43 protein-coding genes and 1 tRNA gene are annotated in these 57,671 nt (G+C 57.4%); 30 read left to right on the forward strand and 14 right to left on the reverse strand.

What is annotated here, in order from left to right; all coding sequences use genetic code 11:
• The 4 genes from K0F75_RS10050 to K0F75_RS10065 all read left to right on the forward strand — a co-directional run.
• Positions 1-2,727, forward strand: a 2,727-nt coding sequence (locus K0F75_RS10050) for an error-prone DNA polymerase (protein ID WP_257604298.1), incomplete at its 5' end; no start/stop codon positions are given.
• Between the two features lie 195 nt (positions 2,728-2,922).
• A complete protein-coding gene (locus K0F75_RS10055; RefSeq protein ID WP_219061722.1) occupies positions 2,923-5,223 on the forward strand; it encodes an Orn/Lys/Arg decarboxylase N-terminal domain-containing protein in 2,301 nt (766 codons plus the stop codon).
• 61 nt (positions 5,224-5,284) lie between these two features.
• Positions 5,285-6,625 (forward strand): putrescine-ornithine antiporter, encoded by a 1,341-nt coding sequence (gene potE / locus K0F75_RS10060; RefSeq protein WP_219061723.1) that lies wholly within the window; start codon positions 5,285-5,287, stop codon positions 6,623-6,625.
• 55 nt (positions 6,626-6,680) lie between these two features.
• Complete coding sequence (locus tag K0F75_RS10065) at positions 6,681-7,586, forward strand: amino acid ABC transporter substrate-binding protein (RefSeq protein ID WP_219061724.1); 906 nt, start codon at positions 6,681-6,683, stop codon at positions 7,584-7,586.
• A gap of 47 nt (positions 7,587-7,633) precedes the next feature.
• Here K0F75_RS10065 and K0F75_RS10070 read toward each other — a convergent pair whose 3' ends face one another.
• From K0F75_RS10070 to K0F75_RS10105, 8 genes are all read right to left on the reverse strand, one after another.
• Complete coding sequence (locus tag K0F75_RS10070; protein WP_219061725.1) at positions 7,634-8,227, reverse strand: membrane integrity-associated transporter subunit PqiC; 594 nt, start codon at positions 8,225-8,227, stop codon at positions 7,634-7,636.
• Positions 8,224-9,843, reverse strand: coding sequence for an intermembrane transport protein PqiB (locus K0F75_RS10075; protein WP_219061726.1), 1,620 nt, complete (start codon positions 9,841-9,843; stop codon positions 8,224-8,226). Before K0F75_RS10075 ends, K0F75_RS10070 begins: the two co-directional genes overlap by 4 nt.
• On the reverse strand, positions 9,836-10,462 hold the full coding sequence (locus K0F75_RS10080) for a paraquat-inducible protein A (RefSeq protein WP_219061727.1): 627 nt from the start codon (positions 10,460-10,462) through the stop codon (positions 9,836-9,838). The genes K0F75_RS10075 and K0F75_RS10080 overlap by 8 nt, the downstream gene beginning before the upstream one ends.
• A complete protein-coding gene (locus tag K0F75_RS10085) occupies positions 10,459-11,073 on the reverse strand; it encodes a paraquat-inducible protein A (protein ID WP_219061728.1) in 615 nt (204 codons plus the stop codon). The genes K0F75_RS10080 and K0F75_RS10085 overlap by 4 nt, the downstream gene beginning before the upstream one ends.
• Positions 11,070-12,524, reverse strand: a complete 1,455-nt coding sequence (locus K0F75_RS10090; RefSeq protein ID WP_219061729.1) for an efflux transporter outer membrane subunit — start codon at positions 12,522-12,524, stop codon at positions 11,070-11,072. The genes K0F75_RS10085 and K0F75_RS10090 overlap by 4 nt, the downstream gene beginning before the upstream one ends.
• Position 12,525: 1 nt before the next feature.
• Positions 12,526-15,735, reverse strand: coding sequence for an efflux RND transporter permease subunit (locus tag K0F75_RS10095; RefSeq protein WP_219061730.1), 3,210 nt, complete (start codon positions 15,733-15,735; stop codon positions 12,526-12,528).
• Positions 15,732-16,862 carry an efflux RND transporter periplasmic adaptor subunit gene (locus K0F75_RS10100; protein ID WP_219061731.1) on the reverse strand — a complete coding sequence of 377 codons (1,131 nt, stop codon included), beginning with the start codon at positions 16,860-16,862 and terminating at the stop codon, positions 15,732-15,734. The genes K0F75_RS10095 and K0F75_RS10100 overlap by 4 nt, the downstream gene beginning before the upstream one ends.
• Before the next feature lie 302 nt (positions 16,863-17,164).
• Positions 17,165-17,839 carry a DUF3313 domain-containing protein gene (locus K0F75_RS10105; protein ID WP_219061732.1) on the reverse strand — a complete coding sequence of 225 codons (675 nt, stop codon included), beginning with the start codon at positions 17,837-17,839 and terminating at the stop codon, positions 17,165-17,167.
• A gap of 334 nt (positions 17,840-18,173) precedes the next feature.
• Between K0F75_RS10105 and chrA the strand changes: the two genes are divergently transcribed.
• On the forward strand, positions 18,174-19,532 hold the full coding sequence (gene chrA, locus K0F75_RS10110; protein WP_219061733.1) for a chromate efflux transporter: 1,359 nt from the start codon (positions 18,174-18,176) through the stop codon (positions 19,530-19,532).
• Positions 19,533-19,724: 192 nt separating this feature from the next.
• Entirely contained in the window at positions 19,725-20,507 is a 783-nt protein-coding gene (locus tag K0F75_RS10115) for a sulfite exporter TauE/SafE family protein (RefSeq protein ID WP_219061734.1), read from the forward strand.
• A gap of 106 nt (positions 20,508-20,613) precedes the next feature.
• Here the strand turns inward: K0F75_RS10115 and K0F75_RS10120 are convergent, their stop codons facing one another.
• The 5 genes from K0F75_RS10120 to K0F75_RS10140 form a co-directional block, all read right to left on the reverse strand.
• Positions 20,614-21,711 (reverse strand): polyamine ABC transporter substrate-binding protein, encoded by a 1,098-nt coding sequence (locus tag K0F75_RS10120; RefSeq protein WP_219061735.1) that lies wholly within the window; start codon positions 21,709-21,711, stop codon positions 20,614-20,616.
• Positions 21,712-21,768: 57 nt separating this feature from the next.
• A complete protein-coding gene (locus K0F75_RS10125) occupies positions 21,769-22,653 on the reverse strand; it encodes an ABC transporter permease subunit (RefSeq protein ID WP_219061736.1) in 885 nt (294 codons plus the stop codon).
• Entirely contained in the window at positions 22,650-23,531 is an 882-nt protein-coding gene (locus tag K0F75_RS10130) for an ABC transporter permease subunit (RefSeq protein ID WP_219062029.1), read from the reverse strand. Before K0F75_RS10130 ends, K0F75_RS10125 begins: the two co-directional genes overlap by 4 nt.
• 29 nt (positions 23,532-23,560) lie before the next feature.
• Positions 23,561-24,703: a polyamine ABC transporter ATP-binding protein gene (potA, locus tag K0F75_RS10135; RefSeq protein ID WP_219061737.1), complete on the reverse strand. Its 1,143-nt coding sequence runs from the start codon at positions 24,701-24,703 to the stop codon at positions 23,561-23,563.
• Between the two features lie 234 nt (positions 24,704-24,937).
• On the reverse strand, positions 24,938-25,699 hold the full coding sequence (locus K0F75_RS10140; RefSeq protein WP_219061738.1) for a gamma-glutamyl-gamma-aminobutyrate hydrolase family protein: 762 nt from the start codon (positions 25,697-25,699) through the stop codon (positions 24,938-24,940).
• A gap of 214 nt (positions 25,700-25,913) precedes the next feature.
• Here K0F75_RS10140 and K0F75_RS10145 point away from each other — a divergent pair, with 214 nt between their 5' ends.
• The 11 genes from K0F75_RS10145 (at position 25,914) to K0F75_RS10195 (ending at position 40,151) form a co-directional block, all read left to right on the forward strand.
• Positions 25,914-27,290, forward strand: coding sequence for a glutamine synthetase family protein (locus tag K0F75_RS10145; RefSeq protein ID WP_219061739.1), 1,377 nt, complete (start codon positions 25,914-25,916; stop codon positions 27,288-27,290).
• Between the two features lie 35 nt (positions 27,291-27,325).
• The gene (locus K0F75_RS10150; RefSeq protein ID WP_219061740.1) at positions 27,326-28,816 is read left to right on the forward strand and encodes an aldehyde dehydrogenase; all 1,491 of its coding nucleotides are present in this window, start codon (positions 27,326-27,328) and stop codon (positions 28,814-28,816) included.
• Positions 28,817-28,873: 57 nt separating this feature from the next.
• On the forward strand, positions 28,874-30,154 hold the full coding sequence (locus K0F75_RS10155) for an FAD-binding oxidoreductase (RefSeq protein ID WP_219061741.1): 1,281 nt from the start codon (positions 28,874-28,876) through the stop codon (positions 30,152-30,154).
• 141 nt (positions 30,155-30,295) lie between these two features.
• Complete coding sequence (locus tag K0F75_RS10160; protein WP_219062030.1) at positions 30,296-30,844, forward strand: cupin domain-containing protein; 549 nt, start codon at positions 30,296-30,298, stop codon at positions 30,842-30,844.
• A 182-nt stretch (positions 30,845-31,026) separates the two neighbouring features.
• On the forward strand, positions 31,027-34,092 hold the full coding sequence (fdnG, locus tag K0F75_RS10165; RefSeq protein WP_219061742.1) for a formate dehydrogenase-N subunit alpha: 3,066 nt from the start codon (positions 31,027-31,029) through the stop codon (positions 34,090-34,092).
• Positions 34,093-35,043: a formate dehydrogenase subunit beta gene (gene fdxH, locus K0F75_RS10170; RefSeq protein ID WP_219061743.1), complete on the forward strand. Its 951-nt coding sequence runs from the start codon at positions 34,093-34,095 to the stop codon at positions 35,041-35,043.
• Positions 35,040-35,705 (forward strand): formate dehydrogenase subunit gamma, encoded by a 666-nt coding sequence (locus K0F75_RS10175; RefSeq protein ID WP_219061744.1) that lies wholly within the window; start codon positions 35,040-35,042, stop codon positions 35,703-35,705. Before fdxH ends, K0F75_RS10175 begins: the two co-directional genes overlap by 4 nt.
• A gap of 3 nt (positions 35,706-35,708) precedes the next feature.
• A complete protein-coding gene (gene fdhE, locus K0F75_RS10180) occupies positions 35,709-36,635 on the forward strand; it encodes a formate dehydrogenase accessory protein FdhE (RefSeq protein WP_219061745.1) in 927 nt (308 codons plus the stop codon).
• 67 nt (positions 36,636-36,702) lie between these two features.
• Positions 36,703-38,133 (forward strand): L-seryl-tRNA(Sec) selenium transferase, encoded by a 1,431-nt coding sequence (selA, locus tag K0F75_RS10185; protein WP_219061746.1) that lies wholly within the window; start codon positions 36,703-36,705, stop codon positions 38,131-38,133.
• The gene (gene selB, locus K0F75_RS10190) at positions 38,130-40,049 is read left to right on the forward strand and encodes a selenocysteine-specific translation elongation factor (RefSeq protein ID WP_219061747.1); all 1,920 of its coding nucleotides are present in this window, start codon (positions 38,130-38,132) and stop codon (positions 40,047-40,049) included. The genes selA and selB overlap by 4 nt, the downstream gene beginning before the upstream one ends.
• Positions 40,050-40,055: 6 nt before the next feature.
• A tRNA-Sec gene (locus K0F75_RS10195) sits at positions 40,056-40,151 on the forward strand.
• Between the two features lie 29 nt (positions 40,152-40,180).
• On the opposite strand, the gene K0F75_RS10200 is transcribed toward K0F75_RS10195, so the two are convergent.
• Positions 40,181-41,080 carry a LysR substrate-binding domain-containing protein gene (locus tag K0F75_RS10200; protein WP_219061748.1) on the reverse strand — a complete coding sequence of 300 codons (900 nt, stop codon included), beginning with the start codon at positions 41,078-41,080 and terminating at the stop codon, positions 40,181-40,183.
• 406 nt (positions 41,081-41,486) lie between these two features.
• Here K0F75_RS10200 and K0F75_RS10205 point away from each other — a divergent pair, with 406 nt between their 5' ends.
• From K0F75_RS10205 to K0F75_RS10265, 13 genes are all read left to right on the forward strand, one after another.
• Positions 41,487-43,145, forward strand: a complete 1,659-nt coding sequence (locus K0F75_RS10205) for a DUF1302 domain-containing protein (RefSeq protein ID WP_219061749.1) — start codon at positions 41,487-41,489, stop codon at positions 43,143-43,145.
• A gap of 33 nt (positions 43,146-43,178) precedes the next feature.
• Positions 43,179-44,534, forward strand: a complete 1,356-nt coding sequence (locus K0F75_RS10210; protein ID WP_219061750.1) for a DUF1329 domain-containing protein — start codon at positions 43,179-43,181, stop codon at positions 44,532-44,534.
• Positions 44,535-44,666: 132 nt separating this feature from the next.
• Complete coding sequence (locus tag K0F75_RS10215) at positions 44,667-45,782, forward strand: YCF48-related protein (RefSeq protein WP_219061751.1); 1,116 nt, start codon at positions 44,667-44,669, stop codon at positions 45,780-45,782.
• Positions 45,782-48,181: an RND family transporter gene (locus tag K0F75_RS10220; protein WP_219061752.1), complete on the forward strand. Its 2,400-nt coding sequence runs from the start codon at positions 45,782-45,784 to the stop codon at positions 48,179-48,181. Before K0F75_RS10215 ends, K0F75_RS10220 begins: the two co-directional genes overlap by 1 nt.
• A gap of 446 nt (positions 48,182-48,627) precedes the next feature.
• On the forward strand, positions 48,628-49,692 hold the full coding sequence (locus K0F75_RS10225) for a methyl-accepting chemotaxis protein (protein WP_374028635.1): 1,065 nt from the start codon (positions 48,628-48,630) through the stop codon (positions 49,690-49,692).
• A gap of 122 nt (positions 49,693-49,814) precedes the next feature.
• Positions 49,815-51,512, forward strand: a complete 1,698-nt coding sequence (locus tag K0F75_RS10230; protein WP_219061754.1) for a sigma-54-dependent Fis family transcriptional regulator — start codon at positions 49,815-49,817, stop codon at positions 51,510-51,512.
• Positions 51,513-51,948: 436 nt separating this feature from the next.
• A complete protein-coding gene (locus K0F75_RS10235) occupies positions 51,949-52,878 on the forward strand; it encodes a catechol 2,3-dioxygenase (protein ID WP_219061755.1) in 930 nt (309 codons plus the stop codon).
• Positions 52,879-52,888: 10 nt separating this feature from the next.
• Positions 52,889-53,182 carry a phenol hydroxylase subunit gene (locus K0F75_RS10240; protein ID WP_219061756.1) on the forward strand — a complete coding sequence of 98 codons (294 nt, stop codon included), beginning with the start codon at positions 52,889-52,891 and terminating at the stop codon, positions 53,180-53,182.
• 47 nt (positions 53,183-53,229) lie between these two features.
• Positions 53,230-54,222, forward strand: a complete 993-nt coding sequence (locus K0F75_RS10245; protein WP_219061757.1) for an aromatic/alkene monooxygenase hydroxylase subunit beta — start codon at positions 53,230-53,232, stop codon at positions 54,220-54,222.
• 9 nt (positions 54,223-54,231) lie between these two features.
• Positions 54,232-54,501, forward strand: coding sequence for an MmoB/DmpM family protein (locus K0F75_RS10250; RefSeq protein WP_219061758.1), 270 nt, complete (start codon positions 54,232-54,234; stop codon positions 54,499-54,501).
• Between the two features lie 15 nt (positions 54,502-54,516).
• Positions 54,517-56,037 (forward strand): YHS domain-containing protein, encoded by a 1,521-nt coding sequence (locus tag K0F75_RS10255; protein WP_219061759.1) that lies wholly within the window; start codon positions 54,517-54,519, stop codon positions 56,035-56,037.
• A 66-nt stretch (positions 56,038-56,103) separates the two neighbouring features.
• Positions 56,104-56,460 carry a phenol hydroxylase subunit P4 gene (locus K0F75_RS10260; RefSeq protein ID WP_219061760.1) on the forward strand — a complete coding sequence of 119 codons (357 nt, stop codon included), beginning with the start codon at positions 56,104-56,106 and terminating at the stop codon, positions 56,458-56,460.
• A 14-nt stretch (positions 56,461-56,474) separates the two neighbouring features.
• Positions 56,475-57,536, forward strand: coding sequence for an NADH:ubiquinone reductase (Na(+)-transporting) subunit F (locus K0F75_RS10265; RefSeq protein WP_219061761.1), 1,062 nt, complete (start codon positions 56,475-56,477; stop codon positions 57,534-57,536).
• The last annotated feature ends 135 nt before the right edge of the window (positions 57,537-57,671 follow it).

The following is a 57,671-nucleotide window of genomic DNA, read 5'->3' on the forward strand; positions in this document are numbered from 1 at the left end:
GCGCTTTGGCTGCCAGAGCCATCGAGCGAGTCCGTTACCCATCATGAGCAGGGGCGATGGTTACGCGGCCTGTTCCCGGAGCGTCTGTGGCTTGCCGTCGAGCTGCATCGTGGGCCCGATGATAGCCAACGGCTGATAAGTCTTCAGGCATTGGCCCACTCATTGAGTATCCCGACCGTGGCCAGCGGCGATGTGCACATGCATGCCCGTGGCCGTCGCGCGTTGCAAGACACCATGACTGCGATCCGTCATCACACCACGGTGGCGGAGGCCGGGCATCGATTGTTCGCTAACGGCGAGCGTCATCTCCGGCCAGTAGCAACGCTGACTGAGCTTTATCCGCCAGAGATGTTGGCGGAATCCGTGCGCATTGCCCGGCGATGTACCTTCGATCTGGGCCAGTTGCGCTACGAGTACCCTCACGAACTGGTGCCCAAGGGGCAAACCGCTACGTCCTGGTTACGCCACATGACCGAACAGGGCATCTGTCGACGCTGGCCCAAAGGTGCCCCCGACAAGGCTCGAGAGCTGATCGAGCGCGAACTGGGGTTAATTGCTGAACTGAGTTACGAAAGCTATTTCCTGACGGTTCATGACATCGTCCAGTTCGCCCGTAGCCGCCATATTCTTTGCCAGGGTCGAGGTTCGGCGGCCAACTCGGCGGTGTGTTATGCCTTGGGCATTACCGAACTCGATCCGGCTCGCATGAACATGTTGTTCGAGCGTTTTATTTCCAGGGAGCGCAACGAACCGCCAGATATCGACGTGGATTTCGAGCATGAACGCCGGGAAGAGGTGTTGCAGTACGTGTTTCAGCGTTATGGCCGGGGCAGGGCAGCGATCACTGCTGTGGCCAGCACCTATCACGGTGCTGGCGCGGTACGGGACGTAGCCAAAGTACTGGGTTTGCCAGCGGATCAGATCAACGCGTTGGCTGACTGCTTTGGCCGCTGGAGCGATCAGTTGCCACCGCCAGAGCGCCTGCGTGAGTGCGGCTTTGAGCCGGACAGCCCGATACTGCATCGGGTCTTGACCCTGACTGGCGAACTGATCGGCTTTCCTCGGCACCTGTCACAGCATCCGGGAGGCTTCGTCATCTCCGAACAGCCGCTGGACACGTTGGTCCCGGTAGAAAACGCCGCCATGGCCGACCGCACCATCATCCAGTGGGACAAGGACGATCTGGACATGGTCGGGCTGCTCAAAGTCGACATCCTCGCGCTGGGCATGCTCAGCGCACTGCGCAGAACGTTCGATCTGGTGCGCCGCTATCGGGGTTACGACCTGACTCTGGCCTCGGTGCCTTCCGAGGATAAACACACCTATGAAATGATCAGCCGTGCCGACACCGTGGGCGTCTTCCAGATCGAATCCCGGGCGCAGATGGCGATGTTGCCGCGCCTGAAACCCACAAACTTCTACGACCTGGTGATTGAAGTCGCCATCGTCCGTCCCGGCCCCATTCAGGGAGACATGGTTCACCCTTACTTGCGCCGACGTAACAAAGAAGAGCCGGTCACGTATCCCTCCGAAGCACTGAAAGCAGTCTTCGAGCGCACGTTGGGCGTGCCGTTATTTCAGGAGCAAGTCATGCAACTGGCGGTGGTGGCTGCCGATTACACGCCGGGGGAGGCTGATCAGTTACGCCGTTCGATGGCTGCCTGGAAACGCCACGGCGGCCTGGAACCCCATCAGGTGCGCCTGACCCAAGGCATGCTCAAAAACGGCTACACCGCTGAGTTCGCCCAGCAGATTTTCGAGCAGATCAAAGGCTTCGGCAGCTATGGTTTTCCTGAGTCCCACGCCACCAGCTTCGCCCTGTTGACCTACGCCAGTTGCTGGCTCAAATGCCATGAGCCAGCGGCTTTTGCCTGCGCTCTGATCAACAGCTGGCCGATGGGTTTCTACAGCCCCGACCAACTTTTGCAGGATGCTCGTCGCCATCACATCGAGATTCGTCCGGTGGATGTGCGTTACAGCGAGTGGGACTGCTCGCTAGAACCGTGTGGCGTGGATGCTTTTGCGATCCGCCTGGGCCTGCGCATGGTGCGTGGGTTTCGCGAGGAAGACGCGCTACACATCGAAAAAGCCAGGGCGCTCAGCGCGTTTGTCGATGCCAGCGACCTCAGCCTGCGCGGACAACTGGATGAGCGGGCCCGAGGGTTACTGGCCGATTCCGGTGCTTTGCGCGGCCTGCTCGGGCATCGACACCGCGCACGCTGGGAAGTGGCCGGCGTCGAGGCACAACGGCCATTGTTCGCGGATCAGTCCGCAACCGAGGAACCTCACGTGGCATTGCCATTGCCCACCGTTGGGGAGGACCTGTATGCCGATTACGCAACCGTCGGCACGACCCTGGGTCCGCATCCTCTGGCATTGTTGCGTGGTCAACTCAATGCCCGGCGCTGCCGAAGTTCAAAAGAGCTGATCGACATCGAACACGGACGCAGCATTAGTGTCGCTGGTCTGGTCACCGGCAGACAACGCCCGCAGACAGCCAGCGGCGTGACCTTCGTTACGCTGGAGGACGAACACGGGATGATCAACGTGGTGGTCTGGCGTGAGCTGGCCGAGCGCCAACGCCGGGTGCTGGTGGGATCGCAACTGCTGCTGATCCAGGGACGCCTGGAATCCAAAGACGGGGTGCGTCATTTGATCGCTCGACGCCTGCAAGACTTGACGCCCTTGTTGACCGGACTCGATGTGCGCAGTCGGGACTTTCATTAAAACAAGAGGGCGCCGGCGTCACCTGTAAACGAATTATTTCATCAGTCTGAGTTACCTGACCTAAATCAATAAAAATCGCGTCTTTATTGTTATTAGTTTAAGTCGGCGACCGGCTGCATTCCTTGCTGCGCGCCCCTGACCCAGGGCGTTAATTAGCGCTTATAACCCGTTTCACGACTTGAAATGGAGTGTGCAATGAGTACGGTTCGAAACCCTCTGCCTGCCTATCTCGGCCACCGCTATCCAGTCATGATTGTGGTCAACTCTCAACTGTCGGACGAAAGCGTCGTTGTTCGCAGCGCCATGGAAGTTTCTGACGCACTAAGGGCGCTGGACCTTGAAATAGAAACAGTGATGTCGCTTGAAGATGCCGAAATCGCATTTACCGCAGACCCGGCTTATTGCTGTGTGATCCTCGGCTGGGGATTGTGTATCGCGAATATTGAGCAGGCTGAAAAAGTGATTAGCCTGATCCGCCGCCGAACCAGCAAGTTGCCGATCATGCTGGGAATGACCAGTGAGAACAGCAGCCATGTTCCGCTGGCGTTCGTAGAGGAAATCGATGGTTTCATCTGGCAACCTGAAGACAGCCCGGCATTCATCGCTGGCAGGATTGAGGCCGCAGCACGTCGTTACCTCGACACGATCCTGCCGCCATTCTTCGGTGCGATGGTGAACTTCGCCGAGACTCATGAGTATTCATGGCATACCCCAGGCCATACCGGCGGCACCGCGTTCATGAAAACCGCCGTAGGCCGGACCTTTCTCGATTTTTACGGTGAACAAATGCTCCGGTCCGACCTGAGCGTTTCAGTCGGTCAGCTAGGTTCACTAAACGATCATTCCGGACCTGTGGCGGCGGCAGAAAAAAATGCGGCGCGGGTGTTTGGGGCGGACTACACCTTCTTCTCCGTAGGAGGCAGCTCGGCGAGCAACGAAATCATCCTTCACTCGGCGGTGACCGATGGTGATGCCGTATTAGTTGACCGTAATTGCCATAAATCGCTGAATTACGCGTTGAACATGTCTGGCGCTATTCCGTTGTACCTGCTGCCTCGCCGTAATACGCGGGGTTTGATTGGCCCCGTGCCGCGCGGTGAGCTGACGCCGGAAGCCATCGCGGGGAAGATATCCGCCAGCCCGTTGATTACGGATAAGCAGATCCGGCCCGTGCTTGCAGTGCTGACCAATTCCACCTATGACGGTCTTTGCTACCACGTACAGACCACCACGCGTGAACTGAGCCAAAGCGTAGACCGCATCCATTACGACGAGGCGTGGTATGCCTATGCCCGGTTCAACTCACTTTACGAAAACCGTTACGGCATGCACCGCGGTGAGCGGCACGCCGACGATGCCACCGTGACGGTGACCCATTCCACGCACAAGTTGCTGGCGGCCCTGTCACAAGCATCGATGATTCATATTCGCTCAGGCAAGGTGCCGGTCAAACCGGCGCTGTTCAACGAAGCGTTCATGATGCACACCTCGACATCACCGCAATACAGCATCATCGCCTCCACGGATGTGTCAGCGAAAATGATGGATGACGCTGGCGAATACCTCACCGATGAATCGATCGACGAGGCGATCACCTTTCGCCAGGCCATGGTTCGCTTGACTCAGCAAGTTGTGCAGCGCAACGCGACCGATTGGTGGTTTGGCGTCTGGCAACCGGACGATGTAGACGGCACACCCTTTGCCGAGGTCGATCGACAACGCCTGCATCAAAGTGACGCCTGGGTCCTCAAACCCGGTGCTCAATGGCACGGCTTCGGTGATTTGGGTAATGACTACTGCATGCTCGACCCGATCAAGGTCACTCTGCTGACGCCCGGTCTGGATTCGCAAGGTCAGCTACAGGCCCGGGGGATTCCTGCACCGTTGGTGTCTTCCTTCTTGTCCAGCTGCGGCACTGTCGTGGAAAAGACCGAGCCCTATTCCATTCTGGTGCTGTTCAGCATTGGCGTGACCAAAGGTAAATGGGGTTCATTAGTCGCCGCGATGATGGAGTTCAAGAAGCACTACGACGCCAATACCGCACTGGAAGAAGTGATGCCCGACCTGGTCGCGGCGTACCCCGAACATTATGAGGGGTTGGGGCTGCAGGATCTTGCGCAGCGCATGCACGAAGAAATCGTCAGAAGTGGCCTGCTGCGCAACATGGACAAGGCCTTCACCTTGTTGCCCGACCCTGTGAGTACGCCACGCGCCACCTACGCCAAACTGGTCAAAGGCGATGTAGAGCAAATTGCCGTGCGCGATTTGCAGGACCGAACCGTGGCCGTACAGGTCGTGCCCTATCCGCCAGGCATTCCGTTAATGATGCCGGGTGAAGCCGTCGGCGCCGACAAGAGGGCGATCATCGACTACCTGTTGGCAATGGAGCAGTTCGACGTCTGCTTTCCCGGCTTCGAGCATGACAACCATGGCATCGAGATCGAGCGCGACGCTCATCACGGGCTGACCTACAAGGTTTATGTCGTCAAACACTGATGCTTCATTCTCCTGCGTTCGGAGAATGCTCCGTGCGCAGATCGGGCACGAGGAGTCTGTAATGGCTGAGTCAAACAAAAAAATGAGTCTCATTGGCCTCACTACCCTGGTAGCGGTGAACATGATGGGCTCGGGAATCATCATGCTTCCCTCCAGCATGGCGCGCCTGGGCGCTGTCTCCTTGCTGTCCTGGATCATCACGGCCATTGGGTCCATGGCCATCGCGTATTGTTTTGCCCAGTGCGGGGTCTACTGTCCGCGTTCGGGAGGCATGTCAGCCTATACCGAGGAGGCGCATGGCAAATCGGCTTTCTTCCTCTGTTCGTTCCTCTACTTTCTTTCCTTGGCCATCGGTAACGTCGCAATCAGCATCTCGGCGGTGGGTTACTTGACGCCATTTTTCCCCTGGCTAGGTTCTGGCGCTATCCCGCTATTCATCGGTTGTGTGGGGTTGATCTGGTTGACCACTGCAGCCAATTTCGGTGGCGCGAGCATCACGGGAAGGCTGGGGGCTATTACGGTCTGGGGCGTGATCATTCCGGTCGCAGGACTGAGTGTGATTGGCTGGTTCTGGTTCGAGCCGAAGGTATTCTCGGACGCCTGGAATCCGAATGCTATTCCAGTAAAAGACGCCATCACACAGAGTATTCCGCTGACGCTGTGGGCGTTTCTGGGGATGGAGTCCGCCGCGCAAAACTCGGATGCCGTGGATGACCCTAAACGTAATGTGCCGCTGGCCTGCCTGTTTGGCACGTTGGGGGCCGCTGTTGTGTATGTGCTGTCGACCACGGTTATCCAGGGGATTGTCCCCAATGCGGAGCTGGCTAATTCAAGTGCACCCTTCGCCTTTGTCTATGCACATATGTTCAACCCGTTAATCGGCAAAATCATCATGGCGTTGGCAGTGATGGCGTGTATCGGTTCGCTGCTGGGGTGGCAGTTCACCCTGGCGCAAACTGCCAAGGTCACTGCTGACCAAGGCATGTTTCCGAAGCTGTTCTGCAGGGTGACGGCTGCGGACGCGCCGGTGATTGGCATGATCGCCTGTGGGGTATTGCAGACATTATTGGCGTTATCGACGATCTCACCCAATGCCAGCGAGCAGTTCGGCAAGCTCGTTAACCTGGCGGCAGTGACCAACTTGTTGCCCTACGTGACGGCGCTGTCCGGCCTCCTGGTGATCATGTTCAAGGCTCAGGTCAGCCACAGCATCTATGCCCGAAATGTCGCAGTGCTGATGATTGCCATGGCGTATTCGTTTTACGCCATTTACGCCTCGGGTAAAGACGCGGTCTTCGGCGCGTTCATCGTTTTGGCCGTCGGCTACTTAGTCTACGGCTTCATTGCCAAGGGCTTCGTCTATGCGCAACCGGCCAGCTCGCCAGGTTCCGGCCAGGCTTGAGCCATTGCAGGTGGAACATGGATCTCGGAATTCGGAATAACGCGGGGAACAGAATATGAAACAGCGACTGTTGAACGGCGTCACCGTCACCCTCCTGTGTCTGGCAGGCATGACCCCCCTACAGAGCAGCGCCGACACGCTGTCGCGGATTCGCGGCAGCTCGGCCATCAACTTGGGGTACCTGCCAAACGCGTCCCCCTTCACGTCAACCGTGGACGGGAAAGCCAGCGGCTATGCGATTGAGTTGTGCAACCTGATTGCCGAGCGTGTCAAAGCCCAGACCCAGCTGACCAACCTGGCCGTTCACTATGTCGAAGTCGCTCAGGGCAACGGGCTTGACGACGTGCGCCAGGGCAAGATCGATCTGTTGTGTACGCCTGGCGTTGAAACCCTGGCAGCACGCAAGTCTGTCAGTTTTTCGGTGCCTGTATTTACTGCAGGCCTGACGGCAGTGGTTCGCAAGGACGCCCCGAATGATTTAATACGCGTACTCAATGGTGAAGTCGCCCATACGGGTCCCACTTGGCGCGGAACGATCAATCAGGGACTGTCTCATCACACCTACGTGGTGATGGTAGGAGGTGTTACCGAACAGTGGATACATGAGCGGATCAAAACCCTGGGCGTGATCGCCGACGTGATTACAGTGAAGAACTTTGCCGAAGGTATTGATTTGATCGCGCAGAAAAAAGCCAGTGCGTTCTTTGCGGACCGAAGGGTCTTGCTCAGCTACGCCGAGAAAAGTAACGCCGCCAATGAGCTGCAAGTGCTCGATACCCTGTACGACTTCGCGCCAATCGCCATGGCTGTCGACCGGCAAGACGAAGACTTTCGCCTCATGGTCGACAGTGCCTTGAGCAGTGTGTATCGATCAGGGGAGATATTGAATATCTATGCCAAGTACTTTGGAGGGACGAACGAAGTCAATGCCATGCTCTTCAAACTCTATTCACTCCCATGAAACGTGTCGGGGCAGCCTGCGTTGAGCGCTCGCTGCCCCATGGGGACTCATCGAGAGGGCTTACGATTGATGAGTACCTGAATGATGTCGCGGCTCAGTGTTGCCAGGAGCCGATCATGGGCCATAAGCAAGGCAGTCAGGTCCTGGCCGTGGGTGGGTTCGCTGATGATCGTTCGACCCGATTTCAGCACCTGCTCATCGGCGGTGCGGATTGTCCACCGGGCGTCCAGACTCGCCGCCGTACCCAGGACCGACTCGAAACGCAGTACGTCCACGGCCACGTGATAATCGGCATCGACCGTTGTGTCTGGGGAATAAACCGCCGTCCGTGGATTGCCCGCCAACTGTGTCAGATTGCTCGCGATAACATGGCCGATGATGCTTTGCAGCGAGGCCGCCCACCGCGTCTGCTCCAGAATCTCAACCTGATTTTCGTTACGCGTCAACACTAACTGCTGCCGCTCTACCAGCTCGGGTACGGTCACCGGGCCCACGCTTACTGAATACGCCGCATTGGCGGCTGCCGGGTCGCGCTCGGCAATCGCCCGCAGTGTATAGAAATGCTCTTTTGGTGCGCTGCCACAGCCACTGAGGGCCGCCACTATCAAGCTGGCCAGAAGCGCTATCGAGCTCAGTTTCATCGTTGATCCTCCTGCTTGCCCCGAATCAGCGCTTCGGGATGGCGCTCAAGATAATCGGCCAGGCTGCGTAACGACTTTGCAGTGCGTCCCAATTCCCGAATGGCTTCGTGAGTGTCCTGTAACAGGGGTTTATTGGCCGATATTAGTCCTTGGGCTGAACCCACCGCTTGACGCGCCTCGGTCAGGGCCGCCACGATTTGCGGCGTTACCTGCGTATTCAGTCGATTCAACAAACCGCTGGCCGCCTGCAATGTCTGGCGCAGGTCAGTGCCAATCTGTTCGATCGGAAGTTTCTCCAGCCGGCTGGCGATGCTTTTCAGGGAGGCTTGTATTTCTTCCATTCGCCCGGGAACAGTGGGCAGTTCGGGTATGTCGCTGCCCCAGTTGATGGTGGCCTTGGCCACGCCCGGGAAGAAATCCAGAGCGATATAGAGCTGCCCTGTGAGGAGATTTCCGGTGCGCATCTGAGCACGCATACCGTTCGCCACCATCCCCTCCAGGAACTGTCTGCGTGCTTCATCTGAAAGCTTGGCCCTGTTCTTGTCACGGGAGCGTAGCCTCAGGCGTTCCGGGTACAAACTCACTTCGACGGGCATGACGATACTGTGGCTGCCTGGGTCCAGCTCCACCCGGATATCCGATACCTCACCCAGCGTAATGCCTTGGAAGTCGATCGGAGATCCCGGCGTCAGGCCTCTAAGGGACTCGTTGAACAGCATGACCATCTTCAAGACGTCGCGCTCAGGGTTGTGCATTGCCTCCGTGCGCCCGTTGAACAGCTCAAAAAAGCTGTCGGCAACGGCAGCGGGGCGTTCGACTGAATCCACGGGCGTCTCGAAGGCAATGCCGCCCAGCAGGATCGAGGCGAGCGATTGCGTGTTCACCTCGATGCCGCTGGCGCCAAGCTTGATATCTATGCCACTGGCATTCCAGAAGCGCGTGTTGTCGGTGACAAACTGGTCGTAGGGGGCATTGACGAAAACTCGCATACTCAATCCCTGGCCATTCTTGTCGAGGTCAAACGCTACCACCTGACCTACCTGTACCCGACGAAAGAAAATAGGTGACCCTGCACTCAGTGAACCCAAGTCGTTGCTGTGCAGGAGGAACTCACGGCCGGGGGTATCGACCTGAATGACCGGCGGCACATCCAGGGCGTTGAAAGACCGCTGCGCCTGAGTGGACTTACCCACGCCAACGCCGATGAACGCGCCGGACAGAACCGTGCTCAGCCCTGAAACGTTGCCGCCGGAAATCCGTGGTGTCACCAACCAAAATGCAGTGTCCTTAACCAGATAGGGCTTGAAATCCTTGGTCAGCTCGGCCGTGGCGACCACTTGCTTGAGATCACGGGACAAGGTCACCTCGGTGACCTTTCCAATCTCTACATCCTTGTATTTGAGCTTGGTTTTACCAGCCTCAAGACCCTCAGCGTTCTTGAAGACAATGCTGATGACAGGGCCTTGATTGAGAATCGACGAGACCATCAGCCAGCCCCCGATCAGCGCCGCGATCAAGGGCACGAGCCACACTAACTGCAGTGACCATCGCGATTTTCGGGCCGTTTCGGCTTCAGGCACGGTGGACAGATCGGAGGGCAGGGACGTTTCAGTCATGGTCTTGCTCCAAGGAATCCCAGATCAGGCGTGGATCGAAACTCATTGCCGCGAACAGGGTTAAGACGACCACCGCGCCAAAGGCCAGCGCCCCAGGGCCTGGTCTGATAGTCGCCAGTGCATCGAGCTGCACCAGGGCCACCAACAAGGTGACCACATACACATCGAGCATCGACCAGCGACCCACCAGTTCAACCATTCGGTAGAGCTTTGCGCGTTGCAGGGGCTGCCAGCGGGAATGCAGTTGCACCGACACCAGAAGAAGGATCAATGCGATCAGTTTGGCCATTGGCACGAGGATGCTGGCAATGAACACCACCAGCGCCAGGTACCATGAGCCGGACCGCCACAAATACACCACGCCACTCATGATGGTGTCGGCCTGGGAACCGAACAGAGAGCTGGTTTCCATGATAGGCAGCAGATTGGCGGGTATATAAAGGATCACCGCAGCGATGACAAAGGCCCAGGAGGAAGTAAGACTGTTGGGTTTGCGACCATGCAGCATGCAGCCGCAACGCGAGCAGCGAGCCTCTGCGCCGTGATCCGACTTCAGCAATAGCCCGCAGCCATGGCAGGTCACCAGACCGAAGTGGGCGGCGGTCTTCGGGCCCTTCACCGCAGCGACCCCAGCCGCGCCCAAAGGTCATGAGTATCGAATGACGAGGCCGCCGCCGCCATCAGCAGCATCACGCCGCCAAAGCACCACAACGCCACTCCCGGTATCACGGTAGCGAGGTGGGCAAGCTTGACCAGGGACACCAGCACGCCGAGGACAAAAACCTCCACCATGCCCCAGGGCTGGACCATGACCATGCTGCGAAATGCCAGCTGTGCATGGGGTGGACAACGTCTGAAGTACGCCGGCAGCAGAAGATAGATCATGGTCAGCATCTGGATCAGCGGGGCGATGAAGGTGGTCACGAGAACGAGTCCGGCAACCATGGCCATGTCGTCGCGATACATGACGCGCGCAGACCCGACGAGGGTGGTCTGAATAAACTCGCCATTGATCGTGAGGCCAACGATGGGGAACACATTGGCAATCACAAACAAGATCAGCGCGCCCAGGCAAAAGGCCAGGGCGCGCTCCGAGCCTTGTGGATGACGGCGGAACAGCGTTGCACCACAGCGACAACAGCGAGCAACCCCACCATTGGGCAGGTGGGGTTCTCGTTGCAGAAGATCGCATTCATGGCACGCCATCAGGCCACGCTGTACCTGGCTCATGGCGCGGCCCTGTCTCTATTGGTTGGCGGGTTGGGCTCAAGCCTGGTCAGCCTATCTGCCTCATCCACCCAGCCGCCTCCAGTGGCCTTGTACAGATCGATCATCGCGGTGAGCACTGCGCCCTGAGTATTGGCGTAGCTTAATTCGACATCGAACAGGCTGCGCTCGGCATCCAGAACCTCGATATAACTGGTGTAGCCGTTGTCATAACGCAGGTTCGCCAGCCGGGCATAGGTACGCAGCGCCTCTATTTGGCGTGCCTGTGTGGCCAATTGCTCACGAGACTTTTGCGAGGCAATCAAGGCATTTTCAACATCTTTGAATGCCGACTGAATCGCCTGCTGGTAGGTCAGCAGATATTGCTGCTGGATGGCTCTCGCTTGTTGCACCTGCCCAGCGATGCCCCCAGCGGTAAAGATCGGAAGGGTGGCTGCCGCAGCGTAAGACCAGGTTTCGGCTGGCCCGGTAAACAGGTCGGAGAGCTGATTGCTGACTGACCCCACCAGCCCCGTGAGGGAAATCGTCGGAAAATACAGGGCTTTGGCTGCACCGATCCGTGCATTCGCTGCAATCAGGTTCAATTCGGCCTGGCGCAGGTCTGGCCGCTGTTCCAGTACGGCCGAGGGTAATCCACTGGGTACCGCCGGCAGGGTTAATTGCCCTAACGCGCGCCCGCGCACCAGCGGCCCAGGGTTGCGACCCAGGAGCACGGCCAGCGCATTTTCCTGTTGAGCGGCCAGCGACTCGAGCCTCGGTACGGTGGACAGCGCCCGTTCGTATTCGGATTGACTCTGCGCCAGCTCCATTTCGGAAACGACGCTGGCGGTGTAACGCAGCTTGAATATTTCGTAGGAATCGCTGCGCAGCTTCACGGTTGTCCGGGCAATTTCCAGCTCCCGGTCCAGATCCCGCAAGTTCACGTAGCTTGTGGCCACTGCCGATACCAGGCTCAAGATCACTGCGCGCCGGCCTTCCTCCGTTGCCAGAAGCTCGGCGCGGGCAGCCTCGTCGAGGCGACGCAGACGCCCCCATATATCAAGCTCCCAGCTCACCCCAAGGACGGCCTGATAGTTCTCATAGATGGGATTGGTACCGGATGCCAGAGGAACCGGACCACTGTTCAACGGGGCCTTGGCCCGTTGCCCCTGAAGCCCGCTCCCTATCTGAGGAAACCGACGTGAATGCGTTTCGCCGTAACGCCCCTGATACTCCTCGACCCGTGCGGCGGCGATCTTGACATCCTTGTTCTCGTTAAGCGCCGTGCGAATCAAGTCGTTTAGCACCGAATCCTGAAACTGTTCCCACCACAGTGTGTTGGATACCTGTCTGGCCTCCTGATCCGCGTACCTGAAAGTCGCGGGTATCTCGACCTTGGCGCGTTCATAGTCGGGGCCCACGGTGCAGCTACCGAGGGCGAGGCCGAGCAGCAGAAACAGCGGGGGTCTGAGCACCTTAATCCCCCTCATGTCGTTGTTGCGGGGCATGGACGGGGCCACCGCCCACAGGGGGCGCTTCATCAGGCTGCGCAGCCTCTTTGGACTTTCCGCTTTTCTCGGAAATACGCTCCACCAGGTAATAGAAGAGCGGGATGAAGAAAACCGCGATCACCGTCGCCGCGAGCATCCCGCCGATCACACCGGTACCGATGGAGTGGCGGCTGTTCTCGGAGGCGCCGACGGCAATCGCCAGCGGGACGCAGCCGAGGATGAACGCCAGAGAGGTCATCACGATGGGTCGCAGACGCTCCTTGGCGGCGGTCATCGCGGCGTCGAAAACGGACATGCCGGACTCACGGTTCAGTACGGCGAACTCGAAGATCAAAATGGCATTCTTGGCCGCCAGCGCGACAAGCATGGTCAGGCCGATCTGGAAGTAAACGTCGTTCGCCAAACCACGCATCAGGACCGCCAGCAAAGCACCGAACAATGCGAACGGCACCGCGAGCAGCACACCGACGGGCAGCGACCACTTCTCATACTGGGCGGCGAGGATCAGGAACACCATGATCAGACCGAAGGCGAAAACCTTGGAAGACGTACCTCCGCTCTTTTTCTCTTCGAACGCCTCGCCACTCCAGGCCACGCCATAGTCGCCGGTCATGCTCTGCGCGGCGACTTCCTCAAGCGCTTTGAGTGCCTGGCCGGAGCTGAATCCCGGTGCGGCATTGGCCGTCATCTTCACCGCTGGAAAGTTATTGAAGCGCGTCAGCAGGTCGGGGCCGGTCACGTAGCGGGTGGTCAGCAGGGCCTTGAGGGGAACCATCTGACCGTTGGTGCTCCGCACATAGATCTGCTGCAAGTCCTCGGCTCTTAGGCGGTAAGCGGGCTCGGCCTGGAGAATCACCTGCCACAGGCGACTGAACTTGTTGAACTGGGAAACGTACAGCGAGCCGAACATGGTTTGCATAGTGCTGTACACGTCTTCCACCGGAACGCCCAGCGTCTCGGCTTTTTCGCGGTCAACGTCAGCCAGCAATTGCCGAGAAAATGCATTGAATGTGCTGGTCATGCTGCCAATTTCCGGCCGCTGCTCAGCCTTGGCTTTGAAGCTACTCACCACCTCGGCCAATTGGCTGATGGTGGCGTCCCCCTTGCTCTGAATCCACAGTTCCATACCGCCGGTAGTTCCCAGACCAGGAATCGAGGGCGGATTGACTGGCAGGATGATGCCTTCCTGCACTTGGGAGAATGCTTTGGTCGCTGCCTTGATCACGGCAGGGGCGCTCTGGGCTGCGATGGTTTTCGAATCCTTGTAACGTTCTTCAAAATTCTTGAAGCCGACGAAGAAAGCGCCCGCATTGTTCTTGTTCTGACTGTCCAGCAAGCTGTAGCCGTTAACGATGGCCACGCCCTCGACAGCTTCGTTGTTCATGAAGTAGTCACTGGCGACCTTGCCAACCTCACCGGTGCGATCCAGGCTGGCCGCGTCAGGCATGATCACCGCGCCGAGTAAGTAACCTTGATCTTCCGGGGGCAGGAAGGCGCTTGGAATCCTTTGCATGATCATTACGATCAGCACAATCATGCCGGCAAAAAGCAGTAGCGCGAGGATGAAGCGCTTGATCATGAAGGCTGCTGCGCGGGAGTAACCTTCAGTCATCCGCTCGAAGTTACGATCGAACCAACGGAAGAATCCGCGCTTTTCTCCCACATGGGGTTTGAGCAGGAGGGCCGCCAGGGCGGGTGACAAGGTGAGGGCCACCAGACCGGAGATCACGACGGAGATAGCAATCGTGATTGCAAACTGTTTGTAGAGTTGACCAGTGATGCCGCCCATGAATGCTACGGGAACGAACACCGCACACAGCACCAACACAATTGCCACAACGGGTCCGGCCACCTCGTCCATGGCTCGCTTGGCGGCATCTTTGGGGTTCATTTTGTGGACGTGCATGTTGCGCTCGACGTTTTCGATCACCACGATCGCATCGTCCACCACGATGCCGATGGCCAGGACCATGCCAAACAGGGTCAGCATGTTGACCGAGAAGCCCAGTGCGGTCATGCCAATGAATGTACCGACGATGGAAACAGGCACGGCCAGCACCGGGATCAGGGTGGCGCGCAGACTTTGCAGGAAGGCGTAAACCACAATCACGACCAGCACCAGCGCCTCGAAGAAGGTGTACACCACCTCCGTAATGGAGGCTCGGGTGAAGGCGGTTGTGTCCATCACAACCTTGTATTCGATGCCCTCCGGAAAAGTTTTCTTCATCTGCGTCAAGGTCGCCGTGACCGCATTGGAGACATCCAGCGCATTGGCGCCGGGCTGCTGATAAACCGCCATCAAGGTCGCTGGCTTTCCCTGGTACGTGCTGCGCAATGAGTAATCTTTTTGTCCAAGCTCAGCCCGGCCGATGTCCTTGAGGTGAACAATCGCGGCGCCTTCGCCACTGGCCCGCAGGATGATGTTCTCGAACTCCGCAGGTTCGGTCAGCCGGCCCTTGGTCGTGACTGCAAAGGACTGCTCCACAGATTTGCCCGTGGGGGATTGGCCAATGCGGCCAACCGCGAACTGTTGGTTCTGGTTGGCCACCGCTTTCTGCACATCGGCAGCCGTAACCCCCAGCTGGGCCATCCGGTCGGGTTTCAGCCAGATCCGCATGGCATAGTCGGGTGTCCCGAAAATACTGGCCTGGTTGGCGCCGGGAATGCGCTTGATCGCGTCCAGTAAATAGAGGTTGGCGTAGTTGGCTATATAGGTAGCGTCGTAGCGGTTATCGGGGGAATACACCGCGATGACCATCATGAAGGCCGATGATTTCTTCTGAACCTGTATGCCCTGCGACTGGACCGCAGAGGGCAGTTGGGGGAGGGCGAGGTTGACCCGATTTTGCACGTCGACCTGTGCCAGGGAAGGATCAGTACCGATTTCGAAGAACACGTTCAGGGTCATGTTGCCCGTCGCAGAGCTCGACGAGTTCATGTAGATCATGTTGTCGGCACCGTTCACCTGCTGCTCGATGGGCGCAGCCACATTGTTGGCCACGACCTGAGCATCGGCCCCAGGGTAAGTGGCCGATACGGTGATCTGTGGTGGCGTGATCTCAGGATACTGGGCCACAGGCAGGTTCAACATCGCGACGGCACCCGCCAGGGTGATGACGATGGAAATCACCGAAGCGAAGATAGGCCGGTCAATGCAGTAATGAGAAATGCTCATGGTTGCCGCCGATTTTCATTGCCTGGTAAATCGGCTTTCAGCGGGTCTTTTTGAACAGGCAAAGAGGCGGCCTTGGGACGCTCTGCCGCTATGGCGGCGCTGGGTGGTGCCGCAACAGCGTTATCGACGATATTCAACGGAGCGCCGGGGGCAACCCGGAGCGCGCCGTCGACCACGATTCGCTCGCCCGCCCGCAAACCCTGAGTAATAAACCAGTCGGCGTCGTGCCAGTCGCCCACTTCGACAATGCGCTGTTCGGGCTTCGATTCTCCATTGATGACCCATACGTAGCGACTTCGTGCGCCCTCCAGAACCGCACGCTGTGGGACCAAAACGGCGTTTGGTCGAGACGCACCTATCGCCAGCGCGCGGACGAACTGGCCGGGGCGCAGCATGCCTTTTGGATTAGCCACCACCGCACGGACCAAAAATGTACCGGTTTCCGGGCTGAAGGAGGGCGCGGCAAAGTCAAGGCGGCCTCTATCGGGCACGATCGAACCATCAGCCAGTACCACTTCGACTTCAAAGTTACTGTTGGGAGGGAACTTGAGCTGACCCGCGGCAATTTCACTGCGGTATTTCAGCGTTTCGTTTTCCGAGAGGCTGAAATTGACATAAATCGGGTCCATCTGTGACACCGAGGTCAAGAGTCCCGATTCCCCAGGTGTCACATAGCTGCCTTCCTGTTTCTTGGCAAAGCTCGACAGGCCGGTAAGGGGGGACGCAATCGTGGTGTAACCCAGATTAAGCTGCTCGGTGCGCACCTGGCCTTGCGCGGCAAGTACGGCGGCTTGGGTCTGGCGCTCGTTACCGACGGCATTGTCTAGGTCCATCTTGCTGACAGCATTTTGTTGTGCCAGTGGTCGGACACGCGCCAGCGTGGCTTTGGCGACCTCCCAACGAGCTTGCTGCTGAGCCAATTGTCCCTGAGCCGACAGCAACGCTGCTTCGAAAGGCCGACGGTCCATCTGAAACAACACTTGCCCGGCCTTTACCAGCTCACCTTCGGTATACAGCCTTTTTTCAAGAAAGCCGGCGACACGCGCACGAATTTCGACTTCGCGGGAGCTCTGTGTCTGGGCAACGAATTCGAAAACTACTGGTGTGTCGCGAGCAGTAACCGTCATGACGGTTACATCCGTGGGGGGGCGAGCGGAAGAAACGGGTTCTTTACCACAGCCGAAGAGCAGACTGAGAATGCCGGCCACCAAACCCATGTTTAAAGTCGCTAGTGTGCGGCGTGTATGTCTGGCTGAGCGAATACTCATGAGTAACCCCATGGGGTGATTGCGTTGTCAGTCCCTGAGCTTGAATGCCGATACTCAACCGCCGTCATTCTTTATGTGTGCCCGATGCATGTAAAACGGACAGGGTGTGCGTTGCGCTGATCACTCACTTCAGAAGGTGCACTAAATGGACTGCGTGACGATCACTTGGAAAAAGCTTTCATGTCATCAGTGACAATCTTGATGGCGGCTTTGAAGTCATCTGCACTCACGGCTTGGCGATTATTTTTGAGGGTTTTACCGAATACCTTTCGCACCGCCTTGACCAGTGGGGCTCCTGTCGTTGCATCAATAAGCTCAGACTCGACGTACAGTTCCGTATCTTGATCACGACTCCCCGTGGCTGCCGTGACACCACCTACCACCGCAGCCACAGGTACTACTTCGTACCAATGCATGCCTTCGTTGGAGGCTGTTACTCCGGTGATGGCCGAGCGCAAAATCATTGCGCGAGACCCGGCAGGCGCTTCCTTCAGGGTCGTGACGACGCGGTACTGTTGAGCCAGAGCGTTTTTCACGCTAGTGCTGGCGAACGACTGCAATGACTGCAAGGTCTGCATACTCACGCGTTCAGTCGGTTTGGGAGCTGGGTACAATTCGAGTTGGCGAAAAACAACAACAGAATAAGCCGAAGGTTTAAAACCGGGCGCCACCCAGCGCAACACTGTTTGACCGCTGGGCAAGGTTGTTTCCTGCAACCCGTCGTAATTCGAAATAAAACCGGAATATTGTTCCTTTTCTGTAACCTTGGAGGTGCAGCCAGCCACTAACCAGCAGCTCAATGCGACACCAACTGCCAACGTGCGGAATAGACTCATGAGTCATCGCTCTTCAGGGGCGCTATTAAGCGCGGACTGTAGCCGCGGCCCGGGATTTTATGCTTATCCCGATGGCTTTTTTTCTTGCTATATAGAGAGGCTAGTTGAGACCGTTCCCGCATGCTCGAATGACTAGAACATAGGTCATGAAAGGTAGATTTCCTTGATAAATGTCAAATTTTTTGGTCGGGCTCAGTGAATAAGCAGGCACGCCAATGTGGGGCGCATTCAACGGGTAGAACCTGCTGGCATTGAACGTATACTGGCGGGCTTGCGCGAAACCATCTCTCTTGAAGACCACTGCTCACCGAGTTTGTGAAAAAGGAACATCCCCATGAGTGACGTCACCCCCTCAGCCGTTGAACAGGACCTGCCACGGCCTGACGCCATCAGTTTCCGTGAGGCGTTCTGGTTCTGGTTGAAACTAGGCTTCATCAGCTTCGGTGGACCTGCGGGGCAGATCTCGATCATGCACCAGGAGCTGGTAGAACGTCGGCGCTGGATTTCAGAAAGACGATTCCTGCATGCCCTCAACTACTGCATGTTGCTTCCAGGCCCCGAGGCGCAGCAGTTGGCGATCTACATCGGTTGGCTGATGCATCGAACCTGGGGAGGTGTGATCGCAGGCGTGCTATTCGTGTTGCCCTCGCTGTTCATCCTGATCGCATTATCCTGGCTGTATATCGCCTTTGGCGAAGTACCCGTGGTGGCCGGGCTTTTCTATGGCATCAAGCCCGCAGTGACGGCCATCGTAGTGCAGGCGGCTCATCGAATCGGCTCGCGGGCGCTGAAGAACAATTGGCTGTGGGCCATCGCGGCAGCTTCATTCACCGCCATATTTGCGTTCAATGTCCCGTTCCCGCTGATCGTGCTGGGTGCCGCGTTGCTCGGCTATATCGGTGGGCGGCTGGCTCCCGAGAGTTTCAGGACCGGGGGCCATAGCGCCGCCAAAAAAACCTTCGGTCCGGCCTTGATCGATGACGATACCCCATCCCCTGACCATGCCCGATTTCACTGGTCGAAACTGGCGATGCTGATGCTCGTCGGGGCTGTACTGTGGTCGTTGCCGATGGGGATATTGACTGCGCTCTTTGGCTGGGAAGGCACCTTGACCCAGATGGGCTGGTTCTTTACCAAGGCCGCGTTGCTGACGTTTGGCGGTGCCTATGCCGTGCTTCCCTATGTCTACCAGGGTGCGGTCGGTCACTTTGGGTGGCTGACCCCGACACAGATGATTGATGGCCTGGCGCTGGGGGAAACCACGCCTGGGCCGCTGATCATGGTGGTGGCCTTCGTCGGTTTCATCGGCGCGTATGTCCTTCAGGTTTTCGGTGCTGATCATGTGTTTCTTGCAGGCGCCGTCGCGGCCACGCTGGTGACGTGGTTTACCTTCCTGCCTTCATTCCTGTTCATCCTCGCGGGTGGCCCGCTGGTGGAGTCGACTCACAACGAACTCAAGTTCACCGCGCCGCTCACCGGAATTACGGCTGCGGTGGTTGGGGTGATTCTCAATCTGGCGTGTTTCTTCGGTTACCACGTGCTTTGGCCCAAAGGATTCAACGGCAACCTCGACTGGCCCTCTGCGCTGATCGCGATTGCAGCGGCGGTTGCCTTGTTTCGCTTCAAGCGCGGCGTCATTCAGGTACTGATGGCCTGTGCGCTCATTGGTTTGGTCGTGCATCTACTGCGCTAGAGGGCGCGGGACGATCTGACGGCCATGTGTCTTAGACGCATCATGGCCTGATGCGAAGGCGAGCAGGCACAGCCCTTTCAGTAGAAAAAAGCATAAAGATAGACCATATCGATATAACTGGTTATTAAGAAAGGTCGCTATGCTGCGGGCCATATTTTTCATGCAGTCGCGCTTGATTTGTGGGATGTAGTAATGGATTTTGGCAGTGCTGGATTGGTCGTTGCAGGCTTGGTTGTCGGATTTATTGTAGGGATGACAGGTGTAGGTGGCGGCTCTTTAATGACGCCGATTTTACTGTGGTTTGGGATTAATCCGGCCACCGCAGTGGGCACGGATTTGCTGTATGCGGCGATCACGAAGTCCGGCGGCGTACTGGTTCACCGAAAGAACAAAAACATTGACTGGGCCATCACCGGCTGGCTGACACTCGGCAGTGTGCCGGCGGTAGCGCTGACGCTGTGGTTTTTGAGCAGTCTCCATGCCCCTGAAGCAATGAATGCGGTGATCAAGCAGACATTGGGTTTCGTATTGCTGGTGACAGCACTCGCCGTTTTCTTTAAGAAAAGGCTGCTTGCGTTTGCCCACAAACGTGCTGGCGGCAGCTATAACCTCAGCGGCTCGCGCTTGAATCTGCTGACGGTACTCACGGGGCTGATACTGGGCACCATGGTGGCATTGACCTCCATCGGCGCTGGCGCATTAGGCACCGTAGCACTCTTTATCCTGTACCCTTTTCTGGCCACCAAGCGTTTAGTCGGTACGGAAATCGCGCACGCTGTGCCGCTGACGCTGGTCGCAGGTTTGGGGCATGCGAGCATGGGTAATATGGATTGGCATGTATTAGGCTTCCTGTTGATAGGTTCACTTCCAGGAATTTACATGGGGAGTCATATGACGGGTCGAGTGTCTGACGAGACGCTGCGTCCTTGCCTGGCAATAATGCTGGTGTTCATTGGTTATAAGCTGGCGTTTTAATCCAGCTTGAATCATCGGCCCTTATATCGGTTTACTGCCCACATCGACGCTCACCTCAAAAAAACAGGCGCCCGAAGGCGCCCATGGTTGTATTAAAGGTGGCGTTCTATTTACCGAGTTTTACGCGTGTCCAACCACGCGTCATGAAGCGCTGGGTAGCAATGGGCAAGTCCGGTATCGCATAGAGGGTTGCCATCACAGCTTGTGGCGGGTACGAGCCGGGGTCATTACGTATCGATTCATCAACCAATGGCGTGGCCGCTGAGTTAGCGTTGCTGTAGCCCACGCTGTTGGTGATCTCGGCCATGATCTCGGGCCGCATCAGGAAGTTCATGAACTGGTAGGCCCCTTCGACGTTTGATGCGTCTCTGGGTATTGCGACCATGTCATAGAAGCTGCCAGCGCCCTCTTTAGGGATGCTGTACTCGATTTTCACCTTGCCCCCGGCTTCCACCGCGCGCGCCTTCGCCTGAAAAATATCACCCGAATAACCGACGGCTACGCAAATGTTCCCGTTGGCGAGGTCGGAGATGTACTTGGAAGAGTGAAAATAAGCCACCGAAGGGCGGATCTTCATATACAGGGCTTCTGCTTCGGCGATCTGCTTCTTGTCCTGAGAGTTCACGGGGTAGCCCAGATAGTGCAGGGCAGCCGGGAGCATTTCGGTGGGCGAGTCCAGAAAGCTGATGCCACAGGACTTCAGCTTCGCCGCATTTTCGGGCTTGAACAGCAGGTCCCAGGAGTTCACCGGCGCATCGACGCCCAGAGCCTCCTTGACCTTGTCCGGGTTGAAGCCAATGCCTATCGAACCCCACATGTAGGGGAAAGCGTGGCCATTATCGGGGTCGCTGGCGGAGGCGTTCTCCAGCAGCGTCGGGTTGAGATTTTTCCAGTTGGGCAACCTGGACTTGTCCAGCGGCTGGTAGACCCCGGCCTTGATCTGCTTGGCCAAAAAACTGTTGGACGGTACGACGATGTCATACCCCGACTTGCCTGCGAGCAATTTGGCTTCAAGGGTTTCATTACTGTCGAATACGTCGTAAACGACACGGATGCCCGTTTCGTCTTCGAACTTTTTGACGGTGTCCGGGGCGATGTAGTCAGACCAATTGTAGACGCGCAGGACCTTGTCATTGGCTTGGGCGAAGGTAGCGATTACGCCCAAAAAGGACACGGCAAGGAGAGTCCTGCCAAACATTTTCATGGGTACAGCTCCAATTTCTTTTTTTTATCCAGTGGCGCGTCACGGAACTGCGGCTGCCTAGGCAACCGCTTCTGCCATTTTCTGTTCTGGCTGTGTCCACGACTCGCTCGCGGTCTGCTCCATGGCTTCCTGAATCGCGACTTTGCGGTTGGCTTCGGCCCTGCGGCCGAAATACCAGACCAGGAACGTGGCGAAAGAGACCGTCAGCAGAATCAGGCTCGCAATGGCGTTGATCTCGGGCTTGACCCCAAGGCGTACCGCAGAGAAAACCTCCATTGGCAACGTTGTCGAGCCTGGGCCCGAAACGAAGCTGGCGAGTACCAGGTCGTCCAGCGATAAAGCGAAGGACATCATGCCGCCCGCTGCCAGTGACGGCGCGATCATGGGGATGGTGATCAGCGCAAACACCTTCCAGGGGCGCGCGCCCAGGTCCATGGCCGCTTCCTCGATCGACAGGTCCAGCTCACGCAGGCGTGACGAAACCACCACCGCTACATACGCGGAGCAGAAGGTGGTGTGGGCTATCCAGATTGTCATCAGGCCTCGCTCCTGAGGCCACCCCAGTATCTGGGCCATCGCGATGAACAGCAGCAGCAACGACAGGCCGGTGATCACTTCCGGCATGACCAGTGGCGCCGTTACCAGGCCACCAAACAGCGTGCGTCCCTTGAAGCGCGTGACGCGTGTCAGGACAAAGGCGGCCAGAGTTCCGAGGATCACGGCGGCGACTGCGGTGTAGCAGGCAATTTCAAGGGACCGGGCGACGGAGCCCATCAATTGCTTGTTGTCGAGCAGGCCCGCGTACCAGTGAATGGACCATCCACCCCAGACGGTGACGAGTTTGGAGGCGTTGAACGAGAAAATCACCAGAATCAGCATTGGCAGATAAATGAACATCAGGCCAAGCACCAGCATCAGTCTTGAAAATCCGAAACGGTTCATGCCCGTCCCTCCATCTCTTTGGCTTGGCTACGGTTGAAGAGCACGATGGGCACGATCAGGATGGCGAGCATGATCACTGCGAGTGCAGAGGCGACAGGCCAGTCACGGTTGTTGAAAAACTCCTGCCACAACACACGGCCGATCATCAGGGTTTCCGGCCCGCCCAGTAGCTCGGGAATGACAAACTCACCGACCACGGGAATGAACACCAGCATGCAGCCGGCGATGATGCCGTTCTTGGCCAGGGGCAGGGTGATTTTCCAGAAGCTGTTGAGCGTGCTTGATCCCAGGTCCGAGGCTGCTTCGAGCAGGCTCTGATCATGCTTGACCAGGTTGGCAAACAGCGGCAGGACCATGAAGGGCAGGTAGGCGTACACCACGCCTATATACACAGCGGTATTGGTGTTCAATATCTCTATCGGCTCTTGAATCAGACCGGTCCAAAGCAAAAACGCATTCAACAGACCGTTATTGCTCAGGATGCCCATCCAGGCGTAAACCCTGATCAGGATCGCCGTCCAGGTCGGCATCATGATCAGCAGCAACAATACGGTCTGTGCTTCCTTTCGGGCTTTGGAAATGGCGTAGGCCATCGGGAAGCCGATCAGCAGGCACATCAGCGTACTGAAGAAGGCCACTTTCAATGAGCCGAGGTACGCCGAGAGGTACAGCTCATCATTGGTCAACAGGGCATAGTTGCCCATGTTCAGGAGCAGTTGAAACTTCTGCTCGGCGAAGGTGTAAATATCTGTATAGGGTGGAATGGCCAACGCTGCTTCGGAAAAGCTGATCTTCATCACGATGAAGAACGGCAGCGCGAAAAACAGGCATAGCCATATGAAGGGGACGCCGATAACCATTTGGCGCCCGCTGGGTATCAGTTTCTGAATCCGCTGGTTAATAGTGCTCATGAGCGCAATACCACGCCGCTGTCATCCTCCCACCAGACATAGACCGCATCATCCCAGGTCGGACGCGCGCCTCTGCGCTCAGCATTGGCCATGAACGCCTGAACGATCTTGCCACTGGGCAGTTCTACGTAAAACACCGAGTGCCCGCCCAAATAGGCGATGTCGTGAACCTTGCCTTCGGACCAGTTGTACCGGGCGTCGGGTTTTATCGTTGTCACCAGCAGCTTTTCCGGGCGAAGGGCATAGGTGATGGTCTTGTCTTCGACCGATGTACTGATCCCATGGCCGACGTAGATGTTCTGTGCCAGATCCGGGCACTGGATGACCGCGTAGCCTTCCTGGTCTTCAACCACGACGCCGTCGAACGCATTCACGTTGCCAATGAATTCGCACACCAGGCGGCTGGCGGGGGCTTCGTAGATGTCGACCGGGCTACCGGTCTGGGCGATCCAGCCCAGGTGCATGATGGAGATACGTTGGGCCATGGTCATGGCCTCTTCCTGATCGTGCGTCACCATGATACAGGTCACGCCGACCCGCTCGATGATTTCAACCAGCTCCAGCTGCATGTGCGAACGCAGCTTCTTATCCAATGCGCCCATCGGTTCGTCGAGCAACAGCAGTTTGGGCCTTTTAGCCAGTGAGCGTGCCAGGGCAACACGCTGACGTTGTCCCCCCGAGAGCTGGTGGGGCTTGCGCTTGGCGTATTGGCTCATATGCACCAGCTTGAGCATTTCTTCTACGCGGGCTTCGATTTCAACTGCGGGAAGTCGGTCCTGCTTAAGCCCAAACGCAATGTTCTGGGCCACAGTCATGTGCGGGAACAACGCGTAAGACTGGAACATCATGTTGATTGGCCGCTCGTAGGGCGGCATGTCAGTGATGTCCACACCGTCGAGGTAGATTCGCCCTTCGGTCGGGCGCTCAAAACCTGCCAGCATGCGCAAGAGCGTGGATTTGCCAGAACCTGAACCACCGAGCAGAGCGAAAATTTCACCCTGATGGATTTCCAGGGACACATCGTCCACGGCAATCGTCTCGTCAAACTTCTTGGTTACGCGATCAATTTTAACCAGCACCTTTTTAGGGCGCGGATTGCCTTCAAGAGCCTTCCTGTAAATGCTGGAGGCGATAGCCATGTGAAACTCCCAACAGGTGTTAGCAGTCTGGCCAATACGGCCGGACTTAATAGGTTGATTACAAACCCGCTTGAGGCGGGTTTATCCGGCGCAGCTGTCCCTGCCGCCCAATGCTGCATCTTGTTTTGTCGTTAGTACCGGGGTGGCCGCCATGAGGGACGTGCACATGCACAGTCCACTTCACAGTGACGTCTGGATCGTTGAATGTTGTCTTGTGCGGTCGAGATCGAGCCGTCAGCGCACGCTTCGACGCGCAGCGCGCTGCCGACACGCGTCGCCAAACGCCTGGAAAATACTCAAGTAAGGAGGGTTCGATAGCACCTGCCATTCCGGGTGCCATTGCACGCCGACGGCAAAGGTTTTGCTGCCTTCGATTGAGATCGCCTCGATCAGTCCATCGCTGGCGGTGGCCTCGACCCGTAAACCGGGTGCCAGCCTGTCAATGCCTTGGGAATGAATTGAATTGACCTGGATAACGGGGGGCAGATCGAGTGCTTCGAATACCCCGCCAGGCTGCACGTGCACGGTATGGGCGACACCGTATTGGACTTCCAGGCTTGAATCGTCGGCTTCGCGATGATCCATGAACGTATCGGTCTCGTGCACTTTCTGGTGGAGGCTGCCGCCAAACGCCACGTTCATTTCCTGAAAACCTCGACAAATGCCGAGCACTGGAACGCCAGCAGCCACCGCTGCACGCAACAGGGGAAGGGTGGTGCTATCACGCTGGGGATCGTGGGCGGTGCCCGCTTCGCTTGCTGCGCCCTGATAGTGGAACGGCTCAACATTTGAGGGCGAACCGGTAAACAGCAGGCCGTCCAAATGTTCCAGCAACCCGTCTATATCAGTCAGTTCCGCCAGGGACGGAATAACGACGGGAAGCCCTTGCGCGGCGACGCACACAGCACGCAAGTACTTGTCTCCGCTCACATGATAGGCATGCAGCCCAATGTCTTTGACGCACGCAGTCACACCAACCAATGGCTTGATTGCCATTTTTATCACCTCGAAAAATACGCTTGAACGAGCTTTTCCGGAGCTTAGCCATGTTGATTTTAATTAACAACCGTTCTGTAAAAGATTTCGCACAAAATATCCTTACTGTTCGATATTGCGCAAATAATACCCGTTGACTTCCTAAATCCTTTCGGATTGACTGGAGTAGTGAAAGGGCGGTGAATATTATTATTAACAATAAAGGTCTTCCAACATGTCGGTACCCCTGCGTGCCGTTCAGCTCAATGAAGCGAACGCATTCCTTAAGAAACATCCTGAGGTTTTGTACGTTGACCTGCTGATTGCGGACATGAACGGCGTGGTGCGTGGCAAACGCATCGAGCGCACCAGTCTTCACAAGGTCTACGAGAAAGGTATCAACCTGCCTGCCTCCCTGTTTGCCCTGGATATCAACGGCTCTACGGTGGAAAGCACAGGCCTGGGTCTGGATATCGGTGATTCCGACCGAATCTGTTATCCGATCCCTGACACCCTCTGCGACGAACCGTGGCAAAAACGTCCGACTGCTCAACTACTCATGACCATGCACGAACTCGAAGGGCAGCCGTTTTTCGCCGACCCTCGCGAAGTCCTGCGTCAGGTCGTCAGCAAATTCGATGAGATGGGCCTGACCATCTGCGCCGCCTTCGAGCTGGAGTTCTACCTGATTGACCAGGAGAACGTGAACGGTCGTCCGCAGTCTCCACGCTCGCCTATCTCCGGCAAACGTCCGCATTCGACTCAGGTATACCTGATCGATGATCTGGACGAATACGTTGATTGCCTGCAAGACATTCTTGAAGGTGCCAAGGAGCAAGGTATCCCCGCGGATGCCATCGTCAAGGAAAGTGCGCCTGCGCAATTCGAGGTGAACCTGCATCACGTCGCTGATCCGATCAAGGCGTGCGATTACGCGGTCTTGCTCAAGCGCCTGATCAAGAACATCGCCTATGACCATGAAATGGACACCACCTTCATGGCCAAACCGTATCCCGGACAAGCGGGTAACGGGCTGCACGTGCATATTTCTATTTTGGACAAAGACGGCAAAAACATTTTTACCTGCGACGACCCGGAAAAAAGCGAGATCCTGCGCCATGCCATTGGTGGCGTGCTGGAAACCTTGCCGGCCTCGATGGCTTTCCTCTGCCCGAACGTAAACTCGTACCGTCGCTTCGGCGCGCAGTTCTATGTGCCGAACTCTCCAAGCTGGGGGGTCGATAACCGGACTGTGGCGATTCGAGTACCGACTGGTTCCCCGGATGCCGTGCGTATCGAACACCGGGTGGCGGGCGCGGATGCCAACCCGTATCTGTTGATGGCGGCGGTCCTTGCCGGTGTGCATCACGGCCTGACCAACAAGATCGAACCGGGTGAGCCTGTTGAAGGCAACTCCTACGAACAGAACGAGCAAAGCCTGCCCAACAACCTGCGCGATGCATTGCGTGAGCTGGATGACAGCGAGATTTTGGCGCGCTACATCGACCCCAAGTACATCGACGTTTTTGTTGCGTGCAAGGAGAGCGAGCTCGCCGAGTTTGAGAACTCCATTTCAGACCTTGAGTACAACTGGTACTTGCACACGGTCTGACGCTCGCCAACATTCTCTGCGTTGAGTTTATAAAAATGGTCAAAAATCGCAGCGACTGGGAGCAGTACTTCCAGTCACTCACCCTTGAAGGTCGGGCATTCATTGACGGCCAATACTGCTGGGCCGCCAGCGGCGAAACGTTCGCCAGTAATAGCCCGGTCGACGGGCGCTTTCTGGCGAACGTCGCAAGCACCGACGTGGCCGATGCCGACATCGCGGTACAGGCCGCTCGCCGGGCGTTCGAATCAGGCGTGTGGTCAGGGCTCGCGCCGGTAGAGCGCAAGCGGATTCTCATCCGTTTCGCCGACCTGATCCTCGCCCATAAAGAGGAACTCGCGCTGCTGGAAACCCTCGACATGGGTAAACCCATCAGCGACGCCCTGGCCATCGACGTGCCAGCGACTGCTAACGCGATCCGATGGAACGCAGAGGCGATCGACAAGATTTACGACGAGGTCGCCCCTACGCCAGCGGACCAACTGGGGCTGATTACCCGAGAACCTGCGGGCGTAGTGGCTGCTATCGTGCCGTGGAACTTCCCGCTGATCATGGCCAGCTGGAAGTTTGCGCCGGCGCTGGCTGCAGGCAACTCCTTTATTCTCAAACCGTCTGAAAAGTCGCCACTGTCGGCGATCAGGATTGCCCAACTGGCGCTGGAAGCGGGGATACCCAAGGGTGTCTTCAACGTGTTGCCGGGTTTCGGTCATACGGTCGGCAAGGCGCTGGCGTTGCATGCGGATGTTGATGTACTGGCGTTTACCGGCTCCACCGCTATCGCCAAGCAACTGCTGATCTATGCCGGACAAAGCAACCTGAAACGTGTATGGCTCGAAGCGGGTGGCAAAAGCCCTAACATCGTCTTTGCCGATGCTCCCGATTTGCACGCTGCAGCGCAGGCGGCGGCCAGTGCCATTGCCTTCAACCAGGGCGAAGTCTGTACGGCCGGTTCACGGTTATTGGTCGAGCGGTCGATCAAGGATCAGTTCATTCCGATGGTGGTCGACGCGCTAAAAGCCTGGACGCCTGGGCATGCACTGGACCCGTCGACGACCGTCGGCGCCGTGGTCGATGGGCGTCAGCTTGAGTCCGTGCTCAGGTACATCGAAGTCGGCAAGAAGGAGGGCGCCCGGTTGCTCGCGGGCGGCAATCGAATTCTTGAGGACACCGGCGGCCTGTACATCGAACCGACGATTTTCGAGGGTGTGACCAACGCGATGACCATTGCCCGGGAAGAGATCTTCGGCCCGGTGCTATCGGTCATCACCTTCGACACGGTCGAAGAAGCGTTGAGCATTGCCAACGACAGCATCTTTGGTTTGGCGGCAGGCGTCTGGACGCGGGACCTGAGCAAGGCTCACCGCGTTGCCAGAGGTCTTCGGGCCGGCAGTGTCTGGGTCAACCAGTACGACGGCGGCGATATGACCGCGCCCTTTGGCGGATTCAAGCAATCGGGCAACGGTCGAGACAAGTCATTGCATGCGTTCGATAAGTACACCGAACTCAAGGCAACCTGGATCAAGCTTTAAACCTCTTGAAAAAGGCGGACACATGCACAGGTGTGTGTCCCGCCGAGGAATTCAATCATGCAACCTTACGTAAATAGCTACTACGCCACGACCCGGAACAACGTCGGCGATTTCCCGATTCTTGACCAGGTTATCGAATGCGATGTCTGTGTGATCGGCGCGGGATACACCGGCTTGTCATCGGCGCTGTTTCTGACCGAAGCAGGCTACAGCGTGACCGTCCTCGAAAGTGCCAAAGTGGGCTTCGGGGCGAGCGGTCGCAACGGCGGTCAGTTGGTCAACTCGTACAGCCGTGATGTCGATGTCATCGAACAGCGTTACGGCGACAAAACCGCGCAAGTGCTGGGAAGCATGATTTTCGAGGGTGGAGACATCATCCGCCAGCGAATCAAGCAGTACGACATCCAATGCGATTACCGCCAAGGCGGCATTTTCGCTGCGCTCAACAAGAAGCAACTCAAAGGTCTTGAAGGGCAAAAAAGTCATTGGGAACGCTACGGCAACCAGCAACTGCGGATGCTCGGTGCCGCCGACATCGCTAAAGAAGTCGGTACTGACAATTATGTCGGTGGCCTTCTCGACATGTCGGGTGGGCACGTTCATCCGTTGAACCTGGCGCTGGGTGAAGCGGCGGCCATCATTCGGCTGGGCGGGAAAATTTTCGAGCAGTCGGCCGCGATCAACATCGCTTACGGCGAGCCTATCGTTGTGAGCACGGCCAAAGGCCAGGTGAGAGCAAAGTACCTGCTGATTGCGGGCAACGCTTACCTGAACGAAGACCTGGACCCACGCGTGACGCGCAAGAGCATGCCGTGCGGCTCACAAATTGTCGTGACCGAGCCGTTGTCGGAGAAAGTGGCCAAGAGCCTGATCACCCACAATTACTGTGTCGAAGACTGCAACTACCTGCTCGATTACTTCCGGCTCACGGCGGACAACCGCCTGCTCTACGGAGGTGGTGTGGTTTACGGTGCCCGCGAGCCGAAAGACATCGAACAACTGATCCTGCCAAAAATCCTCAAGACGTTTCCACAGTTGAAAGGGATCAAAATTGATTACCGCTGGACAGGCAACTTCTTGCTGACCATGTCCCGCATGCCTCAATTCGGTCGCGTTGAAAAAAATGCCTACTACATGCAAGGCTACAGCGGGCATGGCGTGACCTGCTCGCACCTGGCCGGGAAACTGATTTCGGAGATGATTCGCGGTGACGCGGAGCGCTTCGACGCGTTTGCATCCCTCCCGCACATGCCGATGATGGGTGGCAGGGCGTTCCAGGTTCCACTTACGGCCCTGGGCGCCACGTATTACGCCATGCGTGACCGGTTCGGCATCTAGCACACATTGATTGCGGCGGCCCGCTCAACGCAGGCCGCCGTTCTTTTTGTCGGCCACTTATGCAATCGGCTGAGCTCTATGAACAAACGTGATTTAATACTCGACGCTCTACCCTTTGAGTATTTTTCACATAAGGCTGCCATGGACACGGGGACACGACTCAAATTAGTACGTGAAAGCTACAAACTGTCTCAGCGCGAGCTGGCCAGGCGTAGCGGCGTCACGAATGCCACGGTCTCCCTGATTGAGCAGAATCGTGTAAGCCCTTCAGTCAGTTCTCTGAAGAAATTGCTCGGCGGCATACCCATGTCACTGGCTGATTTCTTTACCTTCGACCAACCCCCTCGGGAAGACCGCTACGTCTTCCGCGCCAATGAACAACCCGATCTGGGCCGTAATGGCCTGCGTCTGTTGCTCATAGGTGCGACCGTGGGGAGCCGGCAGATGCGTTTTTTGCGTGAGCAATACGCACCAGGCGCGAGCTCCGGCGAGGAACCCATCGTGCATGCCGAAGGTGAGGAGTGCGGGCTGGTGACACGCGGCACCGTCGAGTTGACGGTTGATGGCCAAGTCAGCGTGCTCAATGCCGGTGACGGTTACTATTTCTCCACCACCTTGCCTCACCGGTTTCAAAACATCGGGCAGGACGAGGCCGAGATCATCAGCGCGAACACCCCCGCGAACTTCTGATATCCAGCACCTTGATCAGGGATGGCTGGCAGTTGGCGATCACCGGCGATCCGGTTTCATTACAGCGTTTGCAATCTTGACTAAAGTATCAAGTGTCGGCGGCCGCGCCGTCGACGCAACCGTGATCGTCCAAGACACCCCGGCCACGTCCAGAGTGTCCTCCACCTGATCAGGAGTACACGATGGATCTCAACCGTCGTCAGTTCTTCAAGGTCGCCGCCATTGGACTTGGCGGCTCAAGCCTGGCCGCGCTGGGCATGGCCCCTGAGCCAGCCTTCGCCGAGCAAGTGCGTCACTTCAAGCTGGCCCATACCCATGAAACCCGTAACACCTGCCCCTATTGTTCGGTGGGCTGCGGCTTGATCATGTACAGCCAGGGCGATTCGGCCAAGAACGTCGCGCAAAACATCATCCACATCGAAGGCGACGCCGACCATCCGGTCAACCGAGGCACCCTGTGCCCCAAAGGCGCGGGCCTGCTGGACTTCATCCATAGCCCGGACCGTTTGCAATACCCGCAGGTGCGCAAGGCGGGCAGCAACGAGTGGACGCGGGTGTCCTGGGATGAAGCGCTCGATCGCGTCGCCGACCTGATGAAGGCGGACCGTGATGCCAACTTCATCGAGAAGAATGCCCAAGGCCAGACTGTCAACCGCTGGCTGTCGGTGGGTTTTCTTGCGGCCTCTGCGGCGTCCAATGAGGCCGGGTACCTGACCCATAAGGTCATTCGCAGCCTTGGCATGCTGGGGTTCGATAACCAGGCGCGTGTCTGACACGGTCCGACGGTGGCAAGTCTTGCCCCGACGTACGGCCGTGGAGCCATGACCAATACCTGGACCGATATCGCCAACGCGAACCTGATCCTGGTCATGGGCGGCAATGCTGCCGAAGCTCACCCTTGCGGCTTCAAGTGGGTAACGGAAGCCAAAGCGCACAACCATGCGCGGTTGATTGTGGTCGACCCACGGTTTACCCGTACCGCCTCCGTGGCCGACTATTACGCGCCGATCCGTACCGGTAGCGACATAGCGTTCATGGGTGGGCTGATCAACTACTTGCTGACTGAAGACAAGATCCAGCACGAATACGTGCAGGCCTATACGGACGTGTCGTTCATCGTCAAGGCGGGTTTTGGCTTCGAAGACGGCTTGTTCACCGGCTACGACGCGGCCAAACGCACCTACACCGATAAATCAAGTTGGGGTTACGAACTCGGTGAGGACGGCTTTGCCAAGGTCGACCCAACCCTGCAAGACCCGCGCTGCGTCTATCAGTTGATGAAGCACCACTACAGCCGCTATACCCCGGAGCTGGCCAGCCAGATCTGCGGTATGCCGCAAGACGCCATGGTCAAGATATGGACCGAGATCGCCACCTGCTCGCAACCGGGCAAGACCATGACGATTCTCTACGCCTTGGGCTGGACCCAGCATTCGGTCGGCTCACAAATGATCCGCAGTGCGGCCATGGTCCAACTGTTGCTGGGCAACGTCGGCATGCCTGGCGGCGGGGTCAATGCCTTGCGCGGGCACTCCAACATCCAGGGCCTGACGGATTTGGGACTCTTGTCAAATTCACTGCCCGGCTACCTGACACTGCCGAGTGATGGCGAACAGGACTACGACGCTTATATTGCCAAGCGTGCGCTAAAACCGTTGCGTCCAGGGCAGTTGTCCTACTGGCAGAACTACGGCAAGTTCCACGTCAGCCTGATGAAGTCATGGTATGGGGCCAACGCCACGGCAGAAAACCACTGGGGCTATGACTGGCTGCCTAAACTCGACATCCCCGGCTACGACATCTTGAAAATGTTCGACATGATGGGCCAGGGCCAGGTCAACGGCTATATGTGCCAGGGCTTCAACCCCATCGCTGCGTTGCCCGACAAAAACCGGGTGACCGCCGCACTGGGCAAACTCAAATGGCTGGTGGTGATGGACCCATTGGCGACTGAGACCTCGGAGTTCTGGCGCAATGCCGGACCCTACAATGACGTCAATACTGCCAGTATCCAGACCGAAGTGATTCGTTTGCCCACCACCTGTTTCGCCGAAGAGGACGGCTCACTGGTAAACAGCAGTCGCTGGTTGCAATGGCACTGGAAAGGCGCCGACGGCCCAGGTGAAGCCCGCACCGACGTGCAGATCATGACCGAGCTGTTCCTGCGCCTGCGCCAACGCTATCAGGCTAACGGCGGTGCATTTCCCGACCCGATCCTCAAGCTCGGCTGGCCCTATAAAATTCCGGACGAGCCATCACCAGAAGAGCTCGCCCGGGAAATCAATGGCAGCGCTACCGCTGACTTCGCCGATGCCAGCGGCGCGGCAATCAAGAGCGGCCAGCAACTGGGCGGTTTCGCCCAGCTCAAGGACGATGGCAGCACCGCGTCGGGCTGCTGGATTTTCTGCGGCAGCTGGACCGAACAGGGTAACCAGATGGCCCGCCGCGACAACAGTGATCCTTATGGCATGAAGCAGCACCTGGGTTGGGCGTGGGCCTGGCCGATGAACCGACGCATTCTCTACAACCGCGCCTCGGCCGATCCGCAGGGTAAGCCCTGGGCCGAGAACAAGCGTCTGCTGTGGTGGAACGGCAAGGTCTGGACCGGCACTGACGTTCCCGACTACAAGGCCGATGTGGCGCCAGAAGCGGGCATGAACCCCTTTATCATGAACCCCGAAGGGGTAGCGCGTTTCTTTGCCATCGACAAAATGGCCGAAGGACCGTTTCCGGAGCATTACGAGCCGTTCGAGACGCCTATCGGCATCAACCCATTGCACCCCGACAACAAAAAGGTCACGAGCAATCCGGCTGCTCGTATTTTCGATTCGGTCTGGGACTCGCTCGGAACGGCCAAGGACTTCCCCTACGCCGCGACCAGTTACCGGCTGACCGAGCACTTTCACTTCTGGACCAAGCATTGCCGGCTCAACGCGATTGCCCAGCCCGAGCAATTTGTCGAGATTGGTGAAGTCCTGGCCAAGGAGAAGGGCATCGTCGCGGGCGACCGGGTGCGGGTCAGTTCCAAGCGCGGGCATATCGAGGCGGTGGCGGTGGTGACTAAACGGATTCGACCGCTGCAGGTCAACAATCAGACGGTGCACCATATCGGCATCCCGCTGCACTGGGGCTTTACCGGGCTCACCCGCCATGGCTACCTGACCAATACCCTGGTGCCATTCCTCGGCGACGGCAATACCCAGACCCCGGAATCCAAGTCATTCCTGGTCAACGTGGAGAAACTCTAAATGGCCAGCCAAGACATTATTGCCCGTTCGGCCACCACCACCGTACCGCCTTCGGTGCGTCAACAAGAGGAAGTGGCCAAGCTGATCGACACCACCAAGTGCATCGGTTGCAAGGCGTGTCAGGTTGCCTGTTCGGAATGGAACGAGCTGCGCGACGAGGTCGGTCACAACCACGGGACTTACGACAACCCCCATGACCTCAGCGCCGAGACCTGGACGCTGATGCGCTTCACTGAGCATGAAAACACGGCGGGTAACCTGGAATGGCTGATCCGCAAGGATGGTTGCATGCACTGTGCTGACCCTGGCTGCCTGAAGGCCTGCCCGAGCCCGGGGGCAATCGTCAAACTCGCCAACGGCATCGTCGACTTCAACCAGGACCATTGCATCGGCTGTGGCTATTGCATCACCGGCTGTCCCTTCGATGTCCCGCGCATCTCGCAGAAGGATCACAAGGCCTACAAGTGCACGCTGTGCTCGGACCGGGTGGCAGTAGGTCTGGAGCCCGCCTGCGTCAAGACCTGCCCGACCGGAGCCATCGTGTTCGGCAGCAAGGAGGACATGAAAGAGCATGCCGCCGAACGCATCGTGGACCTCAAGTCTCGGGGCTTCGAGCACGCTGGGCTGTACGATCCTTCCGGGGTCGGTGGCACCCATGTGATGTACGTGCTGCACCACGCCGACGATCCTTCGCTCTACGCGGGCTTGCCGAAGGACCCGGTGATCAGTCCATTCGTGGACCTCTGGAAAGGCGTGAGCAAACCCCTGGCATTACTGGCCATGGGCGCGGCGGTACTGGCGGGATTTTTCCATTACGTGCGCATTGGCCCGCAGCGGGTCGAGGAAGACGAACATCAGGCAGGCAAGGACCCCAGCGTGCACGAGGTCGACCCGGCCGTGCATGTCTATGATCCGCATAACCCAGGCTCTCGCGGGGAAGACAGACCATGAATCACAAACCGATCCTGCGTTACACCGCCAATCAACGCACCCATCATTGGCTGGTAGCGATTCTGTTTTTCATGGCGGCCCTGTCAGGGTTGGCACTGTTCCATCCGGCGCTGTTCTGGCTCAGTCACTTGTTTGGCGGCGGACCCTGGACGCGCATCCTGCACCCCTTCATGGGCGTCCTGATGTTCCTGCTGTTTCTGGGGCTGGTTATCCGCTTCTGGCGGGCTAACTTCTTTATCGCCAACGACCGCCTGTGGCTCAAACGGATTAACCGTGTGATGCGTAACGAAGAGGAGGGTGTACCGCCAATCGGCAAATACAACCCTGGGCAGAAGCTGCTGTTCTGGACTTTACTGATCTGCATGTGGGTGCTGTTACTCAGCGGTCTGGTGATCTGGCGGGTGTATTTCAGCAACTACTTCAGTATCACGGCCATTCGCCTGGCGATGCTGCTGCATGCCGTGGCAGCCTTTGCGCTGATACTGAGCATCATCGTGCATATCTATGCGGGCATCTGGATCAAGGGTTCGGTGAACGCCATGCTGCATGGCTGGGTCAGTAGCGCCTGGGCGAAGAAACACCATGAGCTCTGGTACCGCGAGGTGACTCGCGATGACAGCCGCGTTGAGCGTCCCGACCGCCCTATAACAAAAAAGGGATGACTTTTGAGCACGATACTTGAGCCCGGACAGATCGAAGCGTCAGCCAGTGCGCCGCCGTTTTTGTACCTGCCACCGCACAATCTGTTCACGTTACGTGCCCAACGTCTGGAGCAGGTGGCCCGTGGGCATCCGCTGGCCGACTATCTGGCGTTGATCGCCACTCTTTGCCGCGTCCAGCAGAGCCTGTTGGATCAACCGCCGTCAGCCACAGCCCCAGACCCCGGGCACGTGCTTTTATGTCAGCAACACGGCTTGCCGCCGCTGGCCGCCGACAGTCTGGTGCGCGAGGACGGTTGGCAGCCGTATCTGGATGCCTTGCTGCTGCGTTATCAGGTACCGCCCCAACCGCCCGTGCAAAAAGCCATCGCGACCTTGCGCAACGGCAGTGCAGGGCAGCGCAAGGCGTGGGCCATTGCGTTGCTCAGCGGCCAGTTTGAGGGATTGCCCGCAGCGCTGGTACCGTTTCTCGGTGCCGCCTTGCAGGCCGCCTGGAGTCACTGGTTGCTGCACATGCCACCCATGGACCTGAAGCCCTGCGACAGTCTCGGCCAATGCCCGGCCTGCGGTTCGCCAGGCATGGCGGGGGTGATTCGCCACCGAGGCAAGTACAACGGATTGCGCTATCTGGTGTGTGCGTTGTGTGCATGCGAATGGCATGTGGTTCGGGTCAAATGCATCTACTGCGAGCAGAGCAAGGGCCTGAAGTACGTCAGTTTCGAAGATGACCGCTATGCAGCCAACCAGGCGCCACTGCGGGCTGAAATCTGTCCCGGCTGCAACAGTTACCTGAAACTGCTCTACCTGGAAAATGATGCAGAAGCCGAGGCGCTTTCAGCGGACCTGACCAGCCTGACGCTGGACATGCGTCTGGACCTGGACGGCTACCAACGCCAGGCGCCGAACCTGATGCTCGCGCCGGGGGGAGGTTGAACACAGCGGCTACACTCAGGTTTTCTGTATACACGGACTCACTTCCGCGTCACTCCCGGAGCCCTGAATGCCGTCCAGTCCTGCCTCCAGCGCCTTGCGCCTGCCCTCGATCGACAGTCTGCTGCGCAGCCCCGCCTGCCAGCCGCTGGCGGAACGGTATGGTCGCGATGCAGTGCTCGCCACCCTGCGGCAATTGCTTGATGACCTGCGCGAACCGGTACAACGGGGTCAACTTGATGCGGTTGAACTCACGGCGCCGGTATTGGTGGGCAGGGCAGGCGAGCGCCTGGCAAGCCAGCACGCCAGTCGGGTGCGACGGGTGTTCAATCTTACCGGTACGGTGCTGCACACCAATCTCGGTAGGGCGCTGTTGCCGGAGGAAGCCATCGAGGCCGTGCAACAAGCTGCGCGCTATCCGCTCAATCTGGAATTCGACCTGGAAACTGGCAAGCGCGGCGACCGCGACGACTTGATTGAAGGCCTGATTCGCGAACTGACCGGCGCGGAAGCGGTGACGGTGGTCAACAACAACGCCGCCGCTGTCTTGCTTGCGCTCAACAGTCTAGGCGCGCGCAAAGAAGGCATTATCTCCCGTGGCGAGCTGATCGAAATCGGCGGCGCATTTCGCATCCCCGACATCATGGCCCGGGCCGGGGTCAAGCTGCATGAAGTGGGCACCACCAACCGCACCCATGCTCGTGACTACGAAGCCGCCATTGGCCCGCGTAGCGGCCTGTTGATGCGCGTGCACACCAGCAATTACAGCATTCAGGGGTTCACCGCTCAGGTGCCGACCGCCGAACTCGCGCAACTGGCCCACCACCACGGCCTGCCATTGCTCGAAGATCTGGGCAGCGGCAGTCTGCTGGACCTGACCCGCTGGGGCCTGCCCGCAGAACCCACGGTGCGTCAGGCGCTGATTGACGGCGCCGATATTGTGACCTTCAGCGGTGACAAGTTGTTGGGCGGCCCCCAGGCCGGATTGATCGTAGGCCGCAAGGACCTGATCGCGCGAATCAAGAAGAACCCACTCAAGCGTGCGTTGCGGGTGGACAAACTGACCCTGGCCGCCCTCGAAGCGGTACTGGGTTTGTACCGCGACCCCGACCGCCTGGCTGAACGCCTGCCCACCTTGCGCCTGCTCACCCGTCCACAGGCCGAAATCTTCGCTCAGGCCGAACGCTTGCGCCCTTTACTGGCGCACGTGTTGGGCGACGGCTGGGGTGTCGCGGTGTTGCCAGCGCTGAGCATGATCGGCAGCGGCAGCCAGCCCCTGGCCCGACTGCCCAGCGCCGCCTTGTGCCTGACACCGCACTCGCCTAAACGGCTGCGCGGGCGGCGGTTGCACGGTCTGGAGGCGGCATTGCGGGGCTTGCCCATTCCGGTGCTCGGGCGCATCGACGACGACGCCCTATGGTTAGACCTGCGCCAGCTGGACGATGAGGCGGCTTGGTTAGCCCAGCTTGACCAACTACAAGCGGAGGGCCGGGCAGGGTGATCGTCGGCACAGCAGGGCACATCGATCACGGCAAGACCGCCTTGCTCAAGGCCCTGACCGGTCAGTCCGGTGACCGCCGCCGGGAAGAGCGCGAGCGTGGCATCACCATCGACCTGGGTTTCATTTACGCAGCGCTGGAGTCCGGGGCGGCGCTTACCGGCTTTATCGACGTGCCCGGTCATGAGCGCTTCATCCACAACATGCTCGCCGGTGTCCAGGGCATTGACCTGGCGCTGCTGGTGGTGGCTGCGGATGACGGGGTGATGCCTCAGACCCGCGAGCATTTGGCGATCATCGAGCTGCTCGGCATCCCTCGGGTGCTGGTGGCGATCAGTAAGTGCGACCGGGTCGATGCGGCCCGGGTGCAGGCGGCCCAGGTCGAGGTCGAAGCGTTGCTGGCGCCCGGGCCCTATGTTGGCGGGCAGCAGATCGTATTGTCGAGCCTGACCGGAGAGGGTATCGAGACCCTGCGTCAGGCATTGCTGAAGGCTCAGCGTGACGTTCAGCAGCGCAGTGCCGATGGCGGTTTTCGCCTAGCGATTGATCGCGCTTTTAGCGTTGCCGGGACCGGCATCGTGGTGACTGGGACGGCCCTGGTCGGACGGGTGACAGTGGGCGACACGCTGCTGCTGGGCGCATCTGGCAAGCCCGTACGGGTGCGTGGTCTGCATGCGCAGAACCGGGCCGCCGTCGAAGGATGGGCCGGGCAACGGTTGGCGTTAAACCTGAGCGCCGAGCGCCTGGCACTGGAGCAGATCCACCGTGGCGACTGGTTGCTGGCCGAGTGGCTGTATGCGCCCACCCAGCGCTTGGACATCGACATGCAACTGCTTGCCAGCGAGACGCGCGCCTTTACACACTTCAGCCCGGTGCACGTACACCTGGGCACTCAAGATGTCATCGGCCGGGTCGCATTACTGGAGGGTGAAAGCCTGGCACCAGGGCACCGAATGTTCGCGCAATTGTTGGTGAATGCGCCATTGCAGGCGGTGAAGGGTGATCATCTGGTCCTGCGTGACCAGAGCGCCCAACGCACCCTTGGCGGGGGGCGGGTGCTCGACCCGTTTGCACCGGCGCGCCAGCGGCGCAGTCCGGCCCGGCTGGCACAGCTGCAAGCCTTGACCGACACCGATACGCTGGAACAGGTTTTGCCGACGCTGCTCGCTAACAGCGAGATTGGCCTGGACCCACAACGCCTTGAGCGCCAGTTCAATCGCCTGCGCGCCACGTGGCAATTGCCGACCGATGTCCTCGTGATTGCCACGCGCCAGGGGCCGCGGTTGTTCAGCGATGCCCATTGGCAGGCCCAGAAAGCCCAGGTGCTAGAGCAACTCGCGCGCTTTCATCAACTGGAACCCGACCAATTAGGGCCGGACCGCGATCGCTTGCGTCGATTCGCAGGCATGCCGCTGGACCGACCGACCTTCATCAGCCTGCTCGACGAATTGCTGGCTGGTGGCGCCATTGCCGCCAGTGGCCCTTGGTTGCATTTACCCGAACACCAGGTGCGTCTGGGCGAAGAAGACGAGGTGCTGTGGCTGCAGCTAAAGCCGCTGTTCGAACAGGCGGGTTTCGACTCGCCCTGGGTCCGCGATCTGGCCAATGCGACTCATCATGACGAAGCGGCCGTGCGCTTACTGCTGCGCAAACTGGCGCGATTGGGGCAGGTGCATCAAGTGGTACGCGACCTGTTTTACACTGAGGCCACTGTGCGCCGACTGGCAGCTATGCTGTTGCAACTGGCTGCAGATAACCCCGTCATCCCGGCAGCCGCGTTTCGCGATGCAGTGGGCATCGGCCGCAAGCGAAGTATCCAGATTCTCGAGTTTTTCGACCGTATTGGCTTGACCCGACGGCTCGGCGACCAGCGCCGTATTCGCCCGGACAATGCCCTGGCACAGAGCCCCGGAGACTGACTTCAAGGAAGGCAATCGCGCCCGGTGGCGCGGCCGGGCTTCAAACCCGGTTGGGGACGGCATCCGTTCCCGGGCAGGTTCGACTCCCGCTGCCTTCCGCCATTTCATCCCGCGTAAACGGAGGACTCCGATCAAGGCGTTCTTCGTGTGCGAAAATCCCGAACGATCTCTAGAAATGAACTGAGAATCGGAGAACGGTCATCGGTCCGGTAAATACAACTCAAGTCGACCTGGGCGTTATCGGGCTCCTCGCTCAGGGCCCGGTAAACCACGCCCGGCAGAGCAAGCACTGAGGCCGACTCAGGCACCAGACAGACGCCAAAGTTACTTGCCACCAAGGCCACTCCGGTCACGGTATCCCCCACCTCCTGTGCTACCTGTGGGATGAACCCCGCTTTTTCACACATGCTCATGACTTTATCGACAAAGTTTGGACGCGAACCCGTGGGAAACAAGATCAATGGATGATTGGCCAGCCAGTGAAACGGGACGATGGTTTCGCGTGCCAAAGGATGATTTTCGTTGACTGCCAACAATAGCTTTTCCGTGATAACGAGCTCATTGGAAATGTCGGATGACGGCGTGATAAATCGATTGAAGCCCGCGTCGATTCGACGTTGACGCAAGGCTTCAATTTGTTCGTCCTTGTTCATGTTGTGCAAAACAATGTTTACGTCTGGATGGGTGTTGCGGAATGCCAATAGCAACTTGGGGATGGTATCCAGAATGCCCGAGCCAAAGATCCCTATATCGAGTTTGCCCAGCTTCCCCTGACCGGCTCTCTGCGTGCGCTCGGTTGCCTGCTCAACCACGGAGTGAATATTGCGGGCTTCAGCGAGGAACAACTCACCGGCCTGAGTCAGCTCCATGCCGCGTGGTGTGCGAATGAATAACTGTACGCCCAACTCATCTTCCAACTGCTGGATCTGTCGCGTCAGCGGAGGCTGGGAGATGTGTAAGCGGATGGATGCCCGGCGCATATTCAGTTCCTCCGCAACAGCGATGAAGTAGCGAATATGGCGTAGATCCATGTGAGGCAAACCTTTCGGGTGATTGCTCAGTACACGGGAGGCACTGAGGGGAGGCGTTCATGGTATGGGAGTCCCACGCATTCAACTAATAAATTTTGCCACGATCACGTTGGCTGGTTGAGCGCGCTGAAAGAACCATCAAGCGTGCTCCGTCAATGCTCGATCAGCTGATCCTCCTGATGCCTGTGTTTCACCACGGCCCGAACCTGAGTTGGAGACCTTCCACCACGACAAGCCATAACAAGCATAGAGATACCTAATAGGTATCAGATGGGCAGGTTTTTGGTATTGGACGGTAACCCTCAAGAACAATAGTTTCGTGCACATCGTCTGTCGGTAAGCGCGAAGCCAATGTTCGCGGCGTCAGCACGAAAATTACAAAAACAAAAAAAATCGAGGAGACGATATGGGTAACGATACCTATCAACCAAATGCTTCCTTTCGCTATCGATCAGCCCTGGCACTTGGCGTACTCGCTGGATTGTCGATGAGCAGTGCAACCTATGCATTTCAGATCGATTCCGGTAATCCAGACGTCCAGATGTCATTGGATAACACCGTAAAATACAGCGCTGCATGGCGGGTTCGCAGTGCAAACTCCGATGTCGCTGACAATTCAATCGGGGTTCAGGCTAACACTAACGACGGTGACCTTAACTTTGACCGCGGGCTTATTTCCAACCGCCTCGATCTACTGTCAGAGTTCGACATCCGCTACAAGCGCAATTTCGGCTTACGCCTCAGTGGCGCAGCCTGGTATGACGATGTCTATAACCAATCCAACGACAACCCAGGCGCGTTCAATGGCGCGTTGGTGAATTCGCGCTCTGTCAGTTACGACCATTTCACTCACGATACCCGGAAACTGCAGGGGCGTGACGCAGAGATGTTGGACTCGTTCGTTTACGGTAGTTTTACCCCCGCGGATATGCAGCTCAACGTCAAGGCCGGTCGTTTTACTCAGCTCTACGGCGAAAGCCTGTTCTTTGGCAGTAACGGTATTGCAGCGGCGCAAACGTCGCTCGACTTGATCAAGGCGCTGTCAGTTCCCAACTCTCAGTTCAAGGAAATTCTCAGGCCAATCGATCAACTCTCTGGGCAATTGCAGATCAATTCAAGCGTGTCCGTTGGCGCCTATTACCAGTTGGAATGGCGCAAAAGCCGTTTGCCCGCCGCAGGCAGTTACTTCAGTTTTGCCGACTTCATTGATGACGGCGGTGAGTCGCTAATCATGGGGCCGGGGGTCTCGTTCTCGCGGGGGCATGATATCGATGCCAAAAACTCGGGGCAGGGCGGCGTCCAACTCAAGTTTAGTGCTGGCGATGTGGAATACGGTATTTACGCGGCGCAGTTCCACGACAAGATGCCTCAGTTCTATGTTCACCCTGATACCGGTTCTTACGAGGAGGTCTTCGCCGAGAATATCCGTACGATAGGCGCTAGTTTTAGTACCTTGGTCGGTGAAGCCAACATCGCTGGTGAAGTTTCTTTCCGTAGCAACATGCCGTTGGTAGCCTCCGGGAATACGGTGATCGTGCCCGCCAGCCTGGGCGCAAATGGCGACAGCAGAGCAGCCTTCCCTGTGGGCCGCACTCTGCATGCTAACTTGTCAGCCATTGATGTTTTGGCGGCTACGCCGTTTTGGGATGGCGCCTCCGTTATCGGTGAACTTGCCTTTAACCGACTCTTGAGTGTCACTGAAAATCGAGATCAGTTGGACCCTTCGGCAACGCGTGATGCAAGTGCGCTGCAATTCATCTTCACGCCCGAATATTTTCAGGTTGCTCCAGGACTGGATCTACAGGCTCCAATCGGTGTGAGCTACGGGATTTCTGGCCGATCTGCAGTCAACGGCGTGCTAATGCCCTCAGAGCATGGTGGCAACGTCACCGTTGGGTTGAAAGGTGATTACATGAAAACCTGGCAGACCAGCCTCAACTACACGCATTACTACGGGCCTGCTGGCTCGGTTATCAAGTACGACACCAGCGTACCCGAACTCTCTTACCAGAACTTCCACGGCGACCGTGATTTCATTTCGTTGTCGGTTCAACGCACTTTTTAAGTTCGAATTTTTTCCCGCTTGAGGGGTACCACAATGTATAAGAAAACCGTTTTATGGGCGGCTTTGGTTGCCGGCTTTATAACCACGCAGATGGCACAGGCTGCCGTGAGCGCAGACGAAGCTGCGCACCTTAAAAACAGCCTGACACCGCTCGGCGGAGAGATGTCGGCAAATAAGGACGGCAGTATCCCGGCCTGGAGCGGAATCAAAGCGTTGTCGGCGTCCAGTGAGAAAGTCGGTGATATCCCCGTTAAGTTGTTTGCGGATGAGAAACCACTGGTCAAAGTGACGGCGCAAAACATGGGGTCGTACGCGGATAAATTGTCCGAAGGCACTCAAGCGTTGCTGAAAAAGTACCCTGATACTTTTCGCCTGGATGTTTACCCCACTCATCGCACGGCGGCAGCGCCGCAGTATGTCTATGACAATACGATGAAAAATGCCACCCAGTGCAAGGTTCAAGACAATGGCATGTCCTTGCAGGGTTGCTATGGCGGCGTGCCGTTCCCGATTCCAAAATCAGGTGTTGAGGCTATTTGGAACCACCTGTTGCGCGTCGAAAGTGAAGCCACTGAAGTCTCCAACTTCAAAAACATCATTCTGACTTCCGATGGCTCGCGGGCCATGGCGACAATGAATGATCAATCCAACCAATACCCGTATTACTACAAGGATGGTTCGGCAGACAAGTGGAGCGGTGAGTACTTCCTGCAGCGTTTCAGCACCATTGCGCCGCCCTTCAAGGCCGGGGAGTCTCTGGTATTTCGCGACAGTACTAACCTCAGTCAGGCACGTCAGGCATGGCAGTACCTGGTCGGCCAGCGTCGTGTGCGCCGAGCACCGACAGTGGCGTATGACACGCCTGACTTCGTGGCGTCAGGTGCGAACTACTTCGATGAAGTCATGGGCTTGATGGGGCATGTCGACCGCTATGACTGGAAGTTGGTGGGTAAGCGGGAGATGTACGTACCTTACAACACCAATGAAGTGGTCACCGCTTCGCTGGATCAGGCCTACGGCAAGCACCATTTGAACCCTGACAAGGTGCGCTGGGAACTGCACCGCGTGTGGGAAGTGGAGGCAACAGTCGCTGCGGGTAAGCGTCATGCGGTGCCCAAGCGTCGTTACTACCTCGACGAAGACTCCTGGATGGTACTGCTGATGGATGGCTATGACAGTGAAGGCAAGCTGTGGCGTACCACTCAAGTGACGCCGTTCGTGTTGCCATCCGTGCCGATGCTGGAACTCAAGCCTGCGCATGTATTCAACTTGCAGGCCAATACCATGAGCTCATCGCAGTCACTTAACGAGGCCATGTTCCATGTGGTCGGACGCAAGCCCGAGACCTACTTCACCGGCGACTCGGTGGGTGCCGAAGGCGTACGTTAAATCACGCGTTTGCAGTGTCGCCACTGAGCCCCCAGTCCCAGTGGCGACAGTCTCTCCTCATCATTTTTTTGCCTCATCGATGCAGCGCTTGACGCTGAGATCCGGGCAGAAGGATGTATTCGAGTACGTCAGATGCACATGTTGAATGCGCTCAAAAGGTGGATGGCTGTTGCCGTCGCCGCACTTTGTTTTTCCTGCCAGACCAATCTTTGCGTTGCAGCAGGCCAATCGGTCGTGCCCGATGTGCTCGACCTTCCTGCACAACAGAACACACGGGCACGCCAGGGTTTGTTACTGGCCGTGGCCCAGGCAGGCCAGCGTCTGGTTGCTGTTGGCGAGCGCGGCAGCGTACTGCTTTCCGACGACGCGGGGCATTCATGGCGCCAAGCCAGGAGCGTGCCGGTGAGCGTGCTGCTGACCGATGTGGACTTCCCAACGCCAACCCAAGGTTGGGCGGTGGGGCACAGTGGTGTGGTCTTGCACAGCAGCGATGCCGGCGAAACCTGGCAGCGTCAGCTTGACGGCCAGAAAGTCGCGCAGGTGATTCTCGACGATGCCCGTCAGCGCGCCGATGCCGGCCAAGAGGGCGCTGCCGCAGAGGTGCGGAGTGCCGGGTTTCTGGTCAGCGATGGTCCGGACAAGCCTTTTTTGAGCGTGCGGTTTAGTGATGAGCAGCATGGCTATGTGGTGGGTGCTTACGGCATAGCGCTGACTACTGCCAATGGCGGCCAAAGCTGGCAGTCGCTGGTTGGACGAATCCCTAACCCGCGCGGCAAACACCTCTATCAGGTGCAGATCAATAATCAACAATTGCTGATTGCCGGTGAGCAAGGCGTCTTGTTTCGCTCAATAGATGGTGGCAACCATTTCAGTGAGATCTCCACCCCCTACAAAGGCACCTTCTTCGGTGTGCTGAAACTCGATGGCGATGCGCTGTTGGCCTACGGTCTACGCGGCAATGCCTGGCGCAGTCCGGATCACGGGGCCAGTTGGCAGCGGGTAGCACCGGAGCAATCGGTGACACTTACCGCCGCAAAACGACTCCACGACGGTTCTTTGCTGCTCGCTGACGAAAGTGGACGACTGCTTCGCAGTACTGACGACGGCCGCAGTTTTGTGGCTCTCAAAACCCAAACGCAAGCCGGGCTCAGCGGTGTCGTCGAGTCAGCGGAGGGTGCTCTGATCATTTTCGGTGCGCGCGGGTTGTCCCGGATTGAGCCGGGTACATTAGTTTCGGGAGTTCAATAATGAATCATGCGCAGCGTATTCCCTCGGAAGCTGTCATAAGCGACCTGCAGGCGTTCGATAAACAATCAGGAACACTCTGTGAGCGGTTGCTGTTCAATAACCGCATAGTCATCGTTGCACTGTGTTTGTTCATCACGCTGGTGCTGGGTTACCAGGCGCGTGGGTTGTCGCTCAATGCTGCGTTCGAGAAGATGATTCCGACCGGTCATCCCTACATCGTCAACTTCCTGGAGAACCGCAAGCAGCTGTCGGGCATGGGCAACACTCTGCGCATCGCGGTTGAATCTAAAAGCGGCACTATTTTCGATGCTGAGTATCTGGAAACGGTACGCAAGCTCAGCGATGAAGTCTTCCTGCTGCCGGGTGTCGATCGCCCTTACATGAAGTCAGTGTGGGCGCCTTCGGTACGGTGGACTGGCGTGACCGAAGAAGGTTTGGACGGCGGCCCGGTTATCCCGGATGACTATGATGGTTCTGCACCAAGCCTTGAGCAGGTACGAATCAACGTGGAGCGCTCCGGTGAGGTTGGCCAGTTGGTGGCGGCGAACTACAAGTCGAGCATCGTGTTGGTTCCCCTTCAGGAAAAAGTTTCTGAAACCGGCGAGCGGATTGACTATCACGCACTCTCCCAGCGCGTTGAAGAATTGCGCGCCAAGTACGAGTCGGACAACATTGCGATTCACATTACTGGCTTCGCCAAGGTCGTGGGCGACCTGATTGATGGCCTGAGACAGGTTCTGGTTTTCTTTGCCGCAGCCATCGTTATCTGCACCGCGGTACTTTTTTGGTACACCCGCTGCCTGCGTAGCACCTTGTTGGTGGTGTTCTGCTCGATGGTCGCGGTGGTATGGCTGCTGGGTCTTTTACCTACGCTTGGTTACGAGCTGGATCCCTATTCGGTTCTGGTGCCTTTTCTGGTGTTCGCTATTGGCATGAGCCACGGTGCCCAGAAGATGAATGGCATCATGCAGGACGTCGGGCGTGGAACACACCGATGGGTAGCTGCGCGCTATACCTTCCGACGCTTGTTCCTGGCGGGCATGACAGCGTTGCTGGCCGACGCGGTCGGTTTCGCGGTGTTGATGGTGATTGACATCCAGGTGATACGGGACCTGGCCGTTACGGCGAGCATCGGTGTTGCTGTGCTGATTTTCACTAACCTGGTGCTGCTGCCAATCCTGCTTTCTTACACGGGAGTCAGTCCCGCCGCTGCGAAGCGCAGCCTCAAGGCAGAGCTGTTGGAAAGCAACGACACGCAGCACAGGAAGCATCCATTCTGGGCGTTCCTCGACCTGTTTACGCGGCGTTTCTGGGCGACCGTGGCCGTCGCCGTGGGCCTGGCTTTAGGCATCATCGGTCTGATGGTGAGCTCCCATCTGAAAATTGGCGATACCGATCCTGGCGCACCGGAGCTGCGTGCGGATTCGCGCTACAACCTTGATAACGCCTTTATGGTCGACAACTATGCGGCGAGCAGTGATGTGTTCATCATCATGGTCAAGACGCCGCAATACGCGTGTGCTCACTACAGCACGCTGATGGCTGTCGATGCGCTGTCGCGTGAATTGCAGAAACTTCCTGGCGTCGAGGCCATCAGTTCGCTGGCAGGTATTGCCAAGGTGGCTAACGCCGGGATGAACGAAGGCAGTCTCAAATGGTTTGAGGTGCCACGTTCGCAAGACATGCTCAATGCCATCATTACCCGCGCCCCGCGTGAGATGTTCAACCAGAACTGCGACCTGCTCACGGTGTATGCCTACCTCAAGGACCATAAAGCCGACACCTTGACCAGTGTGGTCGGCGTGGTGGAGGAGTTCGCGGCTAAATACGACAGCGATGAGGTCCGTTTTCTCAATGCAGCGGGCAACGCCGGCATAGAGGCCGCCACCAATATAGTGGTGAAAAAAGCCAACGTTCAAATGCTGTTCCTGGTCTACGCAGCGGTGATCGTGCTGGCGTTCATTACCTTTCGCTCATGGCGTGCCGTTGTCTGTGCGGTGGTGCCGCTGATGATTACCTCAGTACTGTGTGAAGCGTTGATGGTATGGCTGAATATCGGCGTCAAGGTCGCCACTTTGCCAGTGATCGCCCTCGGGGTGGGTATAGGGGTGGACTACGCGCTGTACGTGATGACCGTGACGCTGGCGCGGATGAAGGAGGGCATGTCGCTCTCGGAGGCTTACTACAAAGCGTTGATCTTCACCGGCAAGGTGGTGGTGTTAACCGGTATCACCTTGGGGATTGCGGTAGCGACATGGGTCTGGTCGCCGATCAAGTTCCAGGCTGACATGGGTATTTTGCTGGCGTTCATGTTCGTCTGGAACATGCTCGGAGCGCTGATCTTGCTACCTGCGCTCGCCCACTTTCTGTTGAAGCCCAAGCAGGGCGTTGCGATCTGACCGGCGAGAAGGGTGCAATGACTATGAGCACTATATGGAGCGGTCATGGCCGTGATCTGATCAATACGATTTTTCTGGCAACTGGCGCACTGCTTGGAGGGTTTGACATAGGCGGGCTGCATTGGCTTTGGGTCATCTTGACGGCTCTGGTTGCCTGGGTGCTGCTAAGTGGCAGTTCGCGGCGTGAACGAGCGATCGCGGCTGCGCTGAACAATACCCTTGTGATGCTAGCGGACCCTCAGCCCGCGCCGACCAGCATGCAGGATTCGATGGCGCGCTTGCTGGTGGTATTACAAGGCAAGGTCGAGTCGGTTCAGCGCATGAATGTACTGGCCTCGGAGCTGACGATTTCCGCTGGCACACTGGTCTCGGGTTTCACGGAGGCCATTGGCACAGCGGACCGGCAGTCAGAGCTGGCGGTGAACTCAATGGTCGAAGTCCAGGGTATGGCTGAGCGCGCTCGGGCCACGTCGGGCGAAGCCATTGCACTGGCCTCGGCGACTACCGATGCTCGTAATCAGGTATCTGGTGGTGGCGAGCAGGTGCAGCAGGTGGCTGCCGCGATGGTCGATCTGGCCAATGTGGTGACAGGAGTGGGTGAGGAATTTGATGGTGTTCGTCATCAAATTGCACGCATCAGCGAGATCGTTGCCATTATCAGGAGCATCGCAGGGCAGACTAATTTGTTGGCGCTCAATGCCGCTATTGAGGCTGCCCGAGCGGGTGAACAAGGCCGGGGTTTCAGTGTGGTCGCTGATGAAGTCCGCAAGCTGGCGGAGAGCACGGGTGACGCTACACTGGGTGTCGGAGAAATCATCGCTCTGATCGGCGACGGTATTGACCGTCTTGAACAGCGCCTGGCTCAGGCTCGCCAGGAAGCCACCGAGGGCGTGAAGCAAGCCGACGATGCTTGCGGGGTGCTGAGGGGTATTGCAGGCACTGCGCAAAATACCGTTAGCGCAGTGGAGGAGATTGCCCAGCGTGCCAGTGTCGAAGTGCAGAAGACCGGGCAATTGCTGGAAGACTCTGGTGGTGTGGCCCGCTTGGCCAGCGAACTGGATAACCGGGTCAACGACTGCAATGCGGGTTTACGCCAATTGATGTTGGGCCTGGTGGATCTGAAAGTACTGGCGAACAAAATAGATGTCAGTCGTAACTCGCTGGCCTCCATGATCGACGCAATCGAAGAAGTTCGTGCTCACAACATAATGGTTTTGAATGCCCGCGCTACCTCGCAGATGCTGCCGCATATAGAGCGGATACGCTCTCTGGACACAGAAATCGATCATCTGCTTGAGCGTGCGCAATTAGATGACGGGGTAGGGGGTGGCGCACGTAAAGCTCATTTCACCCATTTACGGGATGCTTTGAACGGTTATCGCGTGCTTCGTGACGAACTGCTCAATGCGGCCCAAGGCGGGAAGCTGAAACAGATACGTGAGCGCACGACTCCTTTGATCAGAAACGCTTACCTAAAAGTCAAAGAGGCATGTGTCACGTTATCCGCATAAACTAAGACCCATGCAGCGAAAGTCTCAGATCGCACGCACAATAATAAACGCAATCGATCGTGGTGAGTTTTACCGTCTTCAAGATCGACAGGCTCGTGCTTCGTTACGCTTTAGGAATGTTCATGATCGAGCAACCCCTTATCGAACGCTTCAATTTGCGTTCACGGCTGCGCTTCAATATCGAGAGCGGGCAGATCTGGCTCGACGAAAACCGCATGCTGCTACTTCACGCCAAGGCCTTTGGGGCCTTGCGCCAAGAGTTGTTTGAGTCGCTTGGGGCCAGGCGCGCCAAAGGACTTTTGTTTCGCATGGGTTTTGCAGCTGGCCAACATGATGCCGACCTCGCGCAAAAGCTCTATGGCGCAGGTGACGACTATGACGTTTTCAAGATCGGCCCTGAGCTGCACGCGTTTGAAGGACTGGTTCGATCAACAATCACCGAAGCCAAAATAGACTGGGAAAAAGGGACGTTTTTCGGCGAAGTGAAATGTGAAAACTCATGGGAAGCTGAATCGCATCTGCAGTTATTCGGCGCTGGCAATGAGGTCGCTTGCTGGCACCTGTCGGGCTATGCATCGGGCTATACCTCTCGATTCTTCAAGCGTTTCATCGTTTTTCGTGAAACCAAATGCGTGTGTTGTGGTGACGCTAACTGCGTACTGGTTGGCAAGCCGGTGGAAGAGTGGGGAGATGACCCGTTCCTCGAACACTGTCTGGAGGCAAAAGATAAGGAAACCTCTTTTGAACAGTTGCAAGAGGAGCTGTGGCAAGTACGTGGTCGTCAGCGCGAACAGCGCCCACCCGGCAAACTGGTGGGAAGCTCCCCTGCGTTTAGTGCCGCTTTCAGTTTGCTCAGCAAGGCAGCCAGCAGTCCTATAACGGTTTTACTCTTGGGTGAAACCGGGGTCGGCAAAGAGGTATTTGCCCAGTGGCTGCACGAAAACAGTGATCGTGCAGATAAGCCGTTTGTAGCCATTAACTGTGCAGCGATTCCCAACGACCTGATCGAATCAGAGCTTTTTGGTGTGCAGAAAGGAGCCTATACCGGCGCGCAGAATTCACGACCCGGCAAGTTCGAGCGAGCCGATGGTGGCACGCTATTCCTTGATGAACTGGGTGAGCTTTCTCCTTCGGCCCAGGTGCAGCTCTTGCGGGTACTGCAAACCGGCGAAGTAGAGCGACTGGGCGATGACAAGCCCCGCAAGGTCAGTGTGCGGCTGGTTGCCGCCACCAACGTCAATCTGCAACAAGCCATTGCTGATGGTCGTTTTCGCGCCGACCTCTACTATCGCCTGGCGACCTATCCATTAGAGATTCCACCTCTGCGCAAGCGCAAATCGGATATTCCGGTGTTGGTCTCGGTGCTTATCGAAAAATACTCACCGCTCTATCACAAGACGATTCATGGTATCAGCGATCTGGCGATGCAAGAGCTGATGGCCTATGACTGGCCGGGCAATGTTCGTGAGCTTGAAAACCTGGTTGAGCGTTCTGTTTTGCTTGCACCCTCCGGGGGGCAAATTGATGTAGAACATCTGTTCCCTGGCATGGGCCCCGTGACTGCGCTCGGTGCCGTTATCGACAAGCAGGGGAAAGTGGGCAATGCGGATGAAGCCCGGAAAGATAAACTTTACGAAAGCTTACTTGATGAGGGCTTCGATCTTCAGGCACATGAAGCCCGTCTTTTGCAGCTCGCTGTTTTGCGGGCCAATGGCAACCTCACCCACGCGGCGCGTCTACTCGGCATAACCCGTCGTCAGTTGGCGTATCGGGTGAAACAGGTGTTGGGTGATATCGAGCAGTCTCCGAATAGCGCCTGACAAAAGCGTACACCAATCAATCCATAGGGGCTCTTTAACCCCGGCATTCCCATGACATGACCGCGAAGGCGGCGAGAATGCCTGTTTATTGAGAAGTCCTATGCCAAACACGTCGCTCGACGTGTTTTTTTTGCCTATTTAACGGTCGCTCCGGGCTCATCTGCCAAGGGGGGGACATCGTTTTGCTCGGGGCATCGCGTTTTGCTGATGTACAGCCTTACGTTTTTGTAAGGCGCAAGTGGCGAATGTACAGAAACGTCATCCAGCGAAAGATGTTTATTCTTTTGTTTTTCCACATAAAACGAACTAAATCATATAGTTACAGTTATTGGCATCCTCTATGCAATGTTAGATCGAGACTGTAAGTCCGGCTTGTCGCTAGCCCGAAAGGGCACGCGCAGAGCCAACCTCATCTAGCCAATAATGGAGACAACAAATGGCGATGACAGGTGTATTGCGTCCAGGGCATGCCCAGGTGCGCGTGTTGAACCTTGAAGAAGGCATTCACTTTTACCGCAACGTACTGGGCCTGGTGGAAACCGGGCGTGATGACCAGGGGCGCGTGTACTTTAAATGCTGGGACGAGCGTGATCACAACTGCTATGTGATTCGTGAAGCGGATACCGCTGGCATCGATTTCTTTGGCTTCAAGGTGTTGGACAAAGCCACTCTGGAAAAACTTGATGCCGACCTGCAAGCATACGGTTTGGTCACTACCCGCATTCCGGCAGGTGAAATGCTGGAAACCGGCGAGCGCGTGCGCTTCGAATTGCCATCCGGCCATCTGATCGAGTTGTATGCGGAGAAAACTCGCATAGGTAACGGCATTCCCCAAGTCAACCCGGCTCCGTGGAACGCTCAGCGCGAACATGGCATCGCCCCTATCCAGCTGGATCATTGCTTGCTGTATGGCCCGAACATCGCCGAAGTGAAGAAGATTTTCACCGACGTCCTGGGCTTCTTTCTGGTTGAGCGCGTACTCAGCCCGGATGGCGACAGTGACATGGGCATCTGGTTGTCCTGCTCGCACAAAGTCCATGACATCGCCTTCGTCGAGTATCCGGAGAAGGGCAAGCTGCACCACTGCTCATTCCTCCTCGAGTCGTGGGAGCAGGTGTTGCGTGCCGGCGACATCATGTCGATGAACGAAGTGAACGTTGACATTGGCCCTACCCGTCATGGCGTAACCCGCGGCTGCACCATCTATGCGTGGGACCCCTCCGGCAATCGTTTTGAAACCTTCATGGGCGGCTACCACCCTTACCCGGATTACGAGCCGCTGTCCTGGACCTACGACAACTTCGCCCAGGGCCTCGACTACCCGCAGCGCAAACTGCACGAAACTTTCCTGACTGTAGTGACCTGAGGGCACATCCATGACTTTGCCCGATGAGTCACTGGAAATGCAGCCGGCCGACCTGGATACGCAAAAGCGTTTTGTACGGGTTACCGGCAATCGCGGGAGCCGCTTTGTCGAGTTCGACTTCGCCATTGGCGAGCCCGGGTTATTCGTTGAAATGATCCTGACTCATGAAGCATTCGTCGAGTTCTGCGCCACCAACAAGGTTGCGTTGATGCCCGCGCCGACTCCGGCTACGGACGAGGACGATGCTTCGGCTGATTGGGATTGGCGACTCGCTGACGCCACACAGGTTCGTTTCAAACACTAATCGAATTGGGCGTTTCACCTTGGGTGAAACGCTGGTGGGAGATACACATGCATATAGATCTTCGCACGGTCAGCATCCAGCCATTGCGACAGACGTTTGATCACTTGGCCCGCCGTTTTGGCGACAAACCCTCTTCGCGCTATCAGGAAGGCAGCTACGACATCCAGCCCGAGGAAAACTTGCACTACCGGCCGACCTGGGACCCGGAGCAGGCGCTTTACGACGCCAGCATCACCAAGATCGTGATGCGCGACTGGTACGCCCTGAAAGACCCGCGTCAGTTTTACTACAGCACCTACACGCTGGCGCGCGCGCGTCAGCAAGAAAACACCGAAGCGAACTTCAACTTCGTCGAAACCCGCGGCCTGGCCGACATGCTTTCGGACGATCTGCGCAGCTCCGCGCTCAATCTGCTGGTGCCGCTGCGTCACGCTGCCTGGGGCGCCAATCTGAACAACACCTTCATCTGCGGTTACGGCTACAGCACGGTGTTTACCCAACCGTGTATGTACCACGCGATGGATAACCTGGGCTCGGCTCAATACCTGTCGCGTATTGGCCTGCTGCTAGGTGGCACCGAAGCCCTTGAAGAGGGCAAGGTCGCCTGGATGGAAGGGGACGCCTGGCAAGCACTGCGTCGTTATACCGAGGACTGCATGACGGTACGCGATCCGTTCGAGCTGTTTGTCGCGCAAAACGTGGCTCTGGATGGCTTGCTCTATCCGCTGGTGTACGGGCGCATCGTGGATGACCGGTTCGCGGCCAATGGCGGCTCGGCGGTGGCCATGCTCACACAATTCATGAGCGACTGGTTTGAGGAGACCCGCAAATGGGTCGATGCGGTCATGAAGGTAGCGGCCGCTGAGTCCGAGCAAAACCGCGAGCAGTTGCAGGCCTGGACAACCGTTTGGCGTGATCGCGCCGCCGCAGCCTTACTGCCGGTGATTGAGCAGGTTTTTGCAGACCAGGCCGATGAGGTCATGGCTGAACAATTGATCGCCTTCAAGGCTCGCCTTGAAAAAACCGGCGTTGTGGTCTGAGAGGTTTCTATGTCGACTGTGTTTATTGCATTGCAAACCAATGAAGAGACCCGCCCCATTATCGAGGCGATTGAAATAGATAACCCCGAGGCCGTGGTCAATCGTGAACCGGCGATGGTCAAGATCAATGCGCCTGGCCGTTTGGTCATTCGCCGAGAAACCATTGAAGAACAGCTGGGCCGCAGCTTTGATATGCAAGAGTTGAATATCAACCTGATCACGCTCTCCGGCAACGTCGTTGAAGACGAAGACTCCTTGACCCTGACCTGGGGCAACTAAGCGAGATTATTTAGCATGGACATGAAAGCAACTAATAAAAAAATGAATGCGAAAGAAAAGTACCGCTTGTTGACGCGTGACTTGGCATGGGAACCGTCTTATCGCACCGAGGAAGAAATCTTTCCCTACATTGCCTATGAAGGGCTGAAGATCCATGACTGGAACAAGTGGGAAGATCCGTTCCGCTTGACCATGGATGCGTACTGGAAGTATCAGGCGGAAAAAGAGCGCAAGTTTTACGCGATTATTGACGCCCATGCGCAGAATAACGGCCATCTGAATATTACCGATGCACGCTATCTGTCGGCCTTGAAAATATTTCTGCAGGCCATCAGTCCGGGTGAGTACGCCGCGCACAAAGGGTTTGCTCGTGTGGGCCGCGAGTTTCGCGGTGTAGGGACGCAAGTGGCCTGTCAGATGCAGGCCATTGATGAAATTCGCCACGCCCAGACGCAAGTCCACGCACTGTCCAACTACAACAAGTTCTACAACGGCTTCCATGCGTTTGCTGATCAGCGTGACCGCATCTGGTACACGTCTGTGGCGCGTTCGTTCTTTGACGATGCGATGTCGGCCGGTCCGTTCGAGTTCATGATCGCCATCGGCTTCTCGTTCGAATACGTGCTGACCAACCTGCTGTTCGTGCCGTTCATGTCCGGCGCAGCTTACAACGGTGACATGGCCACGGTGACCTTCGGCTTCTCGGCCCAGTCGGACGAAGCACGGCATATGACCCTGGGCCTTGAATGCATCAAGTTCATGCTCGAGCAGGATCCGGACAACCTGCCCATCGTTCAGGGCTGGATCGACAAGTGGTTCTGGCGCGGCTTCCGGGTTCTAGGCCTGGTCAGCACCATGATGGATTACATGCTGCCCAAGCGCGTCATGTCGTGGCGCGAGGCGTGGGATATTTATGGCGCAGAGAACGGCGGCGCGCTGTTCAAGGACCTGGCGCGCTACGGTATTCGTCCACCGAAGAGCTGGGATGACGCCGAAGCAGGCATTGATCACATGTCGCACCAGTTCATGCTGGGCCTTTACCAGTGGAGCTTTGGGACTGCCTTCCATGCATGGATCCCCTCGGATGAGGACCTGCAATGGTTATCTGCCAAGTACCCCACCACGTTCGACACGTATTACCGGCCACGCTGGGAACATATCAAGAAGCTGGCGGACGCAGGCACGCCGTTCAAGAACTTTGGCCTGGCTAAATTGTGCCAGTGCTGCCAGTTGCCGACGGTATTTACCGAGCCGAATGATCCGACGCTTACTTGCCATCGTGAAGTTGAATATAAAGGCGACACGTACCACTTCTGCTCTGATCATTGTCTGGAAATCTTCAATAACGAGCCGGAGAAATATATCCAGGCCTGGCTGCCCATGCCTGCACTCTTCCAAGCGCCGCTCAATGGTGATCTGGCTGCCTGGATGGAGTGGGTTTCGCTGAAAGATGGTCAGGACAATGGCGATTTTGCCGACTCCCAGGACCGCCACAACTTCGAACTGTGGCGTGGTCTGGCAACGTCGAACCAGTAAGCCTCTAAAAGGGGGTGGTCGTTAGTTGAAGCGACCACGCCCCAACACAATAATAAGGAGAACAAGATGCCTGTAGTAGCCCTTAAAGAGTACGTAGGCGTTGCCCGTGATCGCGTTGAGAATTTCAACGGCAAACAGCTGGTGTACGTCAGTTGGGATCACCATCTGCTTTTTGCTGCCCCGTTCCTGCTTTGTCTGCCGCCGCAGACGACCTTCGCCGAGTTGATTCAGGTCGCCCTCGAGCCGCTGCTGCAAGCGGATCCGGACACCGCAGCAATCGACTGGCGCTCTGTCCAGTGGCTCAAGGGCAACCGGCCTTGGGTGCCCGACTTCGATCTCAGCCTGGCCGAAAATGCTATCGGCCACAAACATCAGCTGCGGTTCAGTACGCCGGGCCTCAACACTATTTGCGCAGTTAGCTGAGAAGGGGACGGGCTATGAGTTACGAGCTGACGATTGAACCACTGGGTCAGACCATCGAGATCGAAGAAGGTCAGACCATTCTCGATGCGGCTCTGCGGGCCGGCATCTACCTGCCTCACGCCTGCTGCCACGGCCTGTGCGCGACCTGCAAGATTCAGGTGGTGGATGGCGAGATTGAGCATGGCGAAGCCTCCAGCTTTGCCCTGATGGATTTTGAGCGCGAAGAGAAGAAGTGCCTGGCCTGCTGCGCTACCGCCGAGAGCGACCTGGTGATTGAGGCGGAAATCGATGAAGACCCCGATGCCGAGAATCTGCCGGTACGCGACTTCCCCGGTACGGTCAGCCGCATCGAAACCCTGACGCCCACCATCAAGGGTGTATGGATCAAGCTCGACGATCCGGCTGGAATGCGCTTCCAGGCCGGTCAATACATCAATCTGCAGTTGCCTGACGGTATTGGCAGCCGGGCATTTTCGATTGCCAGTGCGCCTACGGAGGGCGGCGAGATCGAGCTGAATATTCGTATCGTGCCCGGCGGTCGCGGTACGGGTTATGTGCACGAGCAGGTGACGGTCGGCGAGCGCATGGGCATCACCGGCCCCTACGGCCGCTTCTTTGTGAAGAAGTCGGCGCATATGCCGGTGATCTTCATGGGCGGCGGTTCCGGGCTTTCCAGCCCGCGCTCAATGATTCTGGATTTGCTGGCGGAAGGCTTTGAACTGCCGATCACCCTCATCTATGGGCAACGCCATCGTGGCGAGCTGTATTACCACGACGATTTCCTCGCCATGGCTCAGCAATACGCGAACTTCAACTACGTGCCTGCGCTCTCCCATGAGCCGGAGGACTCTGGCTGGGAAGGCTTCCGTGGCTTCGTCCACGACGCCGCCAAGGCGCACTTCAAAAATGATTTCAGGGGGCACAAGGCTTATCTGTGTGGTCCGCCTCTAATGATTGACTCCTGCATCAGCACGCTGATGCAGGGACGCCTGTTTGAGCGCGACATCTATACCGAGAAGTTTATCTCGGCGGCGGATGCTCAGCAGGTCCGCAGTCCCTTGTTCAAGGCTATCTGATCGCGCCGACAAGCTCTCTCTACAGGTGAGTTAAGGGAGGTTGTCTGGGCTGATTTTGTTACCTCAGTGTCAATACCCTGTAGGTATCAGAGTTGGCAAAATAAAGTATTAGCCGGTATTGCCTGGCTTTTCTAG

It is taken from the genome of Pseudomonas sp. UMAB-08 (assembly GCF_900095225.1).
GTDB lineage: Bacteria > Pseudomonadota > Gammaproteobacteria > Pseudomonadales > Pseudomonadaceae > Aquipseudomonas.

Bases quoted from the DNA above. Each gene is read 5' to 3' on its own strand.
- K0F75_RS10075 (WP_219061726.1), bottom strand. From the start codon at position 9,843: ATGACTGAAACGTCCCTGCCCTCCGATCTGTCCACCGTGCCTGAAGCC.
- K0F75_RS10225 (WP_374028635.1), top strand. From the start codon at position 48,628: ATGGCTGAGCGCGCTCGGGCCACGTCGGGCGAAGCCATTGCACTGGCC.
- K0F75_RS10150 (WP_219061740.1), top strand. From the start codon at position 27,326: ATGGTCAAAAATCGCAGCGACTGGGAGCAGTACTTCCAGTCACTCACC.
- K0F75_RS10055 (WP_219061722.1), top strand. From the start codon at position 2,923: ATGAGTACGGTTCGAAACCCTCTGCCTGCCTATCTCGGCCACCGCTAT.
- K0F75_RS10160 (WP_219062030.1), top strand. From the start codon at position 30,296: ATGGACACGGGGACACGACTCAAATTAGTACGTGAAAGCTACAAACTG.
- K0F75_RS10205 (WP_219061749.1), top strand. From the start codon at position 41,487: ATGGGTAACGATACCTATCAACCAAATGCTTCCTTTCGCTATCGATCA.
- chrA (WP_219061733.1), top strand. From the start codon at position 18,174: ATGAGTGACGTCACCCCCTCAGCCGTTGAACAGGACCTGCCACGGCCT.
- K0F75_RS10145 (WP_219061739.1), top strand. From the start codon at position 25,914: ATGTCGGTACCCCTGCGTGCCGTTCAGCTCAATGAAGCGAACGCATTC.
- K0F75_RS10210 (WP_219061750.1), top strand. From the start codon at position 43,179: ATGTATAAGAAAACCGTTTTATGGGCGGCTTTGGTTGCCGGCTTTATA.
- K0F75_RS10125 (WP_219061736.1), bottom strand. From the start codon at position 22,653: ATGAACCGTTTCGGATTTTCAAGACTGATGCTGGTGCTTGGCCTGATG.
- K0F75_RS10235 (WP_219061755.1), top strand. From the start codon at position 51,949: ATGGCGATGACAGGTGTATTGCGTCCAGGGCATGCCCAGGTGCGCGTG.
- K0F75_RS10240 (WP_219061756.1), top strand. From the start codon at position 52,889: ATGACTTTGCCCGATGAGTCACTGGAAATGCAGCCGGCCGACCTGGAT.
- K0F75_RS10070 (WP_219061725.1), bottom strand. From the start codon at position 8,227: ATGAAACTGAGCTCGATAGCGCTTCTGGCCAGCTTGATAGTGGCGGCC.
- selA (WP_219061746.1), top strand. From the start codon at position 36,703: ATGCCGTCCAGTCCTGCCTCCAGCGCCTTGCGCCTGCCCTCGATCGAC.
- fdxH (WP_219061743.1), top strand. From the start codon at position 34,093: ATGGCCAGCCAAGACATTATTGCCCGTTCGGCCACCACCACCGTACCG.
- K0F75_RS10245 (WP_219061757.1), top strand. From the start codon at position 53,230: ATGCATATAGATCTTCGCACGGTCAGCATCCAGCCATTGCGACAGACG.
- K0F75_RS10085 (WP_219061728.1), bottom strand. From the start codon at position 11,073: ATGAGCCAGGTACAGCGTGGCCTGATGGCGTGCCATGAATGCGATCTT.
- K0F75_RS10230 (WP_219061754.1), top strand. From the start codon at position 49,815: ATGATCGAGCAACCCCTTATCGAACGCTTCAATTTGCGTTCACGGCTG.
- K0F75_RS10215 (WP_219061751.1), top strand. From the start codon at position 44,667: ATGCACATGTTGAATGCGCTCAAAAGGTGGATGGCTGTTGCCGTCGCC.
- K0F75_RS10260 (WP_219061760.1), top strand. From the start codon at position 56,104: ATGCCTGTAGTAGCCCTTAAAGAGTACGTAGGCGTTGCCCGTGATCGC.
- K0F75_RS10140 (WP_219061738.1), bottom strand. From the start codon at position 25,699: ATGGCAATCAAGCCATTGGTTGGTGTGACTGCGTGCGTCAAAGACATT.
- K0F75_RS10175 (WP_219061744.1), top strand. From the start codon at position 35,040: ATGAATCACAAACCGATCCTGCGTTACACCGCCAATCAACGCACCCAT.
- K0F75_RS10220 (WP_219061752.1), top strand. From the start codon at position 45,782: ATGAATCATGCGCAGCGTATTCCCTCGGAAGCTGTCATAAGCGACCTG.
- K0F75_RS10265 (WP_219061761.1), top strand. From the start codon at position 56,475: ATGAGTTACGAGCTGACGATTGAACCACTGGGTCAGACCATCGAGATC.
- K0F75_RS10095 (WP_219061730.1), bottom strand. From the start codon at position 15,735: ATGAGCATTTCTCATTACTGCATTGACCGGCCTATCTTCGCTTCGGTG.
- K0F75_RS10105 (WP_219061732.1), bottom strand. From the start codon at position 17,839: ATGAGTCTATTCCGCACGTTGGCAGTTGGTGTCGCATTGAGCTGCTGG.
- K0F75_RS10155 (WP_219061741.1), top strand. From the start codon at position 28,874: ATGCAACCTTACGTAAATAGCTACTACGCCACGACCCGGAACAACGTC.
- K0F75_RS10065 (WP_219061724.1), top strand. From the start codon at position 6,681: ATGAAACAGCGACTGTTGAACGGCGTCACCGTCACCCTCCTGTGTCTG.
- potA (WP_219061737.1), bottom strand. From the start codon at position 24,703: ATGGCTATCGCCTCCAGCATTTACAGGAAGGCTCTTGAAGGCAATCCG.
- potE (WP_219061723.1), top strand. From the start codon at position 5,285: ATGGCTGAGTCAAACAAAAAAATGAGTCTCATTGGCCTCACTACCCTG.
- K0F75_RS10250 (WP_219061758.1), top strand. From the start codon at position 54,232: ATGTCGACTGTGTTTATTGCATTGCAAACCAATGAAGAGACCCGCCCC.
- K0F75_RS10100 (WP_219061731.1), bottom strand. From the start codon at position 16,862: ATGACGGTTACTGCTCGCGACACACCAGTAGTTTTCGAATTCGTTGCC.
- K0F75_RS10115 (WP_219061734.1), top strand. From the start codon at position 19,725: ATGGATTTTGGCAGTGCTGGATTGGTCGTTGCAGGCTTGGTTGTCGGA.
- K0F75_RS10255 (WP_219061759.1), top strand. From the start codon at position 54,517: ATGGACATGAAAGCAACTAATAAAAAAATGAATGCGAAAGAAAAGTAC.
- K0F75_RS10120 (WP_219061735.1), bottom strand. From the start codon at position 21,711: ATGAAAATGTTTGGCAGGACTCTCCTTGCCGTGTCCTTTTTGGGCGTA.
- K0F75_RS10200 (WP_219061748.1), bottom strand. From the start codon at position 41,080: ATGGATCTACGCCATATTCGCTACTTCATCGCTGTTGCGGAGGAACTG.